Origin of the sequence: Rhizobium phaseoli (assembly GCF_003985125.1) — a bacterium.
In the GTDB taxonomy this organism is placed as follows: Bacteria; Pseudomonadota; Alphaproteobacteria; order Rhizobiales; family Rhizobiaceae; genus Rhizobium; species Rhizobium phaseoli.
On the sequence record NZ_ML133568.1, the window covers coordinates 55,507 to 111,956 of the forward strand.

56 protein-coding genes and 1 pseudogene (2 of these 57 only partly in view) are annotated in these 56,450 nt (G+C 62.1%); 30 read left to right on the plus strand and 27 right to left on the minus strand.

The features are described from left to right. The 8 genes from mmsB to EFD56_RS08200 form a co-directional block, all read right to left on the minus strand. On the minus strand, positions 1-528 hold the 5' portion of the coding sequence (gene mmsB, locus EFD56_RS08165; protein ID WP_064836968.1) for a 3-hydroxyisobutyrate dehydrogenase. The gene continues 354 nt to the left of window position 1, outside the view; the window shows 528 of its 882 coding nt (coding positions 1-528); its start codon is at positions 526-528; its stop codon lies off the left edge, out of view. A 9-nt stretch (positions 529-537) separates the two neighbouring features. Further along, positions 538-2,133 (minus strand): GMC family oxidoreductase, encoded by a 1,596-nt coding sequence (locus tag EFD56_RS08170; protein WP_064819886.1) that lies wholly within the window; start codon positions 2,131-2,133, stop codon positions 538-540. A 77-nt stretch (positions 2,134-2,210) separates the two neighbouring features. Then, entirely contained in the window at positions 2,211-3,200 is a 990-nt protein-coding gene (locus tag EFD56_RS08175) for a branched-chain amino acid ABC transporter permease (protein WP_016736672.1), read from the minus strand. A 1-nt stretch (position 3,201) separates the two neighbouring features. Then, positions 3,202-4,089 (minus strand): branched-chain amino acid ABC transporter permease, encoded by an 888-nt coding sequence (locus EFD56_RS08180; RefSeq protein WP_004678056.1) that lies wholly within the window; start codon positions 4,087-4,089, stop codon positions 3,202-3,204. Between the two features lie 4 nt (positions 4,090-4,093). Beyond that, complete coding sequence (locus EFD56_RS08185) at positions 4,094-4,795, minus strand: ABC transporter ATP-binding protein (protein WP_064819884.1); 702 nt, start codon at positions 4,793-4,795, stop codon at positions 4,094-4,096. Next, the gene (locus EFD56_RS08190) at positions 4,795-5,577 is read right to left on the minus strand and encodes an ABC transporter ATP-binding protein (protein ID WP_085744078.1); all 783 of its coding nucleotides are present in this window, start codon (positions 5,575-5,577) and stop codon (positions 4,795-4,797) included. The genes EFD56_RS08185 and EFD56_RS08190 overlap by 1 nt, the downstream gene beginning before the upstream one ends. A gap of 5 nt (positions 5,578-5,582) precedes the next feature. Then, entirely contained in the window at positions 5,583-6,788 is a 1,206-nt protein-coding gene (locus EFD56_RS08195; protein ID WP_037144555.1) for an ABC transporter substrate-binding protein, read from the minus strand. A 332-nt stretch (positions 6,789-7,120) separates the two neighbouring features. Then, positions 7,121-7,360 carry a hypothetical protein gene (locus EFD56_RS08200; protein ID WP_085744077.1) on the minus strand — a complete coding sequence of 80 codons (240 nt, stop codon included), beginning with the start codon at positions 7,358-7,360 and terminating at the stop codon, positions 7,121-7,123. A gap of 240 nt (positions 7,361-7,600) precedes the next feature. On the opposite strand from EFD56_RS08200, the gene EFD56_RS08205 reads away from it, so the two are divergent. Then, a complete protein-coding gene (locus EFD56_RS08205) occupies positions 7,601-8,554 on the plus strand; it encodes a LysR family transcriptional regulator (protein ID WP_085744213.1) in 954 nt (317 codons plus the stop codon). Here the strand turns inward: EFD56_RS08205 and EFD56_RS08210 are convergent, their stop codons facing one another. Further along, positions 8,555-8,893: a cupin domain-containing protein gene (locus EFD56_RS08210; protein ID WP_003594586.1), complete on the minus strand. Its 339-nt coding sequence runs from the start codon at positions 8,891-8,893 to the stop codon at positions 8,555-8,557. It abuts the gene before it with no gap. A 174-nt stretch (positions 8,894-9,067) separates the two neighbouring features. Here EFD56_RS08210 and EFD56_RS08215 point away from each other — a divergent pair, with 174 nt between their 5' ends. The 4 genes from EFD56_RS08215 to EFD56_RS08230 all read left to right on the plus strand — a co-directional run bounded on the left by EFD56_RS08215 (position 9,068) and on the right by EFD56_RS08230 (position 12,775). Beyond that, on the plus strand, positions 9,068-10,255 hold the full coding sequence (locus EFD56_RS08215; RefSeq protein ID WP_037144552.1) for an acyl-CoA dehydrogenase: 1,188 nt from the start codon (positions 9,068-9,070) through the stop codon (positions 10,253-10,255). Positions 10,256-10,345: 90 nt separating this feature from the next. Beyond that, positions 10,346-10,807: a DUF4126 family protein gene (locus EFD56_RS08220; RefSeq protein ID WP_004678072.1), complete on the plus strand. Its 462-nt coding sequence runs from the start codon at positions 10,346-10,348 to the stop codon at positions 10,805-10,807. Then, a complete protein-coding gene (locus EFD56_RS08225) occupies positions 10,804-12,165 on the plus strand; it encodes an FAD-containing oxidoreductase (protein ID WP_004678075.1) in 1,362 nt (453 codons plus the stop codon). Before EFD56_RS08220 ends, EFD56_RS08225 begins: the two co-directional genes overlap by 4 nt. Before the next feature lie 40 nt (positions 12,166-12,205). After that, the gene (locus tag EFD56_RS08230) at positions 12,206-12,775 is read left to right on the plus strand and encodes a DedA family protein (RefSeq protein ID WP_010008404.1); all 570 of its coding nucleotides are present in this window, start codon (positions 12,206-12,208) and stop codon (positions 12,773-12,775) included. 124 nt (positions 12,776-12,899) lie between these two features. On the opposite strand, the gene EFD56_RS08235 is transcribed toward EFD56_RS08230, so the two are convergent. After that, positions 12,900-13,943 (minus strand): NAD(P)-dependent alcohol dehydrogenase, encoded by a 1,044-nt coding sequence (locus EFD56_RS08235; RefSeq protein WP_126905048.1) that lies wholly within the window; start codon positions 13,941-13,943, stop codon positions 12,900-12,902. A gap of 501 nt (positions 13,944-14,444) precedes the next feature. Between EFD56_RS08235 and EFD56_RS08240 the strand changes: the two genes are divergently transcribed. The 8 genes from EFD56_RS08240 (at position 14,445) to EFD56_RS08280 (ending at position 23,995) form a co-directional block, all read left to right on the plus strand. Then, the gene (locus EFD56_RS08240) at positions 14,445-14,807 is read left to right on the plus strand and encodes a copper resistance CopC family protein (protein WP_012490591.1); all 363 of its coding nucleotides are present in this window, start codon (positions 14,445-14,447) and stop codon (positions 14,805-14,807) included. A gap of 385 nt (positions 14,808-15,192) precedes the next feature. Beyond that, the gene (locus EFD56_RS08250) at positions 15,193-15,282 is read left to right on the plus strand and encodes a K(+)-transporting ATPase subunit F (protein ID WP_003547774.1); all 90 of its coding nucleotides are present in this window, start codon (positions 15,193-15,195) and stop codon (positions 15,280-15,282) included. Positions 15,283-15,349: 67 nt separating this feature from the next. Further along, complete coding sequence (gene kdpA / locus EFD56_RS08255; protein WP_085744075.1) at positions 15,350-17,053, plus strand: potassium-transporting ATPase subunit KdpA; 1,704 nt, start codon at positions 15,350-15,352, stop codon at positions 17,051-17,053. 62 nt (positions 17,054-17,115) lie between these two features. After that, positions 17,116-19,176, plus strand: a complete 2,061-nt coding sequence (kdpB, locus tag EFD56_RS08260; protein ID WP_126905049.1) for a potassium-transporting ATPase subunit KdpB — start codon at positions 17,116-17,118, stop codon at positions 19,174-19,176. A 14-nt stretch (positions 19,177-19,190) separates the two neighbouring features. Further along, positions 19,191-19,760, plus strand: a complete 570-nt coding sequence (gene kdpC, locus EFD56_RS08265) for a potassium-transporting ATPase subunit KdpC (RefSeq protein WP_085744073.1) — start codon at positions 19,191-19,193, stop codon at positions 19,758-19,760. 332 nt (positions 19,761-20,092) lie between these two features. Further along, positions 20,093-22,801 carry a sensor histidine kinase gene (locus EFD56_RS08270; protein WP_126905050.1) on the plus strand — a complete coding sequence of 903 codons (2,709 nt, stop codon included), beginning with the start codon at positions 20,093-20,095 and terminating at the stop codon, positions 22,799-22,801. Further along, entirely contained in the window at positions 22,798-23,490 is a 693-nt protein-coding gene (locus EFD56_RS08275; protein WP_085744071.1) for a response regulator transcription factor, read from the plus strand. The genes EFD56_RS08270 and EFD56_RS08275 overlap by 4 nt, the downstream gene beginning before the upstream one ends. 49 nt (positions 23,491-23,539) lie before the next feature. Beyond that, positions 23,540-23,995, plus strand: a complete 456-nt coding sequence (locus EFD56_RS08280) for a PTS sugar transporter subunit IIA (protein ID WP_064829319.1) — start codon at positions 23,540-23,542, stop codon at positions 23,993-23,995. Between the two features lie 49 nt (positions 23,996-24,044). On the opposite strand, the gene EFD56_RS08285 is transcribed toward EFD56_RS08280, so the two are convergent. Beyond that, on the minus strand, positions 24,045-25,061 hold the full coding sequence (locus tag EFD56_RS08285) for a porin (RefSeq protein ID WP_004675437.1): 1,017 nt from the start codon (positions 25,059-25,061) through the stop codon (positions 24,045-24,047). A gap of 360 nt (positions 25,062-25,421) precedes the next feature. Between EFD56_RS08285 and EFD56_RS08290 the strand changes: the two genes are divergently transcribed. From EFD56_RS08290 to EFD56_RS32565, 6 genes are all read left to right on the plus strand, one after another. Next, a complete protein-coding gene (locus EFD56_RS08290) occupies positions 25,422-26,447 on the plus strand; it encodes a sulfate ABC transporter substrate-binding protein (RefSeq protein ID WP_037144531.1) in 1,026 nt (341 codons plus the stop codon). Positions 26,448-26,455: 8 nt separating this feature from the next. Beyond that, positions 26,456-27,313, plus strand: a complete 858-nt coding sequence (gene cysT, locus EFD56_RS08295) for a sulfate ABC transporter permease subunit CysT (protein WP_037144529.1) — start codon at positions 26,456-26,458, stop codon at positions 27,311-27,313. Continuing rightward, on the plus strand, positions 27,303-28,175 hold the full coding sequence (gene cysW, locus EFD56_RS08300; protein ID WP_126905051.1) for a sulfate ABC transporter permease subunit CysW: 873 nt from the start codon (positions 27,303-27,305) through the stop codon (positions 28,173-28,175). The genes cysT and cysW overlap by 11 nt, the downstream gene beginning before the upstream one ends. 10 nt (positions 28,176-28,185) lie before the next feature. Continuing rightward, complete coding sequence (locus EFD56_RS08305; protein ID WP_012490580.1) at positions 28,186-29,226, plus strand: sulfate/molybdate ABC transporter ATP-binding protein; 1,041 nt, start codon at positions 28,186-28,188, stop codon at positions 29,224-29,226. A gap of 230 nt (positions 29,227-29,456) precedes the next feature. After that, complete coding sequence (locus EFD56_RS08310; RefSeq protein WP_126905052.1) at positions 29,457-30,272, plus strand: cell wall hydrolase; 816 nt, start codon at positions 29,457-29,459, stop codon at positions 30,270-30,272. A 34-nt stretch (positions 30,273-30,306) separates the two neighbouring features. Next, positions 30,307-30,450, plus strand: coding sequence for a hypothetical protein (locus tag EFD56_RS32565; RefSeq protein ID WP_159458875.1), 144 nt, complete (start codon positions 30,307-30,309; stop codon positions 30,448-30,450). A gap of 11 nt (positions 30,451-30,461) precedes the next feature. Here the strand turns inward: EFD56_RS32565 and pepT are convergent, their stop codons facing one another. Further along, positions 30,462-31,694: a peptidase T gene (pepT, locus tag EFD56_RS08315; protein ID WP_126905053.1), complete on the minus strand. Its 1,233-nt coding sequence runs from the start codon at positions 31,692-31,694 to the stop codon at positions 30,462-30,464. 252 nt (positions 31,695-31,946) lie between these two features. Here pepT and ligD (EFD56_RS08320) point away from each other — a divergent pair, with 252 nt between their 5' ends. Further along, positions 31,947-34,592, plus strand: coding sequence for a DNA ligase D (gene ligD / locus EFD56_RS08320; protein ID WP_126905054.1), 2,646 nt, complete (start codon positions 31,947-31,949; stop codon positions 34,590-34,592). A gap of 40 nt (positions 34,593-34,632) precedes the next feature. Here the strand turns inward: ligD (EFD56_RS08320) and ligD (EFD56_RS08325) are convergent, their stop codons facing one another. The 9 genes from ligD (EFD56_RS08325) to EFD56_RS08365 form a co-directional block, all read right to left on the minus strand. Then, entirely contained in the window at positions 34,633-35,712 is a 1,080-nt protein-coding gene (gene ligD, locus EFD56_RS08325; protein ID WP_085744065.1) for a non-homologous end-joining DNA ligase, read from the minus strand. A 3-nt stretch (positions 35,713-35,715) separates the two neighbouring features. Continuing rightward, a complete protein-coding gene (gene ku / locus EFD56_RS08330) occupies positions 35,716-36,534 on the minus strand; it encodes a non-homologous end joining protein Ku (protein ID WP_004672103.1) in 819 nt (272 codons plus the stop codon). A 12-nt stretch (positions 36,535-36,546) separates the two neighbouring features. Continuing rightward, positions 36,547-37,446, minus strand: a complete 900-nt coding sequence (gene ku / locus EFD56_RS08335) for a non-homologous end joining protein Ku (RefSeq protein ID WP_085744064.1) — start codon at positions 37,444-37,446, stop codon at positions 36,547-36,549. 228 nt (positions 37,447-37,674) lie between these two features. Further along, the gene (locus tag EFD56_RS08340; protein WP_046977162.1) at positions 37,675-38,733 is read right to left on the minus strand and encodes an ABC transporter ATP-binding protein; all 1,059 of its coding nucleotides are present in this window, start codon (positions 38,731-38,733) and stop codon (positions 37,675-37,677) included. 4 nt (positions 38,734-38,737) lie between these two features. After that, positions 38,738-39,568, minus strand: a complete 831-nt coding sequence (locus EFD56_RS08345) for a carbohydrate ABC transporter permease (RefSeq protein WP_012490572.1) — start codon at positions 39,566-39,568, stop codon at positions 38,738-38,740. 4 nt (positions 39,569-39,572) lie between these two features. Further along, positions 39,573-40,508, minus strand: coding sequence for a carbohydrate ABC transporter permease (locus EFD56_RS08350; protein WP_085744063.1), 936 nt, complete (start codon positions 40,506-40,508; stop codon positions 39,573-39,575). 216 nt (positions 40,509-40,724) lie between these two features. After that, positions 40,725-41,984: an ABC transporter substrate-binding protein gene (locus EFD56_RS08355; RefSeq protein ID WP_085744061.1), complete on the minus strand. Its 1,260-nt coding sequence runs from the start codon at positions 41,982-41,984 to the stop codon at positions 40,725-40,727. Between the two features lie 30 nt (positions 41,985-42,014). Next, positions 42,015-43,187 (minus strand): PLP-dependent transferase, encoded by a 1,173-nt coding sequence (locus EFD56_RS08360; RefSeq protein ID WP_085744060.1) that lies wholly within the window; start codon positions 43,185-43,187, stop codon positions 42,015-42,017. Then, a complete protein-coding gene (locus EFD56_RS08365; RefSeq protein ID WP_020923112.1) occupies positions 43,184-43,906 on the minus strand; it encodes a FadR/GntR family transcriptional regulator in 723 nt (240 codons plus the stop codon). Before EFD56_RS08365 ends, EFD56_RS08360 begins: the two co-directional genes overlap by 4 nt. 542 nt (positions 43,907-44,448) lie before the next feature. Here EFD56_RS08365 and EFD56_RS08370 point away from each other — a divergent pair. Both EFD56_RS08370 and EFD56_RS08375 read left to right on the plus strand, forming a co-directional pair. Then, a complete protein-coding gene (locus tag EFD56_RS08370) occupies positions 44,449-46,389 on the plus strand; it encodes a multicopper oxidase domain-containing protein (RefSeq protein ID WP_085744059.1) in 1,941 nt (646 codons plus the stop codon). A gap of 164 nt (positions 46,390-46,553) precedes the next feature. Continuing rightward, on the plus strand, positions 46,554-47,129 hold the full coding sequence (locus EFD56_RS08375) for a hypothetical protein (protein WP_085744058.1): 576 nt from the start codon (positions 46,554-46,556) through the stop codon (positions 47,127-47,129). 75 nt (positions 47,130-47,204) lie between these two features. On the opposite strand, the gene EFD56_RS08380 is transcribed toward EFD56_RS08375, so the two are convergent. Further along, complete coding sequence (locus EFD56_RS08380; protein ID WP_085744057.1) at positions 47,205-47,759, minus strand: cytochrome c; 555 nt, start codon at positions 47,757-47,759, stop codon at positions 47,205-47,207. 191 nt (positions 47,760-47,950) lie between these two features. Between EFD56_RS08380 and EFD56_RS08385 the strand changes: the two genes are divergently transcribed. From EFD56_RS08385 to EFD56_RS08420, 8 genes and pseudogenes are all read left to right on the plus strand, one after another. After that, positions 47,951-48,454 (plus strand): cytochrome b, encoded by a 504-nt coding sequence (locus EFD56_RS08385; protein WP_085744056.1) that lies wholly within the window; start codon positions 47,951-47,953, stop codon positions 48,452-48,454. A 124-nt stretch (positions 48,455-48,578) separates the two neighbouring features. Continuing rightward, positions 48,579-48,977 (plus strand): hypothetical protein, encoded by a 399-nt coding sequence (locus EFD56_RS08390; RefSeq protein WP_085744055.1) that lies wholly within the window; start codon positions 48,579-48,581, stop codon positions 48,975-48,977. Positions 48,978-49,070: 93 nt separating this feature from the next. Beyond that, positions 49,071-49,298 (plus strand): hypothetical protein, encoded by a 228-nt coding sequence (locus EFD56_RS08395; protein ID WP_010006508.1) that lies wholly within the window; start codon positions 49,071-49,073, stop codon positions 49,296-49,298. Next, the gene (locus EFD56_RS08400; RefSeq protein WP_085744054.1) at positions 49,295-50,761 is read left to right on the plus strand and encodes a TolC family protein; all 1,467 of its coding nucleotides are present in this window, start codon (positions 49,295-49,297) and stop codon (positions 50,759-50,761) included. The genes EFD56_RS08395 and EFD56_RS08400 overlap by 4 nt, the downstream gene beginning before the upstream one ends. Positions 50,762-50,775: 14 nt before the next feature. Next, entirely contained in the window at positions 50,776-52,122 is a 1,347-nt protein-coding gene (locus EFD56_RS08405; RefSeq protein WP_085744053.1) for a multicopper oxidase family protein, read from the plus strand. 34 nt (positions 52,123-52,156) lie between these two features. Further along, on the plus strand, positions 52,157-52,636 hold the full coding sequence (locus EFD56_RS08410; RefSeq protein ID WP_085744052.1) for a cupredoxin domain-containing protein: 480 nt from the start codon (positions 52,157-52,159) through the stop codon (positions 52,634-52,636). Positions 52,637-52,660: 24 nt separating this feature from the next. Beyond that, the gene (locus EFD56_RS08415) at positions 52,661-52,948 is read left to right on the plus strand and encodes a copper-binding protein (RefSeq protein ID WP_012490559.1); all 288 of its coding nucleotides are present in this window, start codon (positions 52,661-52,663) and stop codon (positions 52,946-52,948) included. Between the two features lie 61 nt (positions 52,949-53,009). Then, positions 53,010-53,468 (plus strand): annotated as a pseudogene (locus EFD56_RS08420) (DUF411 domain-containing protein). 27 nt (positions 53,469-53,495) lie between these two features. Here EFD56_RS08420 and EFD56_RS08425 read toward each other — a convergent pair. The 5 genes from EFD56_RS08425 to EFD56_RS08445 all read right to left on the minus strand — a co-directional run. Beyond that, complete coding sequence (locus EFD56_RS08425; protein WP_010005324.1) at positions 53,496-53,864, minus strand: hypothetical protein; 369 nt, start codon at positions 53,862-53,864, stop codon at positions 53,496-53,498. 94 nt (positions 53,865-53,958) lie between these two features. Further along, positions 53,959-54,387: an EF-hand domain-containing protein gene (locus EFD56_RS08430; RefSeq protein ID WP_010005326.1), complete on the minus strand. Its 429-nt coding sequence runs from the start codon at positions 54,385-54,387 to the stop codon at positions 53,959-53,961. A gap of 153 nt (positions 54,388-54,540) precedes the next feature. Continuing rightward, positions 54,541-54,846 carry a hypothetical protein gene (locus tag EFD56_RS08435; protein ID WP_010005328.1) on the minus strand — a complete coding sequence of 102 codons (306 nt, stop codon included), beginning with the start codon at positions 54,844-54,846 and terminating at the stop codon, positions 54,541-54,543. 230 nt (positions 54,847-55,076) lie between these two features. After that, the gene (locus EFD56_RS08440) at positions 55,077-55,892 is read right to left on the minus strand and encodes an endonuclease/exonuclease/phosphatase family protein (protein WP_085744051.1); all 816 of its coding nucleotides are present in this window, start codon (positions 55,890-55,892) and stop codon (positions 55,077-55,079) included. Between the two features lie 94 nt (positions 55,893-55,986). After that, positions 55,987-56,450, minus strand: partial view of a phospholipase D-like domain-containing protein gene (locus tag EFD56_RS08445; protein WP_010008718.1) — the final stretch only. 1,000 nt of this gene lie beyond the right edge of the window; only the last 464 of its 1,464 coding nucleotides appear in the window; the start codon falls outside the window, past its right edge — the gene reads right to left on this strand; its stop codon occupies positions 55,987-55,989.

A 56,450-nucleotide genomic window follows, 5' to 3' on the forward strand; every position in this document is an offset into this window, starting at 1 on the left:
GCCGAGGATCATGTTGTTGCAGATCTTCGCCGCCTGGCCGGCCCCCGCCTCGCCGCAATGGACGATCTTCTTGCCCATCGCCTCGAGGATCGGCTTGCCCTTGAGGAAGGCCTCATCCGAGCCGCCGGCCATGAAGGTCAGCGTGCCGGCGCTCGCCCCGCCGGTGCCGCCGGAGACGGGTGCGTCGAGCGACAGGCAGCCTGCGGCCTTGGCCATTTCATGCGCCTTGCGGCTGCTCTCGACATCGATGGTGGAGCAATCGATGACCAGCGTGTCCTGCGCCGTCGACTGCAGGATGTCCGTCCAGGCCGTCAGCACATGCCTGCCCTGCGGCAGCATTGATATGACGATCTCCGCGTCCTTGACGGTCTGGCTGACATGGCTTGCGGGCTTGACGCCGCTCGCCTCCGCCGCCTTCAGCACCGAAGCCGCGAGATCGAAACCGAGGACCTCGTGACCCGCCTTGACGAGATTGGCCGCCATCGGCCCGCCCATGTTGCCAAGCCCGATGAATGCGATCCTTGCCATGGTCTTCTCCTATCGATTGTCTTCGAGGATCATCGCCGCCGCCTTTTCGGCGATCATGATCGTCGGCGAATTGGTGTTGCCCGAGGTGATCGACGGCATCACCGAAGCGTCGGCGATCCTCAGCTTGCCGAGCGCCCTGAATTTCAGCCGGGGATCGACGACGCTCTCCCTGTCGGCGCCCATGCGGCAGGTGCCAACGGGATGGAAGATCGTCGTGCCGATATCGCCCGCCGCCCGCTCCAGATCGGCCTCGGTCTGATAGCTGGGGCCGGGCTTGAACTCTTCCGGCCGGAACCTCGCAAAGGACGGCTGCGCGACGATCTTGCGTGTCAACCGTATCGAACGGACAGCTATGTCACGATCGCGCTGCGTCGAGAGGTACTTTGGGCTGATCGTCGGCTGCGCGGCAAAATCGGGGCTCGACAGATGCACCGAGCCGCGGCTTTCCGGCCTCAGATTGCACACGCTCGCGGTGATCGCCGGGAAGGGATGGACGGGGTCGCCGAATTTTTCGAGCGAGACCGGCTGCACGTGATACTGCAAATCCGGTGTCTCGCGGTCCGGACCCGAGCGGGTAAAGATGCCGAGCTGGCTCGGCGCCATCGCCATTGGCCCGGAGCGGCGGACGAGATATTCAAGCCCGATCGCCGCCTTGCCGATCAGTTTCGTCGCCTTCTCGTTCAGCGTCGGAACGCCGGTCACCTTATAGGCCAGACGCAGTTGCAGATGGTCCTGCAGGTTCTCGCCGACACCCTTGGCCTCGGTGATGACATCGATGCCCGCCCGCTGCAGCACCTCACCCCTGCCGATGCCCGAGAGTTCCAGGATATGCGGCGAGCCGATCGAACCGGCCGAAAGGATGGTTTCTCTGCCCGCATAGGCGCGTTTCGCCACGCCCTGGTGCTGGAATTCGACGCCAGTGACGGCCCCCTCCTCCACCAGCAGCCGCCGGACCTGCGCCTTGGTCAGCACGGTCAGGTTGGCGCGCTTGCGCGCCGGGCGCAGGAAGGCCTTCGAGGTGTTCCAGCGAATGCCGGAACGCTGGTTGACGTCGAAATAGCCGGAACCCTCATTGCTGCCGCGATTGAAATCCACCGTCTCGGGAATGCCGGCTTCTCTCGCCGCCTGCTGGAAAGCGTCGAGCACGGCCCAGCGCACCCGCGCCTTTTCGATGCGCCATTCGCCGCCGGCGCCATGCATCTCGTCTTCGCCGCGATAAAAATCCTCGGACTTGCGGAAGAAGGGCAGGACGTCGTCCCAGCCCCAGCCGGCACAGCCCATCTGCCGCCAGAGATCGTAATCGCGCGCCTGGCCGCGCATATAGATCATGCCGTTGATCGACGAGCAGCCGCCGAGCACCTTGCCGCGGGGATAGCTCAGCGCCCTGCCGTTCAGTCCGGCCTCCGGCGCCGTGGTGAAACACCAGTCGGTGCGCGGATTGTTGATGCAATAGAGATAACCGACAGGGATATGAATCCAATGGTAATTGTCGCTGCCGCCGGCTTCGAGCAGCAGCACCCGGCTCCTGCCGTCGGCGGATAGACGATTGGCGAGTACGCAGCCGGCGCTGCCTGCCCCGATGATGATGTAGTCGTAACGATCCATGTGCGCCCTGCACGAAAATCCAGATGCTTGGCCACCCGCCTCTTCCCGCGCTGCGGGAAGAGGGAGACGGCCGCCCATTAGCGGCGATAGACGAAGCCCAGCTTCCGCCCCAGCCGCGAAGCGTAGAATTCGCCGATGATGCCGCGGCGGAAGATCAGCACGCAAACCATGAAGACGATGCCGGTGATGATCGTCACCGGGAATTCCGAGGTGGCGAGGTAGTTTTCCAGCGCCACCACCAGCCCGGCGCCGAAGAGCGGACCGATCAGCGTGCCGATGCCGCCGAGCAGCGTCATCAGGATCACCTCGCCCGACATCTGCCAGGCGACGTCGGTCAGCGTCGCGAACTGAAAGACAATCGATTTGACCGCGCCGGCGAGCCCCGCAAGTGCTGCCGACATGACGAAAGCGCCGAGCTTGTAGCGTGCGACGGAATATCCGAGCGAGATTGCCCGCTGCTCGTTCTCGCGGATCGATTTGAGGATCATGCCGAAAGGCGAATTGATGAAGCGCCAGATGATCAAGATACCGACGAGGAAAACGGCCAGCACGAAATAATACATGTTGGTCGAGTTGTTCAGGTCGATGAAACCGAAGAGATGGCCGCGCGGCACCGACTGGATGCCGTCCTCTCCCTCGGTAAACTCAGCCTGCAGGCAGAAGAAAAAGAACATCTGCGACAGCGCGAGCGTGATCATCGCAAAATAGATGCCCTGGCGGCGGATGGCGAAGAAGCCCATGACGAGGCCTAAAAAGGCCGCCCCAGCCACGCCGATCAGGATGCCGAGTTCCGGCGGCAGGCCCCATGATTTCACCGTATAGGCGGTGAAATAGGCCGCACCGCCGAAGAAGGTGGCGTGTCCGAAGGACAAGAGGCCGGTATAGCCGAGCAGCAGATTGAAGGCGCAGGCAAAAAGCGCGAAGCAGAGCAGCTTCATCAGGAAGATCGGATAGAAGAAGAAGGGCGCGAGCAGCAGCAGCAGCAGGCCTGCGAGCAGGAAGCCGGCCTGGACCGAGAGGGCGGTTCGACTCTTTTCCGTGCGGATGGTGTCGGTGATGTCAGCCATGTCAAGCATCCCGGCCGAAGAGGCCCGCGGGCCTGATGAGAAGCACGATCGCCATGATGACGAAGATCACGATGTTGGAGGCCTCGGGATAGAAGACCTTGGTCAGGCCCTCGGCGATGCCGAGCACATAGCCGGTGATGATCGCACCCATGATCGATCCCATGCCGCCGACCACGACGACGGCAAAGACGACGATGATCATGTTCGAGCCCATCAGCGGCGAGACCTGGTAGATCGGCGCCGCCAGCACGCCGGCAAAGGCGGCGAGACCCGCGCCGAGCGCGTAGGTCAGCGTCAGCAGCACCGGCACGTTGACGCCGAAGACCTGCACCAGCACGGCATTTTCGGTGGCGGCCCTGAGATAGGCGCCGAGCTTGGTCTTTTCGATCAGCAGCCATGTGCCGAGGCAGATGACGAGCGAGACGACCACGACCCAGCCGCGATAGATCGGCAGGAACATGAAGCCGAGGTTCGCCCCGCCGGCAAGGGCCGCCGGCGTCGCATAAGGCTGGCCGGACGAGCCGTAGAGGTAGCGGAAGGTGCCTTCGACCGCGAGCGCCAGCCCGAAGGTGAAGAGCAGGCCGTAAAGCGGATCGAGATCGTAGAGCCGGCGCAGGAACAGCCGCTCGATGATCGCCCCGGCAAAGCCGACGATGACGGGCGCCAGGATCAGCGACGGCCAGTAGCCGATGCCGGCATAGGTCAGCAGCAGATAGGCGACGAAGGCGCCGAGCATATATTGCGCGCCATGGGCAAAGTTGATCACCCGGAGCAGGCCGAAGATGATGGCGAGGCCGAGGCTGAGCAGCGCATAGAACGAGCCGTTGATCAGACCGATCAACAGCTGGCCGAGCAGCGCCTGCAGGGGAATGCCGAAGATCATCGTCATCTGGTCATACTCCCAGAACCTTGTGCAGCGTATCCATGCGCTGCGGCAGTTCGCCGACCGGGAATTCCGACACCATCTGCCCATGATCCATCAGATAGAAGCGGTCGGCAATACGGCTGGCGAAGCGAAAGTTCTGCTCGACGAGCAGGATCGTCATGCCGCGTCCTTTCAGTGTCTGCAGCACCTCGCCGATGCGCTGGACGATGACGGGGGCGAGCCCCTCGGTCGGTTCGTCGAGAATGAGCAGCCGCACACCGGTGCGCAGGATCCGGGCGATCGCCAGCATCTGCTGCTCGCCGCCTGAGAGTTTGGTGCCGGGGCTGGTGCGGCGCTCGTAGAGATTGGGGAAGAGTTCGTAGATCTCGTCGAGCGTCATGCCGCCCTTCGCTACGACAGGCGGCAGCAGCAGGTTTTCCGACACGGTCAGCGTCGAGAATATGCCGCGCTCCTCCGGCACGAAGCCGATGCCGCGATGCGCCGTCTTGTGCAGCGGCACCTGCATCATGTCGCTGCCGGCAAAGCTGATCCTGCCCTTGCGGGTCCGCACGATGCCGGTGATGGTGCGCAGCGTCGTCGTCTTGCCGACGCCGTTGCGGCCGAGAATGGTGATCGTCTCGCCTTCGGCCACCCGCATGTCGACGCCGTGCAGGATATGGCTTTCGCCATACCAGGCGTTCAGTCCCTGGACTTCGAGGAGATCGGCCATCAATGCTCCTCCGTACCCATATAGGCGACGCGCACCCGCTCGTCCTGGCTGACCCTGGCATAATCGCCCTCGGCAAGAATCTCGCCGCGCTGCAGCACCGTCACCTGCTGGCAGATATTGGCGACGACGGAGAGATTGTGCTCGACCATCAGCACCGCCCGGTCGCGGGCGACATCACGGATGATCGCCGAGACGACGCCGACATCCTCCAGCCCCATGCCGGCCATCGGCTCGTCGAGCAGCAATACTTTCGGATCGAGCGCCAGCGTCGTGGCGATTTCCAGCACGCGCTTGCGGCCATAGGAAAGGTCGGCGGCGATATGATCGCGCTCCTTGGACAGCCCGACGCTGGCAAGCAGCTGCTCGGCGCGCTCGTTCAGCCGGTCGAGCGCCGAAAGCCGCCGCCAGAACTGGGTGGAAAGATTGTTCGGCCGCTGCAGCGCCACCCGCACATTGTCGAGAACGGAGAGATGCGGGAAGACCGCCGAGATCTGGAAGGAGCGCACCAGCCCCATGCGCGCCACCTTGTCGGGCGGCGTGTGGGTGATGTCGGTGCCCATCAGGATGATCGTGCCCGCCGTCGGCTGCAGGAACTTCGTCAGCAGGTTGAAGACCGTCGTCTTGCCGGCGCCGTTCGGGCCGATCAGCGCATGCACGCTGGCGTCATGGACGTCGAGATCGACGTTCTTGACGGCCGTGAAGCCGCCGAAATCGCGGCGCAGGCCGCGGGCGGAGAGCACCACCCGCGGCTTTTCCTGCGTTTCAATCGCGGAAACCGCCATTGCGCTTACTTCACCAGATCGCAGCCGCTCTTGGCGGGATCGATATAGGCTTCCTTGCCGGGAATGGTGGCGAGAACGTTGAAGTAATCCCACGGCTCCTTGCTGTCGGCCGGCTTCTTGACCTGCAGCAGGTACATGTCGTGGATCATGCGGCCGTTGGCGCCGACCGTGCCGCCGCGGCCGAAGACGTCGTCGACGGGCATTTCATGCAGCGTTTTGGCGACGGCTTCCGTCTCGTCGGTGCCGGCCTTCTGCACCGCCTTCAGATATTGCGTCACTGCCGAATAGGTGCCGGTATGGATCATGTTCGGCATCTTGCCGGTGCGGGCGAAGAATTTCTTGGCGAAGGCGCGGCTTTCGTCGTCGCGGTTCCAGTAAAAACCTTCCGTCAGCGTCAGGCCCTGCGCCGCCTCAAGCCCGAGACCATGGACTTCGGCAAGCGTGAAGAGCAGCGCCGCCAGATGCTGGCCGCCCTGGGTGATGCCGAATTCGGCCGCCTGCTTGATGGCGTTCGAAGTATCGAGGCCGGCATTGGCAAGGCCGATCACCTTGGCGCCTGATGATTGCGCCTGCAGCAGGAAGGACGAGAAGTCCTGGGTCGACAGCGGATGGCGGACGCCGCCGACGACCGTGCCGCCGCTCGCCTTGACATAGTCGGTGGTCTGCTGCTCCAGCGAATAGCCGAAGGCATAGTCGGCGGTCAGGAAGAACCAGCTATCACCGCCCTGCTTGACCAGTGCGCCGCCGGTACCGACCGCGAGTGCATGTGTGTCATAGGCCCAGTGGAAGCCGTAAGGCGAGCAGGCCTTGCCGGTCAGATCCGTCGTCGCCGCACCGGTGACGATGTCGATCTTCTTCTTTTCCTTGGCGATCGCCTGCACCGCGAGCGCCACCGACGACGTCGTCAGTTCCATGATCGCGTCCACCTGCTCGGTGTCGTACCATTGCCGGGCGATGTTGGAGGCGATATCCGGCTTGTTCTGGTGATCGGCATCGACGATCTCGACCGGAACGCCCAATACCTTGCCGCCGAAATCCTCGACCGCCATCTTGGCGGCCTCGACGGAAGACTTGCCGCCGAAATCGGCATAGACGCCCGATTGGTCGTTCAGAATGCCGATCTTGACCTTGCCGTCAGTCGCGCTCTGCGCGAGCACCGCTGTGCTGCTGGCGAGCAAAAATGCAACGGACGCGATGAGATTCTTTCGCATATTCTCTCCTCCCAGAGATGAGCCGGATTACCGATCTGTTCAAATTTGGCCGGTCGCACTCCTCAGAACGACCGGCCCTCATCTTACGATCATGGAAATTCTCCCCTGAGGCAACGGGTGGTTTATAACTAATTCCAAACAGTATCTGTTCATTTTTGCACAGAAAGAGAGCTGCACAATGTCGATCCAAGCCCCAGGAAGCGCAAGAAGTGAGCGCTCAGCGGTAGAATTAGGGCAGTTTCGACGGTTGTGCAGGGATGGCGGCGTTAGACGAAGGACCAATCATCTATTGCTCCTTCGTCTCCGGCATATTGGCGCGTTTCAGCCTGCTATTATTTCCATCGCGTCCCATTCTCGGCCGCGCAGCCATAGGGAGGCAAGGCACCGCTGAAGGTTTCCTTCAGCTTGGCGCAGCCCCAGGCATTCAGCGGTCCCGGCATGGATGTGTTGAGCGTGATGCCGACTTCGTCATAGGGGCTGTCGGTGTTGGTAACGTAACGATACCAGCGAAAACCGATGACGACGACGAACGCGATCGCGATCGTCAGCAGCAGGCGAACCAATTTTTTCATCAATAGTTCCTCAAAATACAAACGCGGCCGTGTAGCATTGGCGCATAGCGGCTGAAAGCATCCCCGCCGAGGCATCATCAATTTCTCGCGGGGCGTTGTCTCGAATTCACAAGGCCGGCCTTCACCGGCCCGCGATTCCCATTCTTTACCTGATGTTAAAACATAAATAAAAACAATGAATTGTTTAAAAAGCGCAAGACCATGTTATGGGTTATTGCTTGTTGAACGAGAGAAATGGCGATGACCAATCCACCGCAGTTTACCTGGGACGATCTGCAGTTCTTTCTCGCCGTCGCCCGCACCGGGCAGCTGTCGACGGCCGCCCGGCAGCTGCGCTCCAGCCATGCCACCGTTTCGCGGCGCATCGACCGGCTGGAATTCACCCTCAAAGTCAAGCTGTTCGAGCGCAATCCACGCGGTTACGTGCTGACCGCCATGGGCACACGCTTCATCGAGACGGCCGAGCGGATGGAGCAGGAGACCGAGCGGCTGCGCGCCGACCTCGCCGACGGCTCGATGGCGCAGCGCGGCCTGGTGCGCCTGAGCGCGCCGGAAGGTTTTGCCAATTTCTTCTTCGCCACCGTGCTGCACCGGTTTGCCGCCCGGCATCCGCATCTGGCGCTCGAACTGGTGACGATCCAGCAGATCATGTCGCTGTCGCGCAAGGAGGCCGATCTGTCCGTGGTGCTCGACGAGCCGAAGGGCGGGCCCTATTTCGCCGAGAAGCTGACCGACTATCATCTGCAGATCTACGGCTCGCGCGACTATCTGGCGAAGGCGCCTGCGATCACCTGCCGCGACGACCTGCTTGAGCATCCCTTCGTCAGCTACATCGAGGAGATGATTTTCGCGCCGGGCCTGGATTACCTCAGCGATGTGCATCCGCGCATCAAGCCGCAGTTCCAGAGCTCCAGCATCTTCGCGCAGCTGACCGCCACCCGAAACGGCCTCGGCCTCTGCATCCTGCCCTATTTCTTCGCCAGCCGTTATCCCGAGCTGGTGCGGGTGCTGCCCGCGGAAATCGACCTCAAGCGCCAGTACTGGATCACCTGTCATCGCGACCTGAAACAGGCGCCGCGCGTGCGCGCCGTCATCGACTTCCTGCGTGAGGCCGTGCGCGGCGAGGACGCGCGCTTCGTGCCGCCCTATGTCACCGCCGCCGGCCCGCAGCGCCGATCGGACGCCGAAGCATGACTATTTGAGGAACTCGGCCCGGTGCGGCGTGAACGTATCGATCAGCCGGCCTTTTTCCAGTGCTTTGACGCCATGGACGAGATTGGGCGGCACGATGAAACTGCCGCCCTGCCGCAGCACCTCGGTCCGCCCATCGATTGTCACCTCGAAACTGCCTTCGGCGACATAGCTTGCCTGGATATGCGGATGCGAATGGGCCGCACCGACGGCGCCGCTCTCGAAAGCGACTTCCACCATCATCATCTCGGGCAGATAGGTCATGATGCGCCTGGTCACGCCCGGCTCGGGATTGACCCATTCGGCGCCTTCGGCCGATACGAACAGATCGCTTGACGACATTTCCGTCTCCTCGTTCCAGAATCGATCGCGGGCAAAGTGGAGCATGCCAGCGCTTTTGAAAAGATGGCGCGCCCTGTCTTTTCGATAGGGCCGCCTTCTGTTGACGCGGTCGGCTGGCGGGTCTATGCGACCTTGAGCGAGGCAAGCCTGAATCCTGGGTGAGGAGACGCCGACATGCAGCATACGCGCGAGGTTTTCGACTGGGCCGATCCGTTCCGCCTGGTAGAGCAGCTGACCAACGAGGAGCGCATGGTGCAGGACACCGCCCATGCCTATGCGCAGCAAAAGCTCGCACCCCGCGTTCTCGACGCCTTCCGCAATGAAAAGACGGATCCCGCAATCTTCCGCGAAATGGGCGAACTCGGCCTCCTCGGCCCGACGATTTCTCCCGAATATGGCGGCGCCGGCCTCGGTTACACCGCCTATGGCCTGATCGCCCGTGAGGTCGAGCGGGTCGACAGCGGTTATCGTTCGATGATGAGCGTGCAGTCCTCGCTCGTGATGGTGCCGATCGACACCTTCGGGTCGGAGGCGCAGAAGCTGAAATACCTGCCGAAACTGGCCGCCGGCGAATGGATCGGCTGTTTCGGACTGACCGAGCCCGATCACGGCTCCGATCCCGGCTCAATGGCGACGCGCGCCAGGAAGGTCGACGGCGGCTACAGCCTCAGCGGCTCGAAGACCTGGATCTCGAATGCACCGATCGCCGATATCTTCGTCGTCTGGGCCAAGACCGAGGACGGCCTCATCCGCGGCTTCATCCTCGAAAAGGGCTGGAAAGGCCTTTCGGCTCCCGCCATCCACGGCAAGGTGGGCTTACGCGCCTCGATCACCGGCGAAGTGGTGATGGATGGGGTTTTCGTGCCGGAGGAAAATCTGCTGCCCGGCGTCACCGGCCTCAAGGGACCGTTCACCTGTCTCAACTCGGCCCGCTTCGGCATCGCCTGGGGCGCGCTCGGGGCTGCCGAGGATTGTTATGCCCGGGCACGGCAATACACGCTGGAGCGCAAGCAGTTCGGCCGGCCGCTCGCCGCCAACCAGCTCATCCAGAAGAAGCTCGCCGATATGGCGGCGGAAATCTCGCTCGGCCTGCAGGGCTGCCTGCGGCTCGGCCGCATGAAGGAAGAAGGCCATCCGCCGGTGGAGCTGACCTCGATCCTCAAGCGCAACAGCTGCGGCAAGGCGCTGGAGATTGCACGCGCGGCCCGCGACATGCTTGGCGGCAACGGCATCTCCGACGAATTCGGCATCGCTCGCCACCTCGTCAACCTCGAAGTGGTCAACACCTATGAGGGCACGCACGATATCCACGCGCTGATCATCGGCCGGGCGATCACCGGCATCGCCGCCTTTGCCAACTAAACCGTCGGTTCGGCTGGGCGAATTGCCACGCGCCTGACAATGTGCAACCTTCCCTCTCGCGGCACAAAGCCGGCGATGAGGGGATCGCGCATGTTTCTGCTTCTTGCATTGCTGATCGGTGTCATCTCCGGCCTTCGCGCCATGACCGCGCCCGCTGCCGTCGCCTGGGGCGCAGCGCTCGGCTGGTTCGAAGTGTCGCAAACGCCGCTTGCCTTCATGGGTTACCGGTGGACGCCGTGGATCTTCACGGTTCTCGCCATCGTCGAGCTGATCACCGATCAGCTGCCCTCGACGCCGTCGCGCAAGGTGCCGGTGCAGTTCGGCGCCCGTATCGTCACCGGGGCGCTCGCCGGGGCGACGATCGGCGCCGCCAGCGGCCTGTTCTTCGGCGGGCTGATCGCCGGCGTGATCGGCGCCGTCATCGGCACCTATGGTGGCGCCGCGCTGCGCGCCAGGCTTGCCGCTTCCTTCGGCAGGGACCTGCCGGCCGCCCTGATCGAGGATGCCGTCGCCGTCATCGGTGCGGCGCTGATCGTGGGGGCCGTGTCATGAAAAGCTTCGACGCCATAGTCATCGGCGCCGGCCAGGCCGGCCCTTTTCTTGCCGCGCGCATGGTCGAGAAGGGTATGAAGGTGGCGCTGATCGAGCGCAAATTCCTCGGCGGCACCTGCGTCAACGCCGGCTGCATGCCGACGAAGACGCTGGTCGCCAGCGCCCGCGCCGCCCATGTCGCCAGAAGCGCCGCCGCCTACGGCGTCAATATCGGAGGCGCCATCGCCGTCGACATGAAAGTGGTTAGAGCCCGCGCCGAAACGGTGACCATGAATGCCCGCAACGGCCTGATCGGCTGGTTTGCCGGGATGGACGGCATGAGCGTGATCTATGGTCATGCGCGCTTCGAGGGTCCGAACACCGTCAGCGTCAACGGCGAGACCCTGACCGCGCCGCGCATCTTCCTCAATGTCGGCGCGCGGCCTGTCATTCCCGACCTGCCCGGCATCGATGACATCGACTACCTCACCAGCACCTCGATCATTCATCTCGACACGCTGCCGCGGCATCTGGCCGTCATCGGAGGCAGCTATATCGGGCTGGAATTTGCTCAGATGTATCGCCGCTTCGGCGCCGAAGTCAGCGTCATCGAACACGGCCCGAAGCTCGCATCGCGCGAGGACGAGGATATATCCGATGCGATCGCCGAGATCCTGCGTTCGGAAGGCATCGACGTCCATACCGACGCCGGCAACATCGCGTTGGCTGGAAACGGCAATGGGGTGAGCGTCACCGCCGGCGCGGCGACGATCGACGCGAGCCACGTGCTGATCGCCACCGGCCGCAAGCCGAATACCGACGATCTCGGCCTCGATGCCGCCGGTGTCGCCACCGACAAGCGCGGCTACATCACGGTCGACGACAAGCTCGCCACCAATGTCGAGGGCATCTTTGCGCTCGGCGACTGCAACGGCCGCGGCGCCTTCACCCACACCTCCTACAATGATTTCGAGATCGCCGCCGCCAACCTGCTGGACGGTGATGACCGGAAGGTCTCGAGCCGCATCCCGGCCTATGCACTTTACATCGACCCGCCGCTCGGACGCGTCGGCATGACCGAAAAACAGGCGCGCGAGACGGGACGCAAGATCATGGTCTCGACCCGGCCGATGAGCCGCGTCGGCCGCGCCAACGAGCGCGGCGAGACCAAGGGCTTCATGAAGGTGATTGCCGACGCCGAGACCAAGGAAATCCTCGGCGCGGCGATCCTCGGCATCGAGGGCGACGAGGTGATCCACGGCCTGATCGACGCGATGAATGCCGGAACCACCTATCCGACGCTGAAATGGTCGGTGCCGATCCACCCGACGGTGTCGGAGCTGATCCCGACGCTGCTTGGCGATTTGAAGCCCGTTTGACGGTGACCTGACACGTCGGGAACAGGTGGGGCGAGCCGTCATGTCTATTGAACTGCTGATCGAGAATTACGGCCTGCTGGCGATCTTCCTGGGTGCGGCCATCGAAGGCGAAACGGCCGCCTTCCTCGGCGGCGTCGTTGCCCATCGCGGGCTGCTGAGCTATTGGGCGGCGGCATCCGCGGCCGTTGCGGGATCCTTCGTCGGCGACCAGTTCTGGTTCTTCGCCGGCCGTTACGCCGCCCGATGGAGCTTCGTCCGCCGGCTGATGGAGAAGCCGGCGCTCGCCCGCGTCACCCAGCTTCTCGAAAAATATCCGACCGGATTCATTCTTGCGTTTCGTTTCCTGGTGGGATTGCGGACGATCAGCCCTGTCGTCATCGGGACCACGCGAATACCGACCGGCAAGTTTGTCGTCCTCAATGCCGTGGCCGCACTGGCATGGGGGCAGCTCTTTACGGCGCTCGGCTACCTCTTCGGGCACGGCATCCAGCAGCTATTGGGCCATCTTCCCCTTCACCGCCATCTGCTGATTGCTGCCGGAGCCGCGGCTGTCATTGCAGCCGCCGCTTTTGCCTTTCGCAAAATGAGACCAAGTGCGGGCCACTCCTAGAACAGGATGATTTTAGGCCGGTCGGCCTAAAATCTGAATCCTGTTCTAAACTAAAGAGTTAGAGCATGATGTCGTCCGAAAACCGCTCACACTTTTTGGCATCATGCTCCAGACGTGGCGTGCCCTATTCCATGACGATCTGCAGCTTGACGTCGCTCGGCCGGGCTTCGACGGCACGATCGAAGGCCTTGATCGAATCCTCGAATGTGAAGGTCTCCGATATCAGCGGCTTCAGGTCGACGCGTCCCGAGGCGAGCAGCGCGATCGAGCGCTCATATTGATGGGCATAACGGAACACCGTTTCGATGCGGATCTCCTTGGTGGTGGCCGTCGAGACGTCGAAACCGACAGGATTGACCGGCAGGCCGACGGCGACGATGACGCCGCCCGGGCGCGGCAGCGCCATGATCGTCTCCCAGGCTTTTGGCGAACCGGAGCATTCGAAAACCACATCCGCACCCCAGCCGTCCGTCAATCGGGCGACTTCCTCGATCAGGTTCTTCTCGCGGATATTGACCGGGATGACACCCTGGTATTGCGCGGCGATATCGAGCTTCGGCTGAGCGAGATCGGCGACGATCGCCCGGGCGCAGCCGCCGGCCAGCGCCGCGATCGCCACCATCGTGCCGATCGGCCCGGCGCCAAGCACGATCGCGGTATCACCAGGCGCAATCTTTGCCTTGCTCGCCGCCTGCATGCCGACGGCGAAGGGCTCGACCATGGCGCCTTCGGCAAAGCTGACATTGTCGGGCAGCTTGAACGTATAGTTGGCGGGATGCACGACTTCGGGCGTCAACACGCCATGGACCGGCGGCGTCGCCCAGAATGTGACGGCAGGATCGATATTATACATGCCGAGCCGGCTTGCCTTGGAGTTCGGATCGGGAATGCCGGGCTCCATGCAGACGCGGTCGCCGGCTTTCAGATGCGTGACGCCGGCGCCAACCTCGACCACGGTGCCGGCCGCCTCATGGCCGAGCACCATCGGCGCGTTGACGACGAAGGGACCGATCTTGCCGTGGGTATAATAATGCACGTCCGAACCGCAGACGCCGACGGTATTAATCCTGATCTTGACCTGCCCCGGTCCTGTCTCCAGCGGCAGATCGATATCGCGAAGCGCAAGTTCATGCTGGCGCTCCAGCACCAGCGCACGGACTTTGGTCATGATCAGTTTCCTTCCCTTTTGCCCGCGATTCAGCGGGTGCCGTCGATACGGACTATAAGACCGCAAGCGGCGGCAATTCAATCGCACTATCCAAGCTTTTGCTCAACATGCGATGAAATGCCCATTTTCTATAATCCGAAAGATTCACCTTCCAAGACCTCTGTATGATTTCAGCCGAGGCCGACGGGGAGTACATTCTCAGTTCGAGATCCCCGGGGTCTCAGTTCGAGATCCCCAGGGTCTCAGATCCCCGCAATCAGGACAGGCAAAGAGATGAAGAGCGGCCCGACGATATCAAGGTCAATCCGGCAATTCTGGCAGCGGCTTGTGGACCTGATCACCGCTCTGCCCAAAGGCCCCCGGCCGCGGCCGGTGCGCGTTATCGCAAAAACTAGGGATCGAAATCCTCCCCCACAGCGTTATTAATAATGCGTCGGCATGGCGTCACGGAAGCATGACGGCTCCGGGCACATGCGGGTCGACACGATAAGGAAGACCATCATGAAGTCGATCGCGTCATTCTGTCTGTTCGTCTCCCTTCTCTTCACCGCAAGTGAAGCCTCTGCGGCTCTGGAACAAGCCTCGCTTCCGCCGCAGCAGCAAGAAGTAAGGCTGGCGCCGGCCAACGTCGAACTCACCTTCACCGGCCCGGTCGACCTTGCCCGTTCGACGGCCGTCCTGTTGGATGCTCAGGGTACGGCGCTTCCCACGGGCAAGCCGTTTCTCTCCGGCCCCGAGGGATCGATCTTCAAGATTCCGCTCGATCCTGCCATGGCGCCCGGCCTCTACACCGTCGACTGGCGCGTCCTCTCGATGGACGGCCGCAGCGCCGAAGGACAATACCGGTTTCGAGTCGATCCTTAGAGCACGTCGGTTTCGCGGTAACGACATGCGTCAAACAAAGCGCTGAAGCGCTGAAAGCACGTCCGAACGGTCGCAACGCGCTTTAGGCACGCCCTGAAAGGCATTTATAAGATTTTTATATTGTTGGTCCTTCGGCCGTCTCGAACCTTTATGCCCTCCGGCTCCATATTCCCGCCCGAGAGATCGAACGGTCATCTCCACGCCAGAAAGCATGAAAGGCGGCCTTTCCAAGCGAATGGCGCCCTTTGTCTTGTCTGACTCCAACAAAGAACAACAGGAGTCACGATCATGATGGATATCCTTCTACTCGGCACCGCGATCTTATTTTTCGCGCTGTGCCTTGCCTACACCAGAGCCTGCGACAGGCTTTGACGGAGAACCGACGATGACCCTCGACTATGTCTTGAGCGGTGCCGTGACCGTGTTTCTCACCGTCTACCTCACCTACGCTCTGCTTCGCCCAGAACGCTTCTGAAAAGAACCGGCGCTTCTGAGGTCGCGGATGCGCGGCCGGGAAGCAGCCGGCATTGAAAGTTACCTCCATGACCCTCAACGGATGGCTTCAGATCCTGCTTTTTTGCGGGATCGTTCTTGCACTCGTCAAACCGCTCGGCGGCTATATGACGCGTGTCTTCAGTGGCGAGCGCACGTTTCTGTCGCCGGTCCTCGTTCCGATCGAACGGGGGCTTTACCGCGTCGCCGGCACCAGCGAAGGCGAGGAGCAGCATTGGACCTCCTATGCCTTCGCCATGCTGATGTTCAATCTTCTCGGCGTCATCGTGCTTTACGCTCTGCAGCGGCTGCAGGCCGGGCTTCCCTATAATCCGGCCGGCATGGCGGCCGTCCCGCCGGAGCTTTCCTTCAACACCGCCGTCAGCTTCGTCACCAATACGAACTGGCAGAACTACGGCGGCGAAAGCACCATGTCCTATCTCACCCAGATGGCCGGCTTCACCGTCCAGAACTTCGTCTCCGCCGCGACCGGCATCGCGATCGCGCTCGCCTTCATCCGCGCCTTCTCGCGCGCTTCGGGCAAGGCCATCGGCAACTTCTGGGTCGATATGACGAGAGCAACCTTCTACGTGCTGCTGCCGATCTCTATCGTGCTGACCCTGGTCTACGTCTATCTCGGCGTGCCCCAGACGCTTGGGCCTTACGTCAATGCGACGACGCTCGAAGGCGCGCAGCAGACGATCGCCGTCGGCCCGGTCGCTTCGCAGCTCGCCATCAAGATGCTCGGCACCAATGGCGGCGGCTTCTTCAACGCCAATTCCGCCCATCCGTTCGAAAACCCCGATGCGATCTCCAACCTCATCCAGATGGTGTCGATCTTCGCCATCGGCGCAGCACTGACCAACGTCTTCGGCCGCATGGTCGGCAATCAGCGCCAGGGGTGGGCGATCCTCGCCACGATGGGCGCACTGTTCCTCGCCGGCGTCATCGTGACTTATTGGGCCGAAGCCGCCGGCAATCCGCTGATGCACGCCTTCGGCCTTCAGGGCGGCAATATGGAGGGCAAGGAAGTCCGCTTCGGCGTCGCCCTCTCCTCGCTGTTTGCCGTCATCACCACGGCTGCCTCCTGCGGCGCGGTCAACGCCATGCACGGCTCGTTCACCGCGCTTGGCGGCCTCATTCCGCTGATCAACATGCAGCTCGGCGAAATCATCGTCGGCGGTGTCGGCGCGGGCTTCTACGGCATCCTGCTGTTCATCATCGTCGCCGTCTTCGTCGCCGGCTTGATGGTCGGCCGCACGCCGGAATATCTCGGCAAGAAGATCGAGGCGAAGGAAATGAAGATGGCCGTCCTCGCCATTCTCTGCCTGCCGCTCGCCATGCTCGTCTTCACCGCGATCGCCACCGTGCTGCCTTCCGCCGTCGCCTCGGTCGGCACCGCCGGCCCGCACGGTTTCTCCGAAATCCTCTATGCCTATACCTCGGCTGCGGCCAACAACGGCTCGGCCTTCGGCGGCCTGACCGGCAATACGCCCTGGTACAATGTGACGCTCGGCATCGGCATGCTCGCCGGCCGCTTCTTGGTCATCATCCCGGCGCTCGCCATCGCCGGCTCTCTAATCGCCAAGAAGACGGTGCCGGCCTCGGCGGGCACTTTCCCCACCGACGGTCCGCTCTTCGTCGGTCTGCTCGTCGGCACGATCCTGATCGTCGGCGGCCTGACCTTCTTCCCGGCGCTGGCGCTCGGCCCCGTCGTCGAACACCTGGTCGAGATTGCCGGACAAACCTTCTGAGGCGTTGCCCGACCCTGCATCGCCGGGGTCCTTCGCCATCCTCGTTCAAGCTGGAGTCTCTTATGAGCCAGGCAAAATCCGCGAGCATCATCGATTCTCGCATCCTCATTCCGGCGGCGGGCGCCGCCTTTAAGAAGCTCGATCCGCGCGCACTCGCCCGAAACCCTGTTATGTTCGTCGTGGCCACGGTCTCGCTGCTCACCACCGTGCTCTTCCTGCGCGATCTCGTCGCCGGCAACGGCAATCTCGGCTTCTCCTTCCAGATCAATCTCTGGCTCTGGTTCACCGTGCTGTTTGCCAATTTCGCCGAAGCGGTCGCCGAAGGTCGCGGCAAGGCGCAGGCGGATTCATTGCGCAAGGCGCGCACCGAAACCCAGGCCAAGCTGCTCACCGGCAACAACGGCAACGATTACCGCATGGTGCCCGGCACCAGCCTCAAGGTCGGCGATATCGTGCTCGTCGAAGCCGGCGACATCATCCCCTCGGACGGCGAGGTCATCGAAGGTGTGGCCTCCGTCAACGAAGCGGCGATCACGGGCGAATCCGCCCCCGTCATCCGCGAATCCGGTGGCGACCGCTCAGCAGTGACCGGCGGCACCCAGGTGCTGTCCGACTGGATCCGCGTCCGCATCACCGCGGCGGCCGGCTCCACCTTCCTCGACCGGATGATTTCACTGGTCGAGGGCGCGCAGCGCCAGAAGACCCCGAACGAGATCGCGCTCAATATCCTGCTTGCCGGCATGACGCTGATCTTCGTGCTCGCCACCGCGACCATCCCGAGCTTTGCCATCTATGCCGGCGGCTCGATCCCGATCATCATTCTCGTCGCCCTGTTCGTCACCCTGATCCCGACCACGATCGGCGCGCTGCTGTCGGCGATCGGCATTGCCGGCATGGACCGTCTCGTCCGCTTCAACGTGCTCGCCATGTCCGGCCGCGCGGTCGAGGCCGCCGGCGACGTCGACACGCTGCTGCTCGACAAAACCGGCACGATCACGCTCGGCAATCGCCAGGCGACGAGCTTTCGCCCGGTGCGCGGCGTTTCCGAACAGGAACTCGCCGATGCCGCCCAGCTTGCCTCGCTCGCCGACGAAACGCCGGAAGGCCGTTCAATCGTCGTGCTCGCCAAGGAGAAATATGCGATCCGCGGCCGCGACATGGCGACCCTCAAGGCGACCTTCGTGCCCTTCACCGCCCAGACTCGCATGAGCGGCGTCGATCTCGAAGGCGCCTCGATCCGCAAGGGCGCGGTCGATACCGTGCTGACCTATGTCAACAGCGACGCCCCCTCGAAAAACCGCAGCGAGGTCGTGCGAGAACTGCAATCGATCGCCGACGAGGTCGCCAAATCAGGCGGCACGCCGCTCGCCGTCGCCCGTGACGGCCGGCTGCTCGGCATCATCCAGCTGAAGGACATCGTCAAGGGCGGCATCCGCGAACGCTTCGCGGAGCTACGCCGCATGGGCATCCGCACCGTGATGATCACCGGCGACAACCCGCTGACGGCGGCCGCCATCGCCGCCGAGGCCGGCGTCGACGACTTCCTCGCCCAGGCGACGCCGGAGATGAAACTGGCGCTGATGCGCGAGGAGCAGGCCAAGGGCAAGCTCGTCGCCATGTGCGGCGACGGCACCAACGATGCGCCGGCTCTCGCCCAGGCCGATGTCGGCGTCGCCATGAACACCGGCACGGTCGCCGCCCGCGAGGCCGGCAACATGGTCGATCTCGACTCGGACCCGACCAAGCTCATCGAGATCGTCGAGATCGGCAAGCAGCTTCTGATGACGCGCGGCGCGCTGACGACCTTCTCGATCGCCAACGACATCGCCAAGTATTTCGCCATCATCCCGGCGATGTTCCTGACCTTCTATCCGCAGCTCGGCGTGCTCAATGTCATGGGGCTTTCGACGCCGCAAAGCGCCATCCTCTCGGCGATCATCTTCAACGCGTTGATCATCATCGCGTTGATCCCGTTGTCCCTAAAGGGCGTGCGCTACCGCCCGATCGGCGCCGGCGCACTGCTGTCGCGCAACTTGCTGGTCTACGGCCTCGGCGGCATCCTGGTGCCCTTCATCGGCATCAAGGCGATCGACATGGCCGTCGCCGCCCTCGGCCTTGCTTAAAGGAGTTAAGAACAATGTTTAGAGAATTTCGCCCGGCGATCGTCATGATCGTCGCCACCACCGCCATAACAGGCCTTCTCTACCCCCTCGCCATGACCGGGGCCGCCCAGGCCCTCTTCCCCGCCCAGGCGAATGGCAGCCTGGTCGAGAAGAATGGTCAGGTGATCGGCTCGACGCTGATCGGCCAGGCCTTCACCGCAGACAAGTATTTCCACGGCCGTCCGTCGGCCGCTGGCGACGGCTACAATGCGGCCGCCTCCAGCGGCTCCAACCTCGGCCCGACCAGCCAGAAGCTGATCGACCGCGTCAAGGGCGACTACGAGGCCGCCAAGGCGGCAAACCCGACCGCCGGGGTGCCCGCCGACCTCGTCACCGCCTCGGGCAGCGGCCTCGATCCTGACATCTCACCCGACGCCGCCCACTTCCAGGTGCCCCGGGTCGCCAAGGCACGAGGCCTGGACGAGGCCAAGATCAAGGCGCTGGTCGACGGCGCCGTCCAGGCCCGCGAACTCGGCCTTCTCGGCGAACCCACCGTCAATGTTCTGGCGTTGAATCAGAGGCTTGATGCTTCTATGACTGAGTGAGTTTAGGCGAACGACGGACGGCTTGATAAAGCGGCCGACGCGGTCTGCCGTGTACGCCGCGGAGAGTTTGGCACGAAAGCCAACCCTACTCTCCGTCATCCTCGGGCCTGACCCGAGGATCCATGCCGCGGCTGCTGGTGGGTGCCGTGTGGATGCTCGGCTCAAGGCCGAGCATGACGGAGGGTGGGGGATGGACCGAGCCATTCGCAGCGTTATCGCTGATCTCGGAAACGCGCTTCGCCAACTGAATGAAACAATGCCGGCCTCCGGCTCAATTGAGATGGAGAGACGTAACGCCCTCCAGTACAGCCATTCGCAGAAAGACCAGACGCATGCCAGACGACAATCGCGACCAGGCCGGCAGGCCCTCGCCGGACGCGCTTCTCGAAAAAGCCCGGGCGGAAACGCGCGGCCGTCTGAAGATCTTCCTCGGCGCCGCCCCCGGCGTCGGCAAGACCTATGAAATGCTGATCTCCGGCCGCGCCAAGATCGCTGACGGCCTCGATGTCGTCATCGGCGTCGTCGAGACCCATGGCCGCAAGGAGACCGAGGCGCTGGTCGCCGGCTTCGAGATCATCCCACGCGTCGAAATCGACTATAAGGGCCGGGTGCTCGAAGAGATGGACCTTGACGGCATCCTCGCTCGTCGGCCGGATCTCGTGCTCGTCGACGAGCTCGCCCATACCAATGCCGAGGGCAGCCGTCATCCGAAACGTTACCTCGACGTCAAGGAATTGCTCGATCGCGGCATCGACGTCTATACGACGCTGAACATCCAGCATGTGGAAAGCCTGAACGACGTCGTCTCGCAGATCACCCGCATCCGCGTACGCGAGACGGTGCCGGATTCGATCATCGACCTGGCCGACGATGTCGAGATCATCGATCTGACGCCGGACGATCTGATCAAGCGGCTGCATGACGGCAAGGTCTATATGCCGCGCACGGCCGAGCGGGCGCTGACCAATTATTTCACCCCGGGCAATCTGACGGCGCTCAGGGAGCTGGCGCTGCGCAAAACCGCCCAGCGCGTCGACGACCAGTTGCTGACCCATATGCACGCGCATGCCATCTCCGGTCCCTGGGCGGCGGGCGAACGCGTCCTCGTCTCGGTCGATCATCACCCGCGCTCGGCCTCGCTGGTGCGCTACGCCGCCCGCATGGCCTCGCGCCTGCGCGCGCCCTGGGCGGCCGTCTATATCGAGACCAGCCGCTCGATCAACCTCGCCGAAGCCGAGCGTGATACGATCGCATCGACGCTGCGGCTTGCCGAACAGCTCGGCGGCGAGGCGATCACCCTTCCCGGGCGCGAGGTGGCCGAGGAGCTCGTCCGCCATGCCACCGCCAACAATGTCACCCACATCGTCATCGGCGCACCGAAAAAGCCGACATGGCGTGACTGGTGGGGCCGCTCGATTACCGACGAGCTGATCCGCAAGACCGGCGAGATCAGCGTCCACGTCATATCGGGCAACGAGAAGGACGGCACCACCGCGCGCGGCATCAAGGCCGCCGCCACCGCGCCGCAGCTGGATTTCAGAGCCTATCTGCTGGCGACCGTCTATGTCGCCATCGCACTCGGCGTCAGCATCGTGCTCGACCAGGTGCTCGACGTGCGCAACCTGGCGCTGGTCTTCCTGATGGCGGTGTTGACCTCCGCCGTGCTGCACGGGCTGCGGCCGGCACTCTACAGCTGCATTCTCGGCGCGCTGTCCTTCAACTTCTTCTTCCTGCCGCCGCGCTACACGCTGACGATCAGCGATCCGGAAAGCGTGCTCGCCTTCTTCTTCTTCCTCGGCGTCGCCATCATCGCCAGCAATCTGACCGCCACCGTGCAGCGCCAGGCCGCCGCCGCCCGGCAGCGGGCGCGCACGACCGAAGACCTATACCTCTTCTCCAAGAAGCTCGCCGGCACCGGCACGCTCGACGACGTGCTCTGGGCGACCGCCTTCCAGCTCGCCTCGATGCTGAAGGTCCGCGTCGTGCTGCTGCTGCCCGAGGAAGGCAGCATCGCCGTGAAAGCCGGTTATCCGCCCGACGACACGCTCGACGAGGCCGATATCGCCGCCGCCCGCTGGGCCTGGGAGCACAATCACGCCGCCGGCCGCGGCGCCGACACCCTGCCCGGCGCCAAGCGTCTCTACGTGCCGCTCAGAACCGGGCGCGCCGCCGTCGGCGTCATCGGCCTCGACAGCGACCGCCGCGACGGGCCGCTGCTGACGCCCGAGCAGCAACGGCTGCTCGACGCGCTGGCTGACCAGGCGGCCCTTGCCATCGAACGCGTCCAGCTCGTCGCCGATGTCGACCGGGCAAGGCTTGCGGCCGAAGCCGACCGGCTGCGCTCGGCCCTGCTCACCTCGATCTCGCATGATCTGAAGACACCGCTTGCCGCCATCCTCGGCGCCGCCGGCACGTTACGCGACTATTTCGCCTCGATGCCGGAGGAGGATCGCACCGACCTGCTGTCCACGGTCGTCGATGAATCCGAGCGCCTCAACCGCTTCATCGCCAATCTGCTCGACATGACCAAGATCGAATCCGGCGCGATGGAGCCGAACTCCGCACTGCACTATGCCGGCGATATCGTCGGCACGGCGCTCGCCCGCGCCGCAAAGATCCTCGAACACCACAAGACCGAGATGAGCATTCCGGCCGAACTGCCGATGGTGCGGGTCGATCCGGTGCTGTTCGAGCAGGTGATCTTCAACCTGCTCGACAATGCCGCCAAATACGCTCCGGAGGGATCGGTGATCCAAATCGAAGGCTGGGCCGATGCCGACAATGTCGTCGTGCAGGTTTCCGACGAAGGCCCCGGCATCCCGCCGGCCGACCTCGCCCGCGTCTTCGACACTTTCTACCGGGTGCGCAAGGGCGATCAGGTGCGCGCCGGCACCGGACTTGGCCTGTCCATCTGCCGCGGCTTCATCGAGGCGATGGGCGGCACGATCGCGGCCGGCAACCGCAGAGGCCGCCCGGGCGCCGTCTTTACCATCCGGCTGCCGAAACCCAACGACATTCCGAAACTGGACGACCTCAAATGACCGGTTCAGCCGTCAAAATCCTCGTCGTCGACGACGAACCGCCGATCCGCAAGCTGCTCCGCGTCGGCCTGACCGCGCAGGGCTACGAAGTGCAGGAAGTGCCGAACGCTGAAAGCGCCCGCCAGTCGGTCGCCGACGACATGCCCGACCTCGTCGTGCTCGATCTTGGCCTGCCCGACACGCCGGGCCATGACCTCCTGCAGGAGTGGCGCGACGGCGGGCTTTCCATGCCTGTCGTCATCCTCTCCAGCCGCACCGACGAGGCCGGCATCGTCAAGGCGCTGGAAAGCGGCGCCGACGATTACGTCACCAAGCCCTTCGGCATCAACGAACTCGGCGCCCGCATCCGCGTGGCGTTGCGCCACCGGCTGCAGCAGCAGGGGGAAAAGGCGATCTTCCAGGCCGGCGGGCTGTCGATCGACCTTGTCAAGCGCATCGTCAAGGTCGACGGCGAGGAACTCAAACTGTCGCCGAAGGAATACGACATCCTGCGCGTGCTCGCCCAGCATGCGGGCAAGGTGCTGACCCACCAGTTTCTCTTGAAGCAGGTATGGGGGCCGGCGGCCGACGTGCAATATCTGCGCGTCTACATCAGGCAAATAAGGCAAAAAATCGAGAAAATTCCGGATCAGCCGTACTATATAACCACCGAGACCGGCGTCGGCTACCGGCTCAGAGAACCGGACTGACATCCCCCTCCCCGTTGCCGACCTTCGAGCCGACCATATCGAGAATGACATGAACCTTCCCAACATCATCCGGCCGGAACACACATTCATTGGCGTGTCGGCTCCGACGAAATGGCGGGCGTTGCAGACCATTGCGGACAAGGCGGCCATCGCCTTTTCCGTCGACGCGCCGATCATCCTGAAGGCGCTCGAAGCCCGCGAAAAACTCGGCTCCACCGGGATCGGCAACGGTATCGCCATTCCGCATGCGGCGATCGACGGCATGAGCAGCCCGCGCGGTCTGCTCTTCCGCTTTTCCCGGCCGCTGGATTTCGAGGCGATCGACGATATCCCGGCCGACATTGCGGTGGTGCTGCTTTTCGGGGAGAACAACCGCGGCGAATATCTGAACGTGCTGTCCGCCATCGCGCGGCGGCTGCAATCGGACGGCGTGCTTGCCGCCATGCGCAAGGCAAGGACGGCCGACGAATTCTATTCCGATTTCATCGCCGATTCCCGGGTATGAAAAAGGCGCGGCCCGAAGGCCGCGCCCGCTCGTCTGCGATCAGACGATCTTAGAAATCGCGCTGGAAGCGCAGGAAGCCGAACACTTCGTCGTCGCCTTCGTCCTCATCGTGATATTGCACGCTGAGCTTCGAACGCAGGTCGTCGACGATCCGGTAGTCGATCGTGACACCGGTCGTGTAGGCGCTGCCGCCGGTGAAGCCATTGCCGTCAGCTTCGAGAGCGATGTTTTCGAAGTACTGGAAGCCGGGGGTGATCGACCACTTGTCGTTGATCTTCAGCGCGTATTCTGCTGCGATCGTCCACTCGGACTCTTCGTAGTAGTAGTTGGCGCCGCTTGCCCAGACGCCGGCAATGCCGAGCGTGCCGGGACCGATATCGGCATAGACGATACCACGAACAGCGACTTCGCTGGTGTCGGTGTCATAACCGGCAAGCAGGTAAGCGCTGATGGCGCCGGCCTTGTAGGAAACCTGGCCTGCGACACCGAAGTTGTTCGGGCCTTCGCCCGGCTTGGTGGCATAGTCCTCTTCCAGCTCGTCGACCGAGAGGCCGGCGGCGAAAGCGCCGTTCTCGTACTGATAACGGATCGAGTTGTGGGTGGTCTCGTTGCTGGCGAGCGTATCGGTCTCGCCGCTCATGTCGTCATCCCACCAGCTATAGAGCTTACCGACGCGGAAGCCGGCGATGTCGATATAGCCTTCATCCAGCAGTGCTTCCTGATCGGAGGCGTTGTCGGCATTGTAGCGCAGGGTCATGACGCCGGTCAGCGTGCCGTATTCGGTGTCGTTCTTGGCCTGGAAGGTGACCTGACCACGCGTCCAGAAGTTCACGTCGGAATCGCCGGAAATATGATCACCGAAGCGCACTTCGGTACGGATGTAACCGCCGATCGAAAGGCATGTTTCCGTTCCCGGAATATAAAAATAACCGGTGCCGTAGGCGTCGCAAACGCGAACATATTCCACGGGCTCGGGTTCCGCCGCCACGATGGCGTCGGCTGCGCGTGCTCCGGAGGCCGCGGCAAGGGCGGCAACGGAGGCAAAAAGGATAGTTCTGATATTCATTTTGAATGGCCCTAACAGGTTTGGAATGCGAGGCGCATTTCAAGGGATGCCCCCACGTAGCGGCCGGCAAATACGACCGCACCGCCGCCATATAGGAATCCGCAAGTGTCAAGGCGGCAAAATCCGGGCAGAAATCGGCATCGCCTCCATCGCTTGCGGAGGAACTGTGGCAGAAAAAACACGGTTCTGTGGCCGGACCGGGGCGAGCCAGGAATTGGCCGCGGCCAACTTCGGCATGTCCATTTCAAAATGGACACGTAAATGGAATGAGATTCTAAGAGATCCGCAAAAACGGAAAGTCCTTTCGTTTCATTATACGACTGACTTGATAGAGTTAAGACAGTAAACAGGAGGGTCCCAATGCAGACACAACGGTTCACCCGGCTCCTCGCGGCCGCGGTCATGGCAGGTAGCTTCGTCGTCGGGAGCATCGCTCCTGTTTTCGCGGATCAGGCGCTGCTCAACGTTTCCTATGATCCGACCCGCGAATTGTACAAGGACTTCAATGCCGCCTTTGCCGCCAAATGGCAGAAGGATAACGGGGAAACCGTGACGATCAAGGCCTCGCACGGCGGTTCCGGCGCCCAGGCCCGTTCGGTCATCGACGGCCTCGACGCCGACGTCGTCACCCTGGCGCTCGAAGGCGACATCGATGCGATCGCCAAGGCGACTGGCAAGATCCCCGCCGACTGGAAGACGAAATTCCCGAACAATTCGACGCCCTACACCTCGACGATCGTCTTCCTGGTCCGCAAGGGCAACCCGAAGGGCATCAAGGATTGGGCCGACCTGGTCAAGGACGACGTGCAGGTGATCACGCCGAACCCGAAGACCTCGGGCGGCGCCCGCTGGAACTTCCTCGCCGCCTGGGCATGGGCCAAGCAGGCCAATGGCGGCGATGACGCCAAGGCGCAGGATTACGTGACGAAACTGCTGCAGCATGTTCCGGTCCTCGACACCGGCGCCCGCGGCGCCACCACCACCTTCGTTCAGCGCGGCCTCGGCGACGTCCTGCTCGCCTGGGAAAACGAAGCCTATCTTTCGCTCGAAGAACTCGGCCCCGACCAGTTCGAGATCGTCACGCCGAGCTTCTCCATCCGCGCCGACCCGCCGGTCGCCGTCGTCGACGGCAATGTCGACAAGAAGGGCACGCGCAAGGTCGCCGAAGCCTATCTCAACTACCTCTATTCGGACGAAGGCCAGAAGATCGCCGCCAAGCACTTTTACCGGCCGATCAAGCCCGAGGCCGCCGATCCGGCCGACATTGCCCGCTTTCCGAAGCTGACCCTTGCCACCATCGACGACTTCGGCGGCTGGAAGGAAGCGCAGCCGAAATTCTTCGGCGACGGCGGTGTATTTGACCAAATCTACAAGCCGGCCCAATAATAGATTTCATGACAGCACATAGCCCCACGCGGTGGCGGTTCAGGCGGCCGAGCGTCATTCCGGGTTTCGGAATGGCGCTCGGCCTTACCTTGACCTGGCTCACCCTTCTGATCCTCATTCCGCTCTCCGGCCTTGCCGTCCGGTCGAGCGCGCTCGGCTGGGAGAAATTCTGGTCGATCGCGCTCGATCCGCGCACGCTGAATGCGCTGCGCATCAGCTTCGGCACCGCCTTCATCGCCGCGATCGTCAATGCCGTCTTCGGCATCATCCTCGCCTGGGTGCTGGTGCGCTACCGCTTCCCGGGCAAGCGCATCATCGATGCGATGGTCGATCTGCCCTTCGCACTGCCGACCGCCGTTGCCGGCATCGCGCTGACGACGCTCTACGCACCGAATGGCTGGGTCGGTCAGTTCCTGACGCCGCTCGGCATCAAGATCGCCTTCACGCCGGCCGGCATCGTCGTGGCGCTGATCTTCGTCGGCCTGCCCTTCGTCGTGCGCACCGTGCAGCCGGTCATGGAGGAGATCGACAAAGAGGTCGAGGAGGCCGCCGCGACACTCGGCGCCAACCGCTTCCAGACGATTTTCCGCGTGCTGCTGCCGGGGCTGGCTCCGGCCGTGCTCACCGGCTTCGCGCTCGCCTTTGCCCGTGGCGTCGGTGAATATGGTTCGGTCATCTTCATCGCCGGCAACCTGCCGTTCAAATCGGAGATCGCACCGCTGCTGATCGTCATCAAACTCGAGGAATATAATTATGCGGCGGCGACCGGCATTGCCGCGATCATGCTGATCCTCTCCTTCGGCATGCTGCTCGTCATCAACCTCATCCAGAGCTGGAGCAGGCGGAGATACGGTTATGGCGCTTGATACGACCGTTCAACCCCGCAAACTGCGTTCGGTGACAACCGAACACAGGATCGCCCGCTACAGCCTGGTCATCCTGTCGCTGGTCTTCCTGCTGCTGATCCTGCTGCTGCCGCTTGCCGCCGTCTTCGTCGAAGCCTTCCGCAAGGGAGCCGGCCCCTTTCTCGAAGCGCTTCAGGATGCCGAGACCCTCTCGGCGATCCGCCTGACGCTGATCGTCGCCGGCGTCAGCGTGCCGCTCAACCTCGTCTTCGGGATCACCGCCGCCTGGGCGATCGCCAAATTCGAGTTCAAGGGCAAGGCTTTCCTGACGACGCTGATCGACCTGCCCTTCTCGGTCTCCCCCGTCATCTCCGGCCTGGTCTTCGTGCTTCTCTTCGGCGCCAATACCTGGCTCGGCCACTGGCTCAGCGCCAACGACATCAAGATCCTGTTCGCCGTGCCCGGGCTGATCCTTGCGACTATGTTCGTCACCTTCCCCTTCGTCGCTCGCGAACTGATCCCGTTGATGCAGGAACAGGGAACGGCCGACGAGGAGGCAGCGCTTTCGCTCGGCGCCAGCGGCTGGCAGACCTTCTGGTACGTGACGCTGCCGAACATCAAATGGGGCCTGCTCTACGGCGTGCTGCTGTGCAACGCCCGCGCCATGGGCGAGTTCGGCGCCGTCTCGGTGGTTTCGGGCCATATTCGCGGCCAGACCAACACCATGCCGCTGCAGGTCGAGATCCTCTATAACGAGTATAATTTTACCGGCGCCTTCGCCGTGGCCACGCTTCTGGCCCTGCTGGCGCTCGTCACCCTGGTTTTGAAGACGCTGCTGGAAATGCGCTACAGCGCCGAGATCTCCGCCAGCCGGCGGCACTGAAGGAATTGCAATGGAAGTACGCGTTCAAAACATTCGCAAGGAATTCGAGCGTTTTCCGGCGCTGCACGATGTCTCGCTCGACATCCGCTCCGGCGAGCTGATCGCTCTGCTCGGCCCCTCGGGTTCCGGCAAGACGACATTGCTGCGCCTGATCGCCGGCCTGGAAAGCCCGACGGAGGGGCAGATCTTCTTCGGCGACGAGGATGCCTCGAAGAAATCGGTGCAGCAGCGCAATATCGGCTTCGTCTTCCAGCATTATGCCCTCTTCCGCTACATGACGGTGCTCGACAACGTCTCCTTCGGGTTGAGGGTCAGAAAGGGCGCGCGCCGTCCTGCCAAGGCCGACATCCGCCGGCGGGCGCTGGAACTGCTCGACCTCGTGCAGCTTTCCGGCCTCGAGGCGCGTTATCCGGCACAGCTTTCCGGCGGCCAGCGTCAGCGCGTCGCGCTTGCCCGCGCCATGGCGGTCGAACCGAACGTGCTGCTGCTTGATGAACCCTTCGGCGCGCTCGACGCCCAGGTGCGCAAGGACCTGCGCAAATGGCTGCGCGAGATCCACGACCGCACCGGCCACACCACCGTCTTCGTCACCCACGACCAGGACGAGGCGCTGGAGCTTGCCGACCGCGTCGTCGTCATGAGCCAGGGCGCGATCGAGCAGGTCGGCACGCCGGATGAGGTCTACGACTATCCCAACTCGCCCTTCGTCTTCGGCTTCATCGGCCAGTCGAACTGCCTGCAGGTCGATATTTCAGACGGCGACATCCGCTTCGAAGGCCGCTCGCTCGGTCTCAATGCCGAGGGTGAGCCCGATGGACCGGCGCAGCTCTACTTCCGCCCGCATGACGTCAGGCTCTGCGAATCGGCGGAAAACTGCATTGCCGGCCAGCCGGTCTCCAGCCGCCGGGTAGCCGGCACCCGTCATATCGAACTCGATATCGGCAATGACCGCCCGCATATCGAAATCGAGCTGCCGCCGAGCGAGGCCGACAGGCTCGATCGCCACCGGGTGGCTTTCAAGCCGACTCGCTGGAAACTGTTTCGCAGCTGACGATCACGGGCGCAAAAGACGGCTGCCGCAGTTGGCGCTGCTGCATAATTCGTTAAATTTTGAGGATTATGCAGCAGCTTGTCTGAGACTCGCCGCCCGAATCGCTTTTGGCGAGAGTCGATTTTGGCATTTGTGATCTCTGGTTGTTTGTGTTTCAGTCATATGACGAGTAAAAGTTTTTTCGCGTTAATCATAAAGGGCTGGACTAATCCAATAGGAGGCACTTGGCGTTGAGGGCGGAGATTTCCTTTGGAAAATCCCTGATCGGGATTTTATTCGTAGGACTGGCGGCTACAGGCTGCACCACAACACCGAAGCCGGCGACCACGGCGGCCAAGACCAAGGTTCAATCGGCGAAAGTCACTTTCAATTATACGGCAAAAGATCGCGACTGCCTGAAGCGCGCGATGTATTTCGAATCGCAACATTCCGATGAAGACGGCTATATGGCCGTCGGCACCGTCGTCATGAACAGACTGACGTCCGGCGCCTATCCGCCATCGATCTGCGGCGTTGTCGCCCAGGAGAAGCAGTTTGCGCCCGGCGTCATGACACGCGAGGTCAAGCCGCAGGCCGAACCGGAGCTTGCCACTGCGGCCGATGCGATCCTGTTGAAGGGCGCGCGCCATCCGGCGGTGAAGGAAGCAATGTTCTTCCACACCGACGGGCTGAAATTCCCCTACGACAACATGCATTATGTGACCGTCGCCGGCGGCAATGCCTTCTACGAGAAGCGCGACTCCAACGGCATGCTCGAAACGCCGCCGCCGCTGCCCTCTTACGAAGTGGCAATGAATTACGTGCCCGGCGAAAGCATGCTGCCGCCGCAGTTCGAGGCGCTGATCCCGTCGGCCGTTCCCGTTCCTCTGCCGGCGCCCGATCCGATGGCCACGGCGAGCACGGCGCCGATGCGGATAACGGCGCCGGTGACCCAGCCGGAACCCTCGATCGCACCCGAGCCGGGAATGCCGATCGCCATCCCCACGCCGCGCCCCGCCTATGACAGCGTCATGCTACGCGGAAGTGTTGCGACAGACGGCGGCTAAGCCCGCCGTTCCCCAGAACCTCGCGGAAGCGATAGTGGACGCCGGTGATCCGCGTGAGGTCTTCAAAAAGGGCCTGCCAGGCGGCGGGCTCGTCCGCCTGGACGGTCTGATCGGCGATGAACCGACAGTATCTGCCCTTGAGAATTGCGTCAGGCTGCTGATCGAGCGCTTCGTCTGATTCAGGCGCCGCTAGGCGCGCTCTTCCCAGACCCTCGCAAGCTCGACGATAGTGTTGACGGCCTTTTCCATGTCCTGGCGGCTGACCCATTCGAGCGGCGAGTGGAAGGCATGGCCGCCGGCAAAGATGTTCGGGCAGGGCAGCCCCATGAAAGAAAGGCGCGAGCCGTCCGTACCGCCGCGGATGCTGCCGCGCACCGGCGTCATGCCGGCCCGGCGCACGGCTTCAAGCGCGTTTTCGACGATCTCCGGGTGCCTGTCGAGCACCGCCTTCATGTTGCGATACTGCTCCGTCACCTGGAAATGAGAGGTCGAGCCGGGATAGGCAGCCATCACCTCCTTGACGATGGCTTCGAGCATGGCCTCCTTTTCAACCAGCCCCTCCTCGGTGAAATCGCGGATGATAAAGCTCAGCGACGCCTTTTCCATCGAGCCGGTCACGCCGACCGGATGAATGAAGCCCTGCTTGCCCTCGGTGGTCTCCGGTGCCACGTCCTTCGGCAGCCGATCGATGATAGCGCCGGCGATCTTGATGGCGTTCTCCATCCGGTCCTTGGCAAAGCCCGGATGGATCGCCACGCCTGAAATGCTGATCTCGACACCATCGGCCGAAAAGGTCTCGTCCTCGATGTGGCCGGCGGTCTCGCCGTCCATCGTATAGGCGAAGTCGGCGCCGAGCTTCTTCAAATCGACCTTGTTGACGCCGCGGCCGACTTCCTCGTCGGGCGTGAACAGGATCTTGATCGTCCCGTGCCGGATATCGGGATTGTCGATGAGAATCCGGGCTGCGGTCATGATTTCCGCCAGCCCGGCCTTGTCGTCGGCGCCGAGCAATGTCGTTCCGTCCGTCGTGACGATGTCGTTGCCGATCTGGTTGTTGAGCTCGGGATGCTCGGCGACACGGATCACTCGGCTCGGGTCACCGGCAAGCTCGATATCGCCGCCGGCATAATTCCGGACGATCTGCGGCTTGACGCCCGTGCCGGTGAAATCGGGCGCCGTATCCATATGCGAGCAGAAACAGATGACCGGCACCGGCTTGTCGCTATTTGCGGGAATGGTCGCATAGACATAGCCGTGTTCATCGAGATGCGCATCGGCAAGACCGATCGCCAGCAGTTCGTCGACCAGAATCCGGCCGAGATCCTTCTGTTTTTCGGTGGTCGGCTGCGACGACGAGGCGGGATCGGATTGGGTGTCGATAACGACATAGCGGAGAAAACGGTCGAGAACAGTGTCGGTCATGGCATCCAGTCCAGCAAGATCATCTGACGATATAGCCCTTGCGGGCGATGCGGCAAAAGTTTTTTCCGCTCGGCGAATGATTCTGGCGCCGCAGTCGTTGATACGCGATCATATAATGACGGGGCTGACAGTGCCCGTCCGTGCCAGCTGGCGGCAAGCGCGCCCTTGCTTTTCAAGGGATTTGGCCATCGCTCGGCGTTGGAACAACGATGACCGCTATTTCGTTTGAGCACCGAATGTCCGGGAACAGCCATGGCCAGCGACAAGCTATCGAGCTATCGATCGAAACGCGATTTTCAGAAGACCGCTGAGCCCAGCGGTGAGCGGCGCATCAAAAAGAGCAACCGCCGCCGCTTCGTCATTCAGAAGCACGATGCAACACGGCTGCACTACGACCTGCGGCTCGAGCTCGACGGCGTGTTCAAGAGCTGGGCAGTCACCAAGGGCCCATCGCTCGATCCGCACGATAAGCGCCTGGCGGTCGAGGTCGAGGACCATCCACTCGATTATGGCGATTTCGAAGGCACGATTCCGAAAGGCCAGTATGGCGGCGGCACGGTCATGCTGTGGGATCGCGGTTATTGGGAGCCGGAGGGACGGGCGAGCCCCGAGCAAGCCCTTCTCAAGGGCGATTTCAAGTTCACGCTTCACGGCGAGCGCTTGCACGGAAGCTTCGTGCTGGTGCGCATGCGTAGCGATCGCGAGCGCAGCAAGCGTACCAACTGGCTGTTGATCAAGCACCATGACGAGTTCTCGGTGGAGGAGAACGGTGCCGCTATCCTGGAGGGCAACGCCACCTCGGTCGCTTCGGGCCGCAGCATGGAAATGATCGCAGCCGGCAAGGGGCGCAAGCCGAAACCTTTCATGGTCGAAGGCGGCAAGGTCGAGGCCAACGCCGTCTGGGACAGCAATCACGGACTGGCCGCCGACGAGCGGCGGGAGGCGAAAGGCGGAAGGCGCAGCAGCACGGCGACGGCGGTTGATCTGCCGAGTTTCATCGCGCCGCAGCTTTGCGAGAAACGGGAGCGGCCGCCTGGCGGGGACGGTTGGCTTCATGAGATCAAATTCGATGGATATCGCATCCAGATGCGGGTGCTCGGCGGCGAAGCGACGTTGAAAACCAGGAAAGGTCTCGACTGGACGGCCAAGTACCCCGAAATCGCCCAGGCGGCGTCAGCGCTTCCGGATTGTATCCTCGATGGCGAGATCTGCGCGCTCGACGAGCATGGTGCGCCGGACTTCGCCGCTCTGCAGGCCGCACTGTCCGAGGGCAAGACCGGCAATCTCGTCTACTTCGCCTTCGATCTGCTCTACGACGGCGGCGAGGATTATCGTCTGAAGCCCCTCATCGAGCGAAAGGCGCGGCTGCAGGAGCTCCTCACGGAGGCCGACGAAGATCCTCGCATCCGCTTCGTCGAACATTTCACCGGCGATGGCGACGCCGTTCTCCGGTCGGCATGCAAGCTCTCGCTGGAAGGCATCGTGTCAAAACAGGCAGATGCCGCTTATCAGTCCGGTCGAACGGAAAGCTGGGCGAAGTCCAAATGCCGTGCCGGACACGAGGTGGTCATCGGCGCCTATGCCAAGACCAACGGCAAGTTTCGTTCCCTTCTGGTCGGTGTTTTCAGCGACGATAACTTTGTTTATGTCGGCCGTGTCGGGACCGGCTACGGCGCCAAGAAGGTCGAAACGCTGCTTCCGAAACTGAAGGCGCTGGAGACGGCGAAGTCGCCGTTCACTGGAACCGGCGCTCCGAAGAAGCAGGCTGACGTCGTCTGGGTGAAGCCCGAGCTTGTCGCAGAGATCGAATTCGAGGGCTGGACTGCGGACGGTCTTGTCCGGCAGGCAGCCTTCAAAGGACTGCGCCAGGATAAACCGGCTAAGGAGGTCGAGGCGGAACGATCGCCAACATCCGCTAAAGCCGAGGTTGCGGAGCCGGCTCCGAGGGCCGAACCGAGGTCAACGCGCCGCAGGGGTCAGAAGGCCGATGTCATGGGCGTGCTCATTTCCAACCCGGACAAACCATTGTGGCCGGATGCCAATGATGGCGTGCCGGTGACAAAGGAAGAACTGGCCCGCTATTACGAAGCGGTGGGCGACTGGATGATCGACCACCTGAAGGGCAGGCCCTGCTCCATCATCCGTGCTCCGGATGGAATGGGTGGCGAGCAGTTTTTCCAGCGCCATGCGATGCCCGGGCAATCTAACCTGCTCGAATTGGTCAAGGTGTTCGGCGACAAGAAGCCATATCTGCAGATCGATCGCATCGAAGGGCTGGCCGCGGTCGCCCAGATCGCGGCGGTCGAGCTTCATCCCTGGAACTGCGAACCCGGTCAACCGGAAGTCCCTGGTCGTCTGGTATTCGATCTCGATCCCGGGCCCGATGTTGCCTTTTCCACGGTTGTTGCGGCTGCCCGGGAAATGCGCGACCGGCTGCAGGACCTCGGATTGATCAGCTTCTGCAAGACGACCGGCGGCAAGGGCCTGCATGTGGTGACGCCACTTGCAGTCAATAAGCGCAAGCCGTTGTCCTGGCCTGAAGCAAAGGCTTTCGCGCGCGACCTCTGCCAGCAGATGGCCCGGAGCAACCCCGACCTTTATCTTATCAAAATGACGAAGAGCCTGCGGAACGGTCGCATTTTCCTTGATTACCTGCGCAACGACCGCATGGCGACGGCGGTGGCTGCACTCTCCCCTCGAGCCCGTCCAGGCGCCACGGTGTCAATGCCTCTGACGTGGACACAGGTGAAATCAGACCTTGACCCCAAAAGGTTTACGGTTCGAACCGTGCCTGCTTTGTTGTCGAAGTCGGCCGCCTGGAAGGATTATTGTGAGGGGCAGCGTCCGCTGGAGCAGGCCATCAAGAGGCTCAGCCGCACCGGCAAACATGCCGCCTGACACCGCCACGCGGTAGGCCGCAGTTGGTGTTTGCTCGGTCTTAATCGCCCGCGGAACGTCCCGTGGTCGCCGTGGCATCAGCCATATCGAAGACAGCAGCATTATCCTGGATTTCACGAAGGCCTTTATATGAAGCGTGGCGGAGGCTGCCCTCGCGCGTCCAGCCGCGAAACTCGATTTCGGCGATGAGGGTCGGCTGGGAAAAAACAAGGCGCTTTCCTTTCAGCGGCACCACAGGTTTTTTCGTTTGGAGACGGTTCAACGTCTTGCGCAAATACTCCGCCTCCTCCCGATTGAACCCCGTGCCCACCGATCCGACATAGATCCAGTCTTGCCCCTTGCGACCCGCAAGCAAGAGACTGCCGAGCCCGCCGCGGGTGCTGGCGGATTCCTCGTAACCGACGATCATGAAACTGTCGCTCTGAACGCACTTGATTTTCTGCCAGTCCCCGAGACGACCACTCCGATAAGGGCGGTCCCCGCGCTTCGCAATGATGCCTTCAAGGCCCAGATGGCAGGCGTGCTCGAGCAGATCCTCGCCACTCAAATCCAGTTCTCGCGAGAACCGAATGGCGCCCTCGTCGGTCCCGGGAATCAGATCCTGCAAAAGGTGACGGCGGACCGAGAGTTCGGTTCCGGTCAGGTCGTGACCATCGAGGTACAACAGATCGAAGGCGCAGAAGATGGATTCGGTTGAGATCCGCTTGCCGCCCCTGCCGCCGAGCGAGCGTTGCAACGCTCCAAAGTCGGAGCGACCCTCTTCATCGAGAACGACGGCTTCTCCGTCGAGAATGCAGCTCGATACACCGAGCTCTCTTGCCCCTGCGGCGATCGTTGGGAATCGGTGGGTCCAGTCATGGCCGCCGCGGGTGAGGATGCGAATGCCCTTTGGCTCGATGTGGATCGCCAATCGGTAGCCGTCCCACTTCACCTCATAAATCCAATCCGGCCCTTGCGGCACCGTTTGCTTCAGCAGCGCCAGGCAGGGCTCCACTCTGGACGGCATTGCATCGAACGGCAGGCTTGGCTGGGCGGGATCCCGCCGGCGGACAGGTCGAGATTGTATCGAAGAGCTGGACTCGCGAAGAAGCGGGGCGGAGGGCTGCCGTGGTCTGGTCATTGCTTAAGGCCTGCCGGATCGGTTCTCGGCATCGACGGATTTGCGCAGGGCTTCCATGATATTGATGACGTTGCTAGGGGCCGGCTCCGCCTTCTCCTTGCCCTTCGTTTTTGCCCTGGCAGGTTTCTTCATCAGTTTCTTCTTGGCCTCGATGATGTCGAGCAGCCGATCCTGCACGGGGTCGGAGGCCATCTTGGGGTTCCAATGCTGCGTCTGCTTCTTGATGAGTTGCTGAACCAGCGGCATCATTTGGCTGTCCGCCGGTTGATCGTCGACCCGTTCGAAATAGCTCTCCGCGTCGCGCACTTCGTCACCGTATCGCAGGGTCCAAAGGACGATGCCCTTGCCGCGTGGCTCCAGCATGACGGCGCGCTCGCGGCGTGCAATCACCAGCCGCGAGATGCCGACCATGTCTTCTGCCGCCATCGCATCGCGGATCACCGAGAATGCCTCCTGGCCGACCGGATCGTCGGGTGAAAGATAGTAGGGCGTGTCGAGCCAGATCCATTCGACGCTGTTGCGGGGCGTAAACACTCCGATATCGATCGTCTTCGTGCTTTCAAGCGCAACGTTCTCCAACTCCTCGTCTTCGAGCAAGACGTATTCGTTCTCACCGCGCTGATAGGCTTTCACCTCATCTTCATCTTTCACGTCCTTGCCGGTGACCGCATCGACATAGTGGCTGATGACGCGGTTTTGAGTCGCGCGATTGAGCGTGTGAAAGCGCACCTTCTCGTTTTCTGAGGTGGCCGGCATCATCTGCACCGGGCAGGTGACGAGCGATAGCTTCAGATAGCCTTTCCAGTATGGCCGGATCGCCATGGCAACCTCCGATCACCCGGTGCGGCGCTGATGGGCGCCGCCGGGGCTGCGGGATTTCGGCGTCGATGCGCGTGCGGCCTTCTGCCTGCTCTTGCCGGCATTGGCATTTGCGGCGGTGCGCTTCGTCTTTGCTGGAGCCGTCATGCCGGCGCTTTCACGCAGCGCCTGCAACAGGTCGTTCGGCTTCACAGCGGGTGGGGCTTTTTTCTTTGGCAGGGCGCGGCCTTCGATCTTGGCCTTCACCAGTTCGGCGACGGCCGCTTCGTAACGATCGTTGAATTCCTTCGGATCGAACTCGCCCTTCTTGGTGTTGATGATATGCTTGGCAAGCTCCAGCATCTCGCCTTCAATCTTGAGATCCGGCATCTCCTCGAAAGCCTTCTCGGAGGAGCGGACTTCATAGTCGAAGTTCAAAGTGGAGCCCACCAGCCCTTTGCCGAGGGGGCGGATGAGGAGCGTCCGCAGGCGCCGGAACAGCACCGTCCGGGCGATGGCCGCGACCTTGGCCTTCTTCATGCCATCCCTCAGCAGCTTGAATGCGTCGCTGCCCATCGTGTCGGGGGCCAGATAATAAGGCTTGTCGAAATAAACGTCGTCGACCTCGTCATAAGGAACAAATGCCTCCACCTTCAGCGTTTTGTCGCTTTCGGGAACGGCGGCGGCGACCTCCTCCGGCTCGAGGACAACATAGCGACCATCTTCGATCTCGAAACCCTTGACCTGGTCCTCGCGTTCGACCGGATCGCCAGTCTCGCCGTCCACGAATTCCCGGCGCACCCGATTGCCGGTCTTCCTGTTCAGCGTGTGAAACGCAATCCGCTCGGATGTGGAGGCGGCGGTGTAGAGCGCCACAGGGAAAGCGACCTCTCCGAACTTGATAAAGCCTTTCCAATTCGCTCTCGGGGCAACCATTTCGTACGCGCTCCTGCCGCAACCAGTGCGAGTCAACCGAATCACTTTACGATTGGTTCCGAATCAAAACGAATCAAATTTCAATAGCTTAACCAAAATGATTCACGCGTTTTCCGAGTCTCGATCATCCCCTTGAATCTGATCGATCTTTTCCACGCCCGGTGCTTTCTGCGATGGGAACAACCAGCAGATAGGAGCGCCTGAGGAGTGGTTTTGATCCTCGCCGGCTCAATCGACGCGTTGTCCTTCGCCATCGAACACATGCAGATATTGCGGCGGGAAGGCGACGTTGACCTTCGGCCCCGCCCTCAGCGCATCGCGGTCGAGCGTGAAGATCTTGAACGGCAGGCCGTGAAGCGCGAGGTGCAGGATGATGCCGAAGCCGGTGGGCTCGACGAGCTCCACATCGGTTGCAAGCCCGGTTCCATCATTCGTCATCAGCACATGCTCGGGCCGGATGCCGAGCGTCACCTTCGCGCCGTCTTCAAGCGGCAGCGGCTTTGCCAGCGGCACGATCGTTCCGTCTTTCAGCCGCACGCCACCCGCATCATAATTCGCCTCGAGGAAATTCATCCCCGGCGAACCGATGAAGCCGGCGACGAACAGGTTGGCCGGCCGGTCGTAGAGTTCCAGCGGACTGCCGACCTGCTGGACAACGCCGCCATGCATGGCGACGATCCGATCGGCCAGCGTCATCGCCTCGATCTGATCGTGGGTGACGTAGATCGAGGTCGCCTTCAGCTCGCCGTGCAGTTTCTTGATTTCGGCGCGCATCTGTTCGCGCAGGCGCGCATCGAGATTGGACAGCGGCTCGTCGAACAGGAAAGCCTTTGGCTGGCGCACGATGGCGCGGCCCATGGCAACGCGCTGGCGCTGGCCGCCGGAAAGCGCCTTCGGCCGCCGTTCAAGCAGCGGGTCGAGGCCGAGCTTGGCGGCGGCGGCCGCCACCGCGCTCGTAATCTTCTCCTTGGCCGTCTTTCGCAGTCTGAGGCTGTAGCTCATATTGCCGGCAACATTCATGTGCGGATAGAGCGCATAGGACTGGAACACCATGGCAATGTCACGGTCCTTCGGATGCCGCTCGTTCACCCTGGCGCCGGCAATCCGGATTTCGCCCGATGTGACATCCTCCAGCCCGGCGATCATGCGCAGCAGCGTGGACTTGCCGCAGCCGGAAGGGCCGACGAGCACGACGAATTCGCCGTCCCGGATTTCAAGATCGACGCCGTGCAGCACCTGCACGTGACCATAGGCTTTGCGGATGTTCTGGATGTCGATCGATGCCATTTGTTTAACCCTTAACCGCGCCAGCCGTCAGGCCCTGGACGAGATAACGCTGGATGAGCAGGAAGAAGAGGCCGGCCGGGATGAGCGCCAGGACGCCCGCCGCCATCATCTGCCCGAAATCCACCGAGAATTTCGAAACGAAGGTGAGCAGCCCGACCGGGAAGGTCGCCGCGTCATTGCCGTTGATCAGCATCAGCGCAAAGAGCAGCTCGCTCCAGGCCGCGGTGAAGACGAAGCCGAGTGTCGCGGCGATGCCGGGCAGCGTCAGCGGCAGGATGATTTGCCGGAAGGCGGTGAACTGCGTGGCCCCGTCGATCATCGCCGCCTCTTCGAGATCTTTGGGGATGCCGTCGAAAAAGGACTGCATCAGGAAGGTGGCGAAGGGCACGTTGAAGGCGGTGTAGACGATGACGAGGCCGGTCAGGCTGTTGGTCAGATGCAAGGGCGACAGGATCTTGAAGATCGGCGCGACCAGCATGACGAGCGGGAACATCTGGGTCAGCAGCATCAAGGCGACAATCCAGTATTTTGCCCGGAAATTGAAACGCGACAATGCGTAGCCTGAGAGCGAGGCGCAGATCGTCACGGTCACGGCCGTCGAGACCGAGACGATCAGACTGTTCTTGAAGAAGGTCGGAAAGGCGCTGTGCTGCAGCACGAAGGCATAGTGATCCCAGCTCGTGCGCGACGGCCACATACGCACGCCTTCGCTATAAAGCAGGTCGTTCGGCGTCACCGAGACCTTGAGCAGCCAGAACAGCGGGAAGAGCGCGAAGGCGATGTAGCAGAGGATTGCCAGGCGGTGCGCGATCGTGGGAACGACGGATCGTCTCATGGTCTCAATCCTTGTTCAGCAGCGTCTGCCGCAGCAGGATGATCAGCATCGAATAGGCGAGCAGCAGGGCAAGCAGCACCAGCGCGATCGCCGAGGCATAACCGAAATCGAGCCGTTTGAACGCCGTCGTGAAAATATAGCTCGCGACGATCTGCGTGCGGTCGGCCGGCCCGCCATTGGTCATGACGACGATCAGATCGGCGAAATTGGAAATCCAGACGGTGCGCAAGAGCACGGTGATGGCGATCGTCGGCGCGAGAAACGGCAGGGTGATGGAGCGGAAGCGCTGAAACCAGCCGGCACCGTCGATAGACGCGGCCTCGTAGAGATCGCGCGGGATCGCCTGCAGGGCGGCCAGCAGCGTAATGGCGAAGAAGGGAATGCCCCACCAGACATTGGCGACGATCGGCCCCCACATCGCATAATTGGGATCGGAAAGGATATTGCCCGGCGCCTGCATCAGCCCGAGGGCGAAAAGCCAGTGCGGAATCGGCCCGATAACCGGATTGAACAGCCAGGCCCAGTTGAGGCCGGCAAGAAAGGACGGCACCGCCCAGGGCAGGAAGACCAGCGCCTGCGCGATCGCCCGGCCCGGGAACGGCTTGTCGAGCAGCAGCGCCAGGATCAGCCCGAAGACGAACTGCAGGACGACGGAGGCGCCGGTCCACCAGAGCGTGTTCCTCAGCGCCCCATAGAAGGCCGCGTCGGCCGCAAGCTCACGGAAATGATCGAGCCCGATGAAGCCGCCGGAAAACGGATTGAGCAGCTGGATGTCGCGGAACGCATAGGACACGCCCAATGTCAGCGGCACCAGCATCACGGCAATGATCAGGATCAGCGACGGCGCGCTGTAGAGATAGGGCTCCGAAGCATCGGCAAGGCGACGCAGCCATGGCCTGCGGTCGCGACGCATGTCGAGCGTGTCGGCGGAAATGGTCATCTGTGCGTAATTTCCATTGTCTACCCGGTTGCGGATTCTCGCGCGGGTAATGCTTCTGAAAACTGGGCGGCCGCGGCCCCCTCATCCGACCCTTCGGGCCACCTTCTCCCCGGTGGGGAGAAGGGGATGGAGAGGTTGCGGGCATATTCCCTTCTCCCCACCGGGGAGAAGGTGCCGGCAGGCGGATGAGGGGGCCGCAGTCGCCCCCCTTCACCCCTACTTCTTGCTCAAGAACTTCTGCTGCGCCTTGGTCAGATAGTCCGCCCACTGGTCGGCCAGATCCTTTGCCGAGATATCGCCGAGCAAGGCCTGCTGCGAGGTCTTGATCGCCAGCGAATCCTTGAAGAAGGCGAATTCCTCGAGGTAGGTCGGCATGACCGTCGGTACCGTGTTCGGGTCCGCCAGTTCCTCGAACCAGCCCTTGAACTGGTCACCGGCATAGAAGGGATCCTTCTCGGCCGCGGTATAGGCCGGCAGGGCGCCGATGCGCTTGTTCCACTCGATATTGCCTTCCGGCCCTTCGAGGGTGGCGATCAGCTTCCACGAGAGATCCTTGTTGGCGCTGGTGGAAAACATCGACCAGCCGCCGTAACCGATGGTCGGGAAGGACTTGCCATCAGGCCCCTTCGGCAGCGGCATGACGCCGAAATCTTCCTTCTTCATGCGTTCGGCAATGGCGATCAGCGCATCCGGGTCCTGATCGAGGAAGGCGCAGGTGCCGGAATAGAAGCCGGCGACGACTTCGTTGAAGCCCCAGTTGACGCTGTCCTTCGGCGCATAACCCTTCTTGTAGAGATCGACCATCCACTCGATGCCCTCGGCCCAGCCGGGGCTGTTCATCGTCGAGGTGCCGTCCTCGTTGAAGTATTTGTTCGAGCCGGCCATCGAGGCGGCAAAGATCATCCAGCCGTTGAGGCCACCCGGTCCGCCGCGCATGCAGTAACCGTATTTGCCCGGCAGCTTGGAGACCTTTTCCGACGCGGCGGTGAATTCATCCAGCGTCTTCGGCGGCGCGGCGACGCCGGCTTCCGAAAGCAGCTTCTTGTTGTAGAACATCGCCCTCAAATAGAAGCCATAGGGCAGCATATAGGCGGTGTTCTTGACATCGCGGCCGAGTTCGAGGGCACGCGGCGTCAGCTCCTTGGTGTGCTCCCACTTTGCGAGATAGGGCTCGAGGCTTTCGAGCATGCCGTTATTGGCGTAAAGCGACAGCCAGGTATCTGGCATTTCCATCACGTCAGGCACGTCGCCGGCCGACACCATGGTGGCGAACTTCTGGAAGGCTTCGTTCCAGGGCAGCGAGATGATGTCGACCTTGGTGCCGGGATTGGCGGCCTCGAACTTGCCGACGATCGATTTCAGCGTTTCGGTGCGCTCCGGGCTGGTGATGACTTCGACGAGCTTGAGCGTCGTATCGGCAAAGGCCGTACCCGCCATCATCGTAGCAAAGAGCGTCGAGATTATTAGTTTTTTCATGCTCAGTCCCCCTTTTAGGTTCTCTCGGTTTCAGGGTTGCGAGGCGGCGGCGAGCGCCTCCTCAATGTCTCTCCACAGGGCCTCGGTTCCTTCGAGACCGACGTGGAGACGTACGGATCGCGCATGGATGCCAAAGGTTTGCGCGGAATTCGGCTGTGCCTTCTGCTGCAGCACCACCTCGCCCGGTACGATCAGGCTTTCGTGCCCACCCCAGCTCACACCCAGTTTGAAGAGCTTGAGGTGATCGGCGAAGGCGCGGATATCGACACCTTCGCGGAAGATGAAGGAAAACAGGCCCGACGTGCCGTTGAGCCCGGCCGGCAGCCGGTTGGCGAGGCCCGGATGACAGACCGTCTCCACCACCTCCAGCCGCTGCAGGCGCCGGGCGATCTCGAGGGCCGAGGCCTCATGGGCCTTCATGCGCAGCGGCAGGGTGCGCAGACCGCGGATCAGCAGCCAGGCGTCGAAGGGCGAAAGCTTGCCGCCGAGATAGGGATAGGCCTCGGCCTTGATCCGGGCGACCACCTCCTTCGAGCCGGCGACGACGCCCGCCACCACATCGCTGTGGCCGCCGAGATATTTCGAAGCCGAATGGATGACGAGATCGACGCCGAGTGTCAGCGGCCGCTGGAAGAACGGGCTTGCCCAGCTGTTGTCGATCATCGAGACGACGCCGTGGCGCTTGGCCAGGGCGGCGACCGCGCCGACGTCATGCGCCTCCATCACCCAGCTCGTCGGGCTTTCCAAGTACAAGAGCTTGGCGCCGGGCAACGCTCTGGCAACGGCCTCCTCGTCACGCCCGTCGACATAGGTCACCTCGATCTTCATCCGTTTCAGGATGGTGCCGAACAGGCGGAAGGCATCGGGATAGACGTGCTTGACCGCGACGATGCGGTCGCCCGGCTCGACGAAGCTCAAAACACTCGATGAGATCGCCGCCATGCCGCTGGCAAAACCCAGCGCATCCTCGGCGCCTTCGAGCTTGGCCAGCATTTCCTCGAAGGCCCGCACCGTCGGGTTCAGCCCGCGCGTATAGGTCGGCCGCACCTTCTCGCCGCGATAGACAGTGATCATCTCGTCATAATCGGAGAAGGTGAAAAGCGAGGTCTGGAAGATCGGCGGCACGACGGCGTCGGCGAAATTGCCGTCGTCATGGGCGGTGATGATGGAAGCAAGATCGAACGGGTCTGCGCCGCTGCTCATTTGGACATTTCCTTGATGTCTTCCTCGACGATATCGAGAATTTTCAACGTTTCGGCGCGCGCCGCCTCGGCATCTCCGGCGGCGATCGCGTTGAAAAGGGTGCGGTGAAAGGGAAAGGACCGGCGGGCAAAATCCTGCCGATCGAAGGGATGCTCCCAGAAGCGCTCGAAAGTCTCGCGCATCTGTTCGAGCAGCTGGCGAAACAGCGGATTATGGGTGGCGTCGTAGACGGCGAGATGGAAGGCCAGATCCTCCGGCCCCGATGTGCCCTTTTCTAGATGCACCCGCTCCATCTCGTTCAACTTCTCCTCGATGACGACGAGGTCCTTGGCGGTACGCCGCCGCGCCGCGACCATGCCCGCCTCGCATTCGATGCCACGGCGCACTTCGAGCGTCTGCAGCAGCGCGTCGCGCAGATGCGCCGCGTCGAACGACAGCGGCATATGGATCGTTGCCCTCGAAACCGGTTTCAGCAGATAGGTGCCGCTGCCCTTGCGCGTCTCGATGACGCCGAGCGCCTGAAAATGGCGGATCGCTTCGCGAATGGTCGAACGCCCGACCGCAAGGGCGGCCATCAGCTCCCGCTCCGCCGGCAATCGATCTCCGGCCTGCAGGCGCGCGTCTTCGACATAATCCGCCAACGCATCGGTCACCTGACGCGCGCGGTCGATAACAGGAAGCGGCCGGATCACCGGCCTGTCGCTGCTGTTTGCCTTCATGGTTCCCCATTTTCTTATCAGGCAGTCAGGCTAAAATTGGTCTGACATCTTAGCATTTCGCAAATGGAAGAAGACGTCAAGTCGGCGACTCCGATTTCTGGTACCGCCTCTCTCCCAGCAGCCTTTTTGCGCCTCCAAAGCGCCGCAACGCATCAGAACGAATGACTGCAGTCAATCGGTTATAAATCTAAGCCATTGAATTTAAAACTAAATAACTCATTGTAATTAGTGGCGAGTTCCCGCGTCGACGCAACGATATTCACGCCCCAAAACCTGACGGACAGAACCACCGATCCGTTGGTAGTGAGCCGGGTCCCGTTGAGCCAGTAAGGCTGGCGGGATAGTGGCAAACGCCGTCTGCTGCCTGGAAATATCGAGCTCAGCAGAGACCACGCGCGACCATCCGCGTTTCGAGGTCGGGATAAATGATGAGCTTCACCTGTTCGGTTGACCCGAAGGTCCTAATTTCAACCCAGGCTCTCTTAACCTCGCAGTTCTGTAACATTCGACCTCTGCGAAGATAACCATCAGGAGAATCGCCGTTGTTCATCCAGCCGATCGATTATCTACTTGCCGCCTGGTTTCTCCTCGCTGCGCTGAGCACCGCCTATGTCGCGTGGGACCAGTTCCGTTTAAATCCTGAGCCGCCCGTGATGAAGTGGGGCTTCATCCTCGTCACACTCTACCTCGGTCCGGTCGGCCTTCTGCTCTACGTGCTCGCAGACAAGGAACCGCGTCCGCACACTCACGAAGAGTTCGTCAGGCCGCTCTGGAAGCAAGGGATCGGAAGCACCATCCATTGCGTCGCCGGCGATGCGACAGGGATCATCATTGCCGCGGTTATCACGGCTGTCATCGGCCTGCCGATGTGGCTGGACATCATCGTCGAGTACATTGCCGGATTCACAGTCGGTCTGTTCGTGTTCCAGGCGCTCTTCATGAAGAACATGATGGGAGGAAGCTACTGGCAGAACGTCCGCAATTCGTTCATGCCCGAATTCATCAGCATGAATGCCATGATGGCCGGAATGGCACCGGTCATGGCGATTCTGATGATGGGCCGCGACATGCGGGCCATGTGGCCTGGAGAGATGCTCTTCTGGGGCGTCATGGTTTTAGGGATCGGAATCGGGTTCGCGACTGCCTATCCCTTCAACGTCTGGCTGGTTTTCAAGGAGCTCAAGCATGGATTGATGACGGTGCGCCGCGGCGAGCGAAGGAGAAATGCAGAGGGCCAGCAGTCCTCGAAAAGTTCCGCCAGCATGAACAACGGACGGCTCGATGCTGACCACTCTCAGCATGGATCCCGCGGCTCACCTGACTCTCATGAGAGCCACCAGGACGGAACCAAGTTGCCCCCGGCTCTCGCCCCCACCCGGACCCAGCTCGCGACCATGGCGGGCTTCACCCTGATCATGCTGCTTGGCGGCTACATGTATCCATTCACAGCGGTCAACATGCGCCTCAGTGCCCATGAGGTTGGAAGATCGATCATGGCGCCGGGGATGATCATGACAACCGATACGCCCGCCGACGCAATGAAGGACATGGCGGCAGTAGATCCACGCGAGGTCAGCTTCGAGGCGCCTGCCGACGCCCGTGGGGCTTCGGTCCTCAAGCCCCGGATGGAGGACGGCGTAAAAGTATTCGACCTCACCGCCTCCGTCATCCGCTGGACGATCCTTCCGGGAGTGACGGTCGATGCCTACGCCTACAACAACCAGGTGCCGGGTCCGACGCTCCGCGTCACGGAAGGCGACCATGTCCGGATCAACGTCCGGAACCAGTTGCCCGAAAGCACCACAGTGCATTGGCATGGTCTGATCCTGCCCAACGAGATGGACGGGCCGGCGACAATTACGCAGAAGCCGATAGAACCCGGCCAGACCTATTCCTACGAATACACAGTCGGCCAGCGCGGCACGTATTTCTATCACACACATGACCATGTTGATCGTCAGCAGGCCCTCGGTCTTTACGGAGCCCTCATCATCGATCCCAGGAACCGGGCCGACGTCATCGCGGCGGACGCGGAATACATGGTGCAGCTTCAGGAATGGACGAGGAGGGATTGGCTCACATTCCCGTCCATGCCGATGGAGGGAGCGCTTCCCAACTACTTCACGATCAACGGCAAATCATATCCTGCCACCGAAACGGTACGCATGACTGTCGGCCAGACTTTGAAAGTTCGGTTCATCGGATCGAACACAAGCGCCATCCACCCGATGCACATTCACGGCGGTCCTTTCGAAGTTGCCGCCGTAGATGGGGAAACGCTGGCACCGTCCGCAAGGTACATGGCCGATACGGTCAACATCGCTCCGGGCCAACGATATGACGTTCTTTGGAACGCGCGACGGCCGGGAAAATGGCTGCTCCACTGTCATATCTCGCATCACACCACGAACAACAACGTCGAGACGGATGGCGGCGGCGGCCTGATGGTTGTCATCGATGTCGCGACCGCGCGGACCAGGTGACCGGCTCGTGACCATCGCACGCCTGCCGCCCTCCGCCGAGACAGTCGAGGAACTGATCAGCACGATCGTCGGATGAAGCGAGGCCCTTCTGACATGCAAGTCTCCCTTGTACCTTTAAGCGCACCATGAGAAGCTCCGGCGCGAGATCACCTCCGGACAGAAACATGCGCGACCACCTGAAAAGCAAGGACTTTCACCGGCATATGCGGTCGCTGTTAGCTTCGCGGTTTGAGGAGCTCGGCTGGCAATCGCAAGCAGCTGGCAAGTGCAGCTTTATCCGAGGCAGACGGGTTTTCTGGCTACAGGTATCGCAATATTCGAACAGCCTTACCGGCGGCAAATTTACGCTCAACCTTTCGGAAGGTGTGGGCGCCGCTGAGGACATCAGAATATTGCGCCATCTGGACGAGGCCGACCGAGCCATTGGCAAGGCCTTGGAAGAGCACATCGTCGCCCGCCTTCCCCGGCCCGATCCGGATCCGGACGTCGAGGTCGTCGGAGACGACGGCGGACCTGTCCTGGTGAAACTCGGTGATCTGACGAAGGCAAATCCAAGACAGTGGGATGGTCCCTCCGACGTCTGGCTGCCCTACTTCAGCAAAAGCGATCTCGACGACTGGGCCGCTTTCCTTCTGCCTCGGCTTGAGCGACTGACTCGGCCGTCCACGCCTGAAATCATCGATCCGATGGCGTGGACCAAGCGGTTAAATCGCCTCACGGCTTTGTTTCGCAGGAGATGAGCCGGACATTCGACCCGTCTCCTGGACCGCTGGCAAATGCGTGCAGCGCCGCCGCCTGCGCGCAGACGCCTCGCGTCAGCGCTCCATCCTGAACCGCGCATGGCAGGTCGTGCAGGTCTGCAACATCAGGTGGAAAAGGTGTTCGGCGGGAAGCGACGACAGGCTCGACGCGTTGGCAACATGGGTTCCGAGCGGTCCGCCGCCCATCGGCTCTCCCGGCTGCATCCGCATGCGCTCGGTCATCGCCCCGGGATTGGCTTTCGCCGCCGCGTCCAGCGCGCGCGCATAGGTCCGAAGATCCTCGGCAAGACGCTCGAAGCGATCACGCTCGCCGGCGATGTCAGGCTTCGCTTCCGACCTCGCATCCTCGATGCCATCCGCAAAATGTCCTGCAAGAACCTCGCCCGACCTCTCGGCGATCGCGTCGGCGGCGGCTGCGAACGGCATGGACGAATAGGTGTCGGGGTTCCGGAACATCTCAGCCATGGTCTTCGCCGCTGCGGCCATGGCTTTCATGTCGGCCTGTCGGTCGCTGATGATATCCGCGCTCGCCGGTGCAACCAGTGCGGACACGGCGAGGACGGCGCCGAAAATGGTGGGCACTCCTGAAATCATCGAGAAACCTCGCATTCGATTGACCGGCCGGACGCGCCAATTCTGAAGAGGCGAACTGAACGACCCTCCGACCCTGTCGCAGCGAAGTCGAGCGAAAAGAGGGCGTAACCGCTCTGCCACGCGGCGGGCGTCGATGGTACAGCGCTGGCAGCGCACGAAGCATTAACTGCGGCAGGATAGGTTGTGGAGCAGGTCCGGAGGGGATGATGAAAGGCAGCTATTCGACGGCGCAGATAGGCCTGCATTGGCTGATCGCTCTGCTTCTCCCGGTCCAGTACCTCACCGGCGGCAGCATCGAACGCACTCACCATGCCGCCCATATGGGCGTAACACCCTCGTCCTTCGATCTCTTCCAGCACAACGTCCACAATTATTCCGGCATGCTGATCGGAGTCCTGATGAGCGTCCGGTTGCTTCTGCGCATCATGAGGCCGCCGGCGCCGCAATCGCCGGCTTCGTGGCGGCAGAAGGCCGCGACTGCCCTTCACCACGCCCTGTACGCGGCAATCCTGGTGCAGGCCGGCTTGGGTTTCGTCACCAGCTATCTCTGGTTCGGAACCGCGGCCTACCATGTCGCCTTGGCGAAAATCATCCTGCTGATCGTCACCCTCCATTTCGGCGCCGCGGCGTGGCACACGCTTGTCCTCAAGGACGAAACGCTTGATCGGATGATCTTTCCGCGCCGCGACCCATCCTCCGAAAAGCTGTAAACTCAAAGCTATAGAGTGTCAGCCTGCGCGCGCACGATGCGCCGGCGCCACAGAAATGGCGCGAATCGCTGCCAGTCCTTCCGCGCAATTGATAATGGACGGCGTTCGATGTAATCGACGCAGTATGGGCACCATGTACCGAATCGCACTGAGCAGACTGCTCCTCCTCGTGCGGCTGGCGATCATCGTATCGCTGGCAGGGTACAGCATTTCCAATCTCGACGCCGCCATGCACGGTCCGACCCTGCAAGTCGAAAAGACCGTATCGAGTGCTGCGGCCCACGGCAGCCACGATATGGCCGGCGTCTCAAGTCACAAGCACGCACATGGCGATGCGGCCGACAATGACGGTCCTTCCAAGATCGCCAAACAGGAATGCTGCAAAGATTTTTGCGGCGGTTTCGTGCTTCTGTGCGCGGGCCAGAGCTTAGGCGGGCCGGTCGTCGCCTCGATCCGGCAGTTTATCGACGATCAGCACGTGCCGGGGGAATTGCCGCCCCTGGATCGCCCCCCGAATATCTGATGAGGGATATACCGGCTTGACCGGATCCAGTCGGTCGCCTGCCTGCATCAGGGCAAGCGCGCCGTAGGCTATCTCTTTTTCGGAAATTTTATAATGAAACCCTCGCTTTTCGTGGTGGGGCTGCCGCTTGTTGTCGGCGGCTGCGCATCCACGCTTCCTCCCGACGTGGTGGCGTCTTCCGCCGCGATCGAAGAGCCGTCCCCGCGCCCGGTCGTCTATCGATCACCGGTTTCGGGTTATGTCACCCGACAGCCGGTCGATCCCAAACCCTGGCGCAGACAGAACGATCTGCAGTCTCCGCAGAAAGGAGACGCTTCATGATCGGCCTCGGAAAATTCGTCACGGTACTGGCCTTCCCGCTGATGCTGAGCGGCTGCGTCACCGGCGCCGAATATGCAAGCAAGCAGGCCGGTTTTGCTTCGGTTGCCGACAAGACCGCGATCGTCACCACCAAGCAGACGGTCTGGATACAGAACCAGAACCAGGCCCGCTCGGCGGCCGCGCAGGTAAAAAGCCTGCTTGCGCAAAAGAAGACCATCGATGTCGAGACTGCCGTCCAGATCGCCCTGCTCAACAACAAGGGCCTGCAGGCCGCCTACGCCGATCTCGGTGACAGCGCGGCCGATGCCTGGCAGTCGACGATGTTCATCAACCCGACCGTTGCCATCGGCACGACGGGCATAGGGACGCCGGAACTTGGGGCGTTCAAGACCATCGAGGCGATGATCACGACGAACATCCTGGCGCTCGCGACCAGAAACCGGGACATAGCGATCGCCGACACCCGTTTCCGCCAGGCGCAACTGACCGCAGCCGTCAGGACGCTCCAGCTCGCCGCCAACGCCCGCCGTGCCTGGATCGGGACGGTGGCAGCCTGGGAGACCGTCGGTCAGCTCCAGCGCGCCCAGGCGGCGGCGGACGCCGCTTCCGAACTGGCGGAGAAGCTCGGCGAGACAGGCGCGATGACCAAGGGCGCCCAGGCCCGCGAACATGTGTTCGTCGCCGAACTTGCCGGAGAGACGGCAAAAGCCCGCCTGGCGGCACGCCTCGCCAAGGAGGAACTGACGCGGCTCATGGGCCTGTGGGGCAGCGATCTGGACTATCAGGTCCCGAACAGCCTTGCGCCGCTGCCCAAGGCCATTGCCGGACGAGACGCCATCGAAGCCGAAGCAATCCGAAACCGGATAGACCTCCAGATCGCAAAGCTCGAACTCGAAGCCACAGCCAGATCCTACGGCCTCACCGAGGCGACACGCTATGTCACCGACCTCGAGATCCTGACCGGCTTCGAAACGGAGCGGGAAATCGAGGATGACAAGAAGAAGACGGAGACGACCGCCCAGGTCGAGCTCGAGTTCGCCATCCCGATCTTCGACAGCGGAAAGGCCCGGATGCGCAAGGCCGAGCTGGCATACATGCGGGCGGCGAACCAGCTCGCGGAGAAGGCCGTCAACGTTCGCTCGGAAGCGCGCTCCGCTTTTGAGGCGTACCGCTCGAACTACGACATTGCGCGGCACTACCGCAACAATGTCGTGCCGCTGCGCAGCAAGGTCGAGGAGGAATCCCTGCTCACCTACAACGGCATGATTACCAACACCTTCGAGCTGCTGACCGACACGCGCGACAAGATCAACTCCATCCTGCTCTCCGTCAATGCGAAGCGCGACTTCTGGCTCGCCGAAGCCAATCTTGCGCCCGCAATCTATGGCGGCGGGGCGTCGAACGCGCCGGCACAAACCGAAGTCGCCGCTGCTTCCGAAAGCAGCGGCGGCGGCGGCCATTGAGAAAGGACCCCACCATGTTCAACAGACGACAACTGTTCGGAGCAAGCGCCGCCCTGCTGGCGGCTGGCGCCTGGACAAAGACCTCGGCCATGGGTCTTCCCGACGCTCCGATAATGGAGACGGCCGACATGCAACCGCCGCTTCACCCGACTTCAGGCCCCGACTACCAGCCGGTCGTCACCCTCAACGGCTGGACCCTGCCCCACCGGATGAACAACGGCGTCAAGGAGTTCCATCTCGTCGCCGAACCGGTGGAGCGTGAGATGGCCGACGGCATGACCGCCTACCTGTGGGGCTACAACGGCCAGTCGCCCGGACCGACGCTCGAGGCCGTCGAGGGCGACCGGGTGCGCATCTTCGTCACCAACAAGCTGCCGGAACACACGACCATCCACTGGCATGGCATGATCCTGCCATCCGGCATGGACGGCGTCGGCGGACTGACGCAGCCGCATATCCCCGTCGGCAAGACCTACGTCTACGAGTTCGACCTCGTGAAATCAGGCACCTTCATGTACCACCCGCATTCCGACGAGATGGTGCAGATGGCCATGGGCATGATGGGCTTCTTCGTCGTGCATCCGAAAGATCCGACGTTCATGCGCGTCGACCGCGACTTCGTCTTCCTGCTCAACGCCTACGACATCGATCCCGGTTCCTATGTGCCGCGCATCATGGAGATGACCGACTTCAACATGTGGTGCTGGAACAGCCGCGTGTTTCCGGGCATCAGCCCGCTGGTGGTCTCGAAGAACGACAGGGTGCGGGTTCGCGTCGGCAATCTGACGATGACCAACCACCCCGTCCACATGCATGGCTACGACTTCGAGGTGACATGCACGGATGGCGGCTGGGTGCGGCCGGAAGCGCGCTGGCCCGAGGTGAGCATCGACATCCCGGTCGGCGCGATGCGGGCCTACGAGTTCGACGCCAAGCATCTCGGAGACTGGGCCATCCACTGCCACAAGTCGCATCACACGATGAACGCGATGGGGCACGATATCCCGACCTTCATCGGTGCCGACAAGTCGAAGGTCACCGAAAAGATCAGGAAGCTGCAGCCGGAATACATGCCCATGGGCACCAAGGGAATGGCCGATATGGGCGAGATGGAAATGCCCATTCCCGAAAACACTGTCCCCATGATGACCGGTTGGGGGCCGCACGGCCCCATCGAAATGGGCGGCATGTTCTCGGTGGTGAAAGTCCGCGAGGGCATCTCGGCGGACGATTACGCCGATCCGGGCTGGTACGAAAACCCGCCCGGAACACAGGCCTGGGAATGGACCGGCGAACTGCCGGACGCGACCAAGGCCAAAGACGCAAAAACGCAAATCACACCGAAGCCGACAAAGGGCTGAGGTTCAATCCCCCACGTCCAGAAAGGATATATGCATGAAGAATTATCTACTCGCATTGGCGTTCGTCGCCTTGGCAGGCCCGGCTTTCGCCTCCGGCAATCACGCCGGCGGCCACGGTGAGAAGATGGCTGTCGGCGAGCCCGGCGACAAGGCCAAGGCGACGCAGACGATCCGCGTCACGATGAAGGAAACCGATGACGGCAAAATGCTCTTCACCCCGGCCGTCCTCTCCGTGCGTAAGGGTCAAACGGTCAAGATCGCGATCAAGAATGCCGGCACCGTCGACCACGAGTTCGTGCTCGATCAGGAAGACAAGATCCTCGAGCACAAGAAGGTCATGGAAAAGTTCCCCGAAATGGAACATGCCGACGCCAATTCCATCCGCCTCCCGGCCGGTCAATCCGGCGAGATCGTCTGGAAATTCACGTCCGACGGAGCCTTCAAGTTCGCCTGCCTGATCCCCGGCCACTACGAAGCCGGCATGCACGGCGACGTCACCGTCGCTGGCAAGTGAACCGCAACAGAAGGAGATATGAAGATGAAATCCACCATGATCAAAATCGGCATCGCCGCTCTGCTCTCGGCCTCAGCAACCTTCGGTGCGTTGGCCGAGGAATTCACCAAGGGTGTCGTCAACAAGGTCGATGCCAAGGCGAAGAAGGTTACCATCAAGCATGAAGACCTGAAGAACCTTGACATGCCTGCGATGACGATGGTCTTCCGGGTAGAAGACCCGGCTTTGCTCGAAAAGCTGAAGGAAGGTTCGAGCGTTGAGTTCGTCGCCGAACGCGTGAATGGTAAGCTGACCGTCACGGAAGTAAAATAAAGTGCAGCTGCCGCCCGGGTACCAACGCGGTGCCCGGGCGGCACCGTTAAGGAGTAGATACATGCGCAGGAGAAGCTTCATTGCAGTGGTAGCGTCCGCCCTGGCGTTTCCTGGCCGAGGGGCCCTCGCCGTTATGACGAGGATGACAGTCTACAGGGATCCCGCTTGCGGCTGCTGCCATGAATGGTCGAAGGCGATGGCCGCTGCGGGATTTTCCGTCGATGCCCGGGACACCGACGACCTCGCCGCGATCAAGGCGCGCTTCGGCGTGCCCGCCGATTTGGAGGGCTGCCACACCGCCGTCATCGAAGAATACTACCTCGAGGGACACGTGCCGCTCGCATCCGTCTAGCAACTGCTGCAGGAGCGGCCGCCGCTCCGCGGGCTGGCTGTGCCGGGCATGCCGTCCGGTTCGTTGGGAATGGGTGAAGACTGGCGGGCGCCCTATGATGTCTATGCGATCCCCTCAGGGGACGAAGCACCCTACGTGTTCGCGGAGGTCCGTCCCGGGAAAGGCTGATGCGGCATTCGTCAACCGGTCGGCCAGTCAGGAAACCGGCGCTTTGCAGAGCGCGGCCCAGAGATCGTGCTTCCAGTCCGCGCCCGGCAGCGCCGACAGGTCGATCGGGTAGTCGGCGGAATTGATCCTGACCATGGCGGGGGAAACGCAACGCACGCTTGCCTGGTGTCTCCCGGCGTCCCGATAGAGCACACTCCCGCCATTATCGAGTTCCGATAGCGCAATGACGACGTCGAAATCAAAAGCCGGGTCGCGAGCGGGACCGCCGGTCGCCAGACTGAGGCTGATCGACCGGTTGCTGCCGACCGAAGACGTATGGAAGACCGAAAGCTCGGAGGCAGACGAGATCGAGGCGGACTGCACGAACAGGATCAGAGTCAGAAGGACGCGACGCACTTAACCCTCCCGCGGTGAATGCCTAGCATCCTATCATATCCTCTGAGGCTCCGCGACCATCCCCGGAGCCCCGCCCCCCGATACGTCTGGTTGGCTAGGGCCGCCAGAACGCCTGCATTTCCTCAGTCGTGACCTTTCCATCCTTGTTGGCATCCACGCTGTCGAAAATCCGCTTGTGAACCGCCGTCACCTCCTCGAAAGACAAGGCACCGTCCCCATCGGTATCTGCCACGGCGAACATGATCTTCATCATAGACCCACGCATGCCCATCATCGGCATGCCACCCATCATGCCGGATCGCATCATCATGCCCTGCCCCATCATTCCGCCGGGCATCATGTCGGAGCCGGGCATTGCTCCCTGGCTTCCGGTCATTCCTTTCATGTCGGAAGGCGAGGCAGCCTGTGGCGAGCTTTCGGGATGATGCGGATCCGCTCCACTGGCCTGAGCAAAGCTCGGACCTGCCCCGCCCACGATAATGGCTCCGGCCAGCAGGACAGCGTTGATAATTGTCATTCTCATATACCTTCTCCTTTGGCTGTTCGCAGTCCAACGCTGCGGCCTGACGGCAGCGGGACGACTTCGAATTTAAATGCTTCGGGTCCGCGCCGCCGGACCGGGCTGATCGACAGTGACCATCGCCTGGGCGACGGAAGCCGAAGGCGGCGTGGCCCATCAGCCGAAACGGCGGCTGACGACGTTGAAAATGGTTCCGAGCAATGCGCCCGCATAGCCCCCGAAGATGAGGCTTTGAGCCGTGCCGAGCACCACGCTCCAAAGGTCGAAGCCGGTAAGCCCGAGGTAGAACTGCAGCCACGGCCTATGGAGCCCCCATTCGGGGGCGACGAAGCCGAGAGCCATGCAAAGCAGGAACGATACAGCTGTAAAAATCGCTACCGTCGCGCCGAGAACCGGAACGGAAACTTGCGCCGGCGTCGCGGTCGACGCAGCGGAACGGGTCTGGAAGATTGTGTTCGCCATCGTGGTTCTCCTTCGGAGTTGTTGGTGCCGCAAGACCACAAATCGACCGTATGCTTATCCTTTCGCGATGACCTTGATCCAGGTCAAGAACCGCGCATGTCTCGTCGAGGCAGCACACCAGGTTTCCCGAACTCGCCGCGAAATTGCTCGACGTGAACCATGGCGAGTTTTGCCGCTGGACCGAGTCACCAATTCTCAGGGAGGCACTTGCGCGATTTGCGAAAGCTGGCCTATCGGCCCACCGGTTTCAGGTCGACCAGCGCCTTGATCGGCAAATGATCCGAGGCAATACGCGCCAGCGGCGTATCATGCGCTTCCACTTCGGTGATGATCCCCTTGCGGTTGGCGATGATGCGGTCGAGCGCCAGAAGCGGCAGGCCGGCGGGGAAACTCGGGACGGCGGGCGGCAGCTCTCCGAAGGCGGATTGGAAAGTATTGAGCGACGAGCGGTCGCCGAGGCGCCACTCGTTGAGGTCGCCGAGCAGGATTGTCGGCATCTCGTGGCGGTCCTTTATCAGTTCCACCAAAGTGCGAGCCTGCTGGGCTCTATTGTGCCGCAACAGGCCGAAATGCGCGGCGATGATGCGCAGCACGCCGCCCTCTTCAAGTTCGATCTCGGCGACGAGGGCGCCGCGCGGCTCCAGCCCCGGCAGCCTGATCTGATGCACGTCATGCACCAGGCCCTTCTTGAACAGCACGACATTGCCGTGCCAGCCATGCGCCTTGGTCATGCCGGCGACCGGCACCGGGATCAGTCCCGTCTCCCGCTCCAGCCGGCCGAGGTCGAGAATGCCGGTGCGCTCGCCGAAGCGCGTATCGGCCTCCTGCAGTGCGATCACGTCGGCGCCGATTTCATGGATCACCCGGCTGGTGCGCTCCGGGTCGAAGCGCCGGTCGGTGCCGACGCATTTGTGCACATTGTAGGAAGCGATCAGCGTTCCGATGCTGCGCGGCCTTGCCTCCAACTGGGCCGCGTCGAGCCGCTTCTTCCGGCTCCTGATCGAGGCGAGAATGCTGGCGGGAAGGCTGTCTTTTTTGGCGTGCATCGGAACAGCGCACTGGTTCGGTTGATCAAAAGGGCTTTACCCGGCAGTATAGGCGGGCAAGCCGAACTTGCCATGTCCGGGGATAAAAAATCGTTCAAAGATAGGGCGACCCCAACCAGAGCACCTTCTCGAGCAGCCGCACCGGAAAGGGCCGCGCGCGCAAGCCCTCCAGCGTCACCAGCGTTGCCGATTTCAGGGTTTCGTCGAGATGCTCGTCGATCTCGGCGGCAAAGCCCTCGTTCAGCACTTCGAGATCAACCTCGAAATTCAGCCTGAGCGAGCGCGGATCGAGATTGGAAGAGCCGACATAGGCCCAGGTGCCGTCGATCGTCAGCAGCTTCGAGTGGCTGAAGCTGCCGGTCGATCGCCAGATGCGGCAATAATTCTTGAGGATCTGATCGAATTGCGCCGTCATCGCCCGGTCGACCAGCATGAGGTTGTTGACGTCAGGTACGATGATATCGACTTCGACGCCGCGGCGCGCCGCCGTCACCAGGGCGCTGATCAGTTCGCGGTCCGGCAGGAAATAGGGCGACATGATGCGGATCGATTGACGCG

Bases quoted from the DNA above. Each gene is read 5' to 3' on its own strand.
- EFD56_RS08390 (WP_085744055.1), top strand. From the start codon at position 48,579: ATGGGCACCATGTACCGAATCGCACTGAGCAGACTGCTCCTCCTCGTG.
- EFD56_RS08180 (WP_004678056.1), bottom strand. From the start codon at position 4,089: ATGACGATGATCTTCGGCATTCCCCTGCAGGCGCTGCTCGGCCAGCTG.
- EFD56_RS08395 (WP_010006508.1), top strand. From the start codon at position 49,071: ATGAAACCCTCGCTTTTCGTGGTGGGGCTGCCGCTTGTTGTCGGCGGC.
- EFD56_RS08270 (WP_126905050.1), top strand. From the start codon at position 20,093: ATGCCAGACGACAATCGCGACCAGGCCGGCAGGCCCTCGCCGGACGCG.
- EFD56_RS08340 (WP_046977162.1), bottom strand. From the start codon at position 38,733: ATGGCATCGATCGACATCCAGAACATCCGCAAAGCCTATGGTCACGTG.
- kdpA (WP_085744075.1), top strand. From the start codon at position 15,350: ATGACCCTCAACGGATGGCTTCAGATCCTGCTTTTTTGCGGGATCGTT.
- EFD56_RS08410 (WP_085744052.1), top strand. From the start codon at position 52,157: ATGAAGAATTATCTACTCGCATTGGCGTTCGTCGCCTTGGCAGGCCCG.
- EFD56_RS08175 (WP_016736672.1), bottom strand. From the start codon at position 3,200: ATGGCTGACATCACCGACACCATCCGCACGGAAAAGAGTCGAACCGCC.
- EFD56_RS08275 (WP_085744071.1), top strand. From the start codon at position 22,798: ATGACCGGTTCAGCCGTCAAAATCCTCGTCGTCGACGACGAACCGCCG.
- kdpC (WP_085744073.1), top strand. From the start codon at position 19,191: ATGTTTAGAGAATTTCGCCCGGCGATCGTCATGATCGTCGCCACCACC.
- EFD56_RS08405 (WP_085744053.1), top strand. From the start codon at position 50,776: ATGTTCAACAGACGACAACTGTTCGGAGCAAGCGCCGCCCTGCTGGCG.
- EFD56_RS08250 (WP_003547774.1), top strand. From the start codon at position 15,193: ATGACCCTCGACTATGTCTTGAGCGGTGCCGTGACCGTGTTTCTCACC.
- EFD56_RS08285 (WP_004675437.1), bottom strand. From the start codon at position 25,061: ATGAATATCAGAACTATCCTTTTTGCCTCCGTTGCCGCCCTTGCCGCG.
- EFD56_RS08190 (WP_085744078.1), bottom strand. From the start codon at position 5,577: ATGGCGGTTTCCGCGATTGAAACGCAGGAAAAGCCGCGGGTGGTGCTC.
- EFD56_RS08350 (WP_085744063.1), bottom strand. From the start codon at position 40,508: ATGACCATTTCCGCCGACACGCTCGACATGCGTCGCGACCGCAGGCCA.
- EFD56_RS08225 (WP_004678075.1), top strand. From the start codon at position 10,804: ATGAAAAGCTTCGACGCCATAGTCATCGGCGCCGGCCAGGCCGGCCCT.
- EFD56_RS08415 (WP_012490559.1), top strand. From the start codon at position 52,661: ATGAAATCCACCATGATCAAAATCGGCATCGCCGCTCTGCTCTCGGCC.
- ligD (WP_085744065.1), bottom strand. From the start codon at position 35,712: ATGACCAGACCACGGCAGCCCTCCGCCCCGCTTCTTCGCGAGTCCAGC.
- EFD56_RS08435 (WP_010005328.1), bottom strand. From the start codon at position 54,846: ATGGCGAACACAATCTTCCAGACCCGTTCCGCTGCGTCGACCGCGACG.
- EFD56_RS08230 (WP_010008404.1), top strand. From the start codon at position 12,206: ATGTCTATTGAACTGCTGATCGAGAATTACGGCCTGCTGGCGATCTTC.
- EFD56_RS08400 (WP_085744054.1), top strand. From the start codon at position 49,295: ATGATCGGCCTCGGAAAATTCGTCACGGTACTGGCCTTCCCGCTGATG.
- EFD56_RS08290 (WP_037144531.1), top strand. From the start codon at position 25,422: ATGCAGACACAACGGTTCACCCGGCTCCTCGCGGCCGCGGTCATGGCA.
- EFD56_RS08205 (WP_085744213.1), top strand. From the start codon at position 7,601: ATGACCAATCCACCGCAGTTTACCTGGGACGATCTGCAGTTCTTTCTC.
- ku (WP_085744064.1), bottom strand. From the start codon at position 37,446: ATGGTTGCCCCGAGAGCGAATTGGAAAGGCTTTATCAAGTTCGGAGAG.
- EFD56_RS08375 (WP_085744058.1), top strand. From the start codon at position 46,554: ATGCGCGACCACCTGAAAAGCAAGGACTTTCACCGGCATATGCGGTCG.
- EFD56_RS08215 (WP_037144552.1), top strand. From the start codon at position 9,068: ATGCAGCATACGCGCGAGGTTTTCGACTGGGCCGATCCGTTCCGCCTG.
- EFD56_RS08305 (WP_012490580.1), top strand. From the start codon at position 28,186: ATGGAAGTACGCGTTCAAAACATTCGCAAGGAATTCGAGCGTTTTCCG.
- EFD56_RS08440 (WP_085744051.1), bottom strand. From the start codon at position 55,892: ATGCACGCCAAAAAAGACAGCCTTCCCGCCAGCATTCTCGCCTCGATC.
- EFD56_RS08210 (WP_003594586.1), bottom strand. From the start codon at position 8,893: ATGTCGTCAAGCGATCTGTTCGTATCGGCCGAAGGCGCCGAATGGGTC.
- EFD56_RS08240 (WP_012490591.1), top strand. From the start codon at position 14,445: ATGAAGTCGATCGCGTCATTCTGTCTGTTCGTCTCCCTTCTCTTCACC.
- cysW (WP_126905051.1), top strand. From the start codon at position 27,303: ATGGCGCTTGATACGACCGTTCAACCCCGCAAACTGCGTTCGGTGACA.
- ku (WP_004672103.1), bottom strand. From the start codon at position 36,534: ATGGCGATCCGGCCATACTGGAAAGGCTATCTGAAGCTATCGCTCGTC.
- EFD56_RS08360 (WP_085744060.1), bottom strand. From the start codon at position 43,187: ATGAGCAGCGGCGCAGACCCGTTCGATCTTGCTTCCATCATCACCGCC.
- EFD56_RS08220 (WP_004678072.1), top strand. From the start codon at position 10,346: ATGTTTCTGCTTCTTGCATTGCTGATCGGTGTCATCTCCGGCCTTCGC.
- EFD56_RS08195 (WP_037144555.1), bottom strand. From the start codon at position 6,788: ATGCGAAAGAATCTCATCGCGTCCGTTGCATTTTTGCTCGCCAGCAGC.
- EFD56_RS08170 (WP_064819886.1), bottom strand. From the start codon at position 2,133: ATGGATCGTTACGACTACATCATCATCGGGGCAGGCAGCGCCGGCTGC.
- EFD56_RS08380 (WP_085744057.1), bottom strand. From the start codon at position 47,759: ATGCGAGGTTTCTCGATGATTTCAGGAGTGCCCACCATTTTCGGCGCC.
- EFD56_RS08280 (WP_064829319.1), top strand. From the start codon at position 23,540: ATGAACCTTCCCAACATCATCCGGCCGGAACACACATTCATTGGCGTG.
- pepT (WP_126905053.1), bottom strand. From the start codon at position 31,694: ATGACCGACACTGTTCTCGACCGTTTTCTCCGCTATGTCGTTATCGAC.
- cysT (WP_037144529.1), top strand. From the start codon at position 26,456: ATGACAGCACATAGCCCCACGCGGTGGCGGTTCAGGCGGCCGAGCGTC.
- kdpB (WP_126905049.1), top strand. From the start codon at position 17,116: ATGAGCCAGGCAAAATCCGCGAGCATCATCGATTCTCGCATCCTCATT.
- EFD56_RS08385 (WP_085744056.1), top strand. From the start codon at position 47,951: ATGAAAGGCAGCTATTCGACGGCGCAGATAGGCCTGCATTGGCTGATC.
- ligD (WP_126905054.1), top strand. From the start codon at position 31,947: ATGGCCAGCGACAAGCTATCGAGCTATCGATCGAAACGCGATTTTCAG.
- EFD56_RS08345 (WP_012490572.1), bottom strand. From the start codon at position 39,568: ATGAGACGATCCGTCGTTCCCACGATCGCGCACCGCCTGGCAATCCTC.
- EFD56_RS08355 (WP_085744061.1), bottom strand. From the start codon at position 41,984: ATGAAAAAACTAATAATCTCGACGCTCTTTGCTACGATGATGGCGGGT.
- EFD56_RS08200 (WP_085744077.1), bottom strand. From the start codon at position 7,360: ATGAAAAAATTGGTTCGCCTGCTGCTGACGATCGCGATCGCGTTCGTC.
- EFD56_RS08235 (WP_126905048.1), bottom strand. From the start codon at position 13,943: ATGACCAAAGTCCGTGCGCTGGTGCTGGAGCGCCAGCATGAACTTGCG.
- EFD56_RS08430 (WP_010005326.1), bottom strand. From the start codon at position 54,387: ATGAGAATGACAATTATCAACGCTGTCCTGCTGGCCGGAGCCATTATC.
- EFD56_RS08185 (WP_064819884.1), bottom strand. From the start codon at position 4,795: ATGGCCGATCTCCTCGAAGTCCAGGGACTGAACGCCTGGTATGGCGAA.
- EFD56_RS08365 (WP_020923112.1), bottom strand. From the start codon at position 43,906: ATGAAGGCAAACAGCAGCGACAGGCCGGTGATCCGGCCGCTTCCTGTT.